The organism is Paraburkholderia dinghuensis (assembly GCF_003837865.1).
Lineage (GTDB): Bacteria > Pseudomonadota > Gammaproteobacteria > Burkholderiales > Burkholderiaceae > Paraburkholderia > Paraburkholderia dinghuensis.
In genome coordinates this window covers 545,877-603,547 of the sequence record NZ_RQIS01000001.1, presented here as the reverse complement: position 1 = coordinate 603,547, position 57,671 = coordinate 545,877, and the positions used below count along the sequence as shown (strand labels likewise).

49 protein-coding genes, 1 tRNA gene and 1 riboswitch (2 of these 51 cut by a window edge) are annotated in these 57,671 nt (G+C 61.4%); of the genes, 27 read left to right on the top strand and 23 right to left on the bottom strand.

The features are described 5' to 3' along the window. The 19 genes from D1Y85_RS02770 to wecB all read left to right on the top strand — a co-directional run. On the top strand, positions 1-501 hold the 3' portion of the coding sequence (locus tag D1Y85_RS02770; RefSeq protein WP_124149468.1) for a polysaccharide biosynthesis/export family protein. It extends 684 nt beyond the left edge of the window; 501 of the gene's 1,185 nt are visible here — the last part of the coding sequence; its start codon lies beyond the left edge, outside the window; it ends in the stop codon at positions 499-501. Between the two features lie 2 nt (positions 502-503). Next, positions 504-1,322: an ABC transporter permease gene (locus tag D1Y85_RS02765; RefSeq protein ID WP_124149467.1), complete on the top strand. Its 819-nt coding sequence runs from the start codon at positions 504-506 to the stop codon at positions 1,320-1,322. Next, on the top strand, positions 1,319-1,981 hold the full coding sequence (locus D1Y85_RS02760) for an ABC transporter ATP-binding protein (RefSeq protein ID WP_124149466.1): 663 nt from the start codon (positions 1,319-1,321) through the stop codon (positions 1,979-1,981). The genes D1Y85_RS02765 and D1Y85_RS02760 overlap by 4 nt, the downstream gene beginning before the upstream one ends. Continuing rightward, positions 1,885-3,150: a KpsE/RkpR family capsule polysaccharide export protein gene (locus tag D1Y85_RS02755; RefSeq protein WP_246024744.1), complete on the top strand. Its 1,266-nt coding sequence runs from the start codon at positions 1,885-1,887 to the stop codon at positions 3,148-3,150. Before D1Y85_RS02760 ends, D1Y85_RS02755 begins: the two co-directional genes overlap by 97 nt. A gap of 188 nt (positions 3,151-3,338) precedes the next feature. Beyond that, positions 3,339-4,613 carry a UDP-N-acetyl-D-mannosamine dehydrogenase gene (gene wecC, locus D1Y85_RS02750; protein WP_124149465.1) on the top strand — a complete coding sequence of 425 codons (1,275 nt, stop codon included), beginning with the start codon at positions 3,339-3,341 and terminating at the stop codon, positions 4,611-4,613. Beyond that, a complete protein-coding gene (locus D1Y85_RS02745) occupies positions 4,603-7,152 on the top strand; it encodes an FkbM family methyltransferase (RefSeq protein WP_185218877.1) in 2,550 nt (849 codons plus the stop codon). Before wecC ends, D1Y85_RS02745 begins: the two co-directional genes overlap by 11 nt. A 27-nt stretch (positions 7,153-7,179) precedes the next feature. Continuing rightward, entirely contained in the window at positions 7,180-9,237 is a 2,058-nt protein-coding gene (locus D1Y85_RS02740; RefSeq protein WP_124149463.1) for a glycosyltransferase family 2 protein, read from the top strand. Continuing rightward, positions 9,230-10,333 (top strand): UDP-galactopyranose mutase, encoded by a 1,104-nt coding sequence (gene glf, locus D1Y85_RS02735; RefSeq protein ID WP_124149462.1) that lies wholly within the window; start codon positions 9,230-9,232, stop codon positions 10,331-10,333. Before D1Y85_RS02740 ends, glf begins: the two co-directional genes overlap by 8 nt. 76 nt (positions 10,334-10,409) lie before the next feature. Further along, positions 10,410-11,039, top strand: a complete 630-nt coding sequence (locus tag D1Y85_RS02730) for an acyltransferase (protein ID WP_124149461.1) — start codon at positions 10,410-10,412, stop codon at positions 11,037-11,039. Between the two features lie 27 nt (positions 11,040-11,066). Beyond that, entirely contained in the window at positions 11,067-12,149 is a 1,083-nt protein-coding gene (locus D1Y85_RS02725) for an alginate lyase family protein (protein WP_124149460.1), read from the top strand. An 84-nt stretch (positions 12,150-12,233) separates the two neighbouring features. Beyond that, complete coding sequence (locus D1Y85_RS02720) at positions 12,234-13,403, top strand: nucleotide sugar dehydrogenase (RefSeq protein ID WP_124149459.1); 1,170 nt, start codon at positions 12,234-12,236, stop codon at positions 13,401-13,403. Then, positions 13,400-14,512 (top strand): glycosyl transferase, encoded by a 1,113-nt coding sequence (locus tag D1Y85_RS02715; protein WP_124149458.1) that lies wholly within the window; start codon positions 13,400-13,402, stop codon positions 14,510-14,512. The genes D1Y85_RS02720 and D1Y85_RS02715 overlap by 4 nt, the downstream gene beginning before the upstream one ends. Further along, positions 14,509-15,066, top strand: coding sequence for a hypothetical protein (locus D1Y85_RS02710; RefSeq protein WP_124149457.1), 558 nt, complete (start codon positions 14,509-14,511; stop codon positions 15,064-15,066). Before D1Y85_RS02715 ends, D1Y85_RS02710 begins: the two co-directional genes overlap by 4 nt. Then, positions 15,066-16,037 carry a polysaccharide deacetylase family protein gene (locus tag D1Y85_RS02705; protein ID WP_246024743.1) on the top strand — a complete coding sequence of 324 codons (972 nt, stop codon included), beginning with the start codon at positions 15,066-15,068 and terminating at the stop codon, positions 16,035-16,037. Before D1Y85_RS02710 ends, D1Y85_RS02705 begins: the two co-directional genes overlap by 1 nt. Continuing rightward, positions 16,034-17,374 (top strand): glycosyltransferase, encoded by a 1,341-nt coding sequence (locus D1Y85_RS02700; RefSeq protein WP_124149456.1) that lies wholly within the window; start codon positions 16,034-16,036, stop codon positions 17,372-17,374. Before D1Y85_RS02705 ends, D1Y85_RS02700 begins: the two co-directional genes overlap by 4 nt. Then, a complete protein-coding gene (locus tag D1Y85_RS02695) occupies positions 17,355-18,440 on the top strand; it encodes a CgeB family protein (RefSeq protein ID WP_124149455.1) in 1,086 nt (361 codons plus the stop codon). The genes D1Y85_RS02700 and D1Y85_RS02695 overlap by 20 nt, the downstream gene beginning before the upstream one ends. 12 nt (positions 18,441-18,452) lie before the next feature. Further along, positions 18,453-19,919, top strand: a complete 1,467-nt coding sequence (locus tag D1Y85_RS02690) for a glycosyltransferase (RefSeq protein WP_124149454.1) — start codon at positions 18,453-18,455, stop codon at positions 19,917-19,919. After that, positions 19,862-20,593, top strand: coding sequence for a GNAT family N-acetyltransferase (locus D1Y85_RS02685; RefSeq protein WP_124149453.1), 732 nt, complete (start codon positions 19,862-19,864; stop codon positions 20,591-20,593). Before D1Y85_RS02690 ends, D1Y85_RS02685 begins: the two co-directional genes overlap by 58 nt. Before the next feature lie 54 nt (positions 20,594-20,647). Continuing rightward, the gene (gene wecB, locus D1Y85_RS02680) at positions 20,648-21,796 is read left to right on the top strand and encodes a non-hydrolyzing UDP-N-acetylglucosamine 2-epimerase (RefSeq protein WP_246024740.1); all 1,149 of its coding nucleotides are present in this window, start codon (positions 20,648-20,650) and stop codon (positions 21,794-21,796) included. A gap of 441 nt (positions 21,797-22,237) precedes the next feature. Here the strand turns inward: wecB and D1Y85_RS02675 are convergent, their stop codons facing one another. The 12 genes from D1Y85_RS02675 to miaB form a co-directional block, all read right to left on the bottom strand. After that, entirely contained in the window at positions 22,238-23,839 is a 1,602-nt protein-coding gene (locus D1Y85_RS02675; RefSeq protein WP_124149451.1) for a hypothetical protein, read from the bottom strand. A 963-nt stretch (positions 23,840-24,802) separates the two neighbouring features. Then, positions 24,803-25,651: a M48 family metallopeptidase gene (locus tag D1Y85_RS02670; protein ID WP_124149450.1), complete on the bottom strand. Its 849-nt coding sequence runs from the start codon at positions 25,649-25,651 to the stop codon at positions 24,803-24,805. 79 nt (positions 25,652-25,730) lie between these two features. Then, positions 25,731-26,492: a lysophospholipid acyltransferase family protein gene (locus D1Y85_RS02665; RefSeq protein ID WP_124149449.1), complete on the bottom strand. Its 762-nt coding sequence runs from the start codon at positions 26,490-26,492 to the stop codon at positions 25,731-25,733. A 77-nt stretch (positions 26,493-26,569) separates the two neighbouring features. Continuing rightward, positions 26,570-27,133 (bottom strand): D-glycero-beta-D-manno-heptose 1,7-bisphosphate 7-phosphatase, encoded by a 564-nt coding sequence (gene gmhB, locus D1Y85_RS02660; protein WP_124149448.1) that lies wholly within the window; start codon positions 27,131-27,133, stop codon positions 26,570-26,572. A gap of 28 nt (positions 27,134-27,161) precedes the next feature. Then, positions 27,162-29,261, bottom strand: coding sequence for a glycine--tRNA ligase subunit beta (gene glyS, locus D1Y85_RS02655; RefSeq protein WP_124149447.1), 2,100 nt, complete (start codon positions 29,259-29,261; stop codon positions 27,162-27,164). Between the two features lie 17 nt (positions 29,262-29,278). Then, entirely contained in the window at positions 29,279-30,286 is a 1,008-nt protein-coding gene (gene glyQ, locus D1Y85_RS02650) for a glycine--tRNA ligase subunit alpha (protein WP_124149446.1), read from the bottom strand. A 349-nt stretch (positions 30,287-30,635) separates the two neighbouring features. Continuing rightward, the gene (gene lnt / locus D1Y85_RS02645; protein ID WP_124149445.1) at positions 30,636-32,369 is read right to left on the bottom strand and encodes an apolipoprotein N-acyltransferase; all 1,734 of its coding nucleotides are present in this window, start codon (positions 32,367-32,369) and stop codon (positions 30,636-30,638) included. 235 nt (positions 32,370-32,604) lie between these two features. Then, a complete protein-coding gene (locus D1Y85_RS02640; protein ID WP_124149444.1) occupies positions 32,605-33,498 on the bottom strand; it encodes a CorC family transporter in 894 nt (297 codons plus the stop codon). Between the two features lie 270 nt (positions 33,499-33,768). Then, a complete protein-coding gene (locus D1Y85_RS02635) occupies positions 33,769-34,479 on the bottom strand; it encodes a gamma-glutamylcyclotransferase (RefSeq protein WP_124149443.1) in 711 nt (236 codons plus the stop codon). Positions 34,480-34,505: 26 nt separating this feature from the next. Continuing rightward, entirely contained in the window at positions 34,506-34,967 is a 462-nt protein-coding gene (ybeY, locus tag D1Y85_RS02630) for an rRNA maturation RNase YbeY (protein WP_124149442.1), read from the bottom strand. A gap of 25 nt (positions 34,968-34,992) precedes the next feature. Then, positions 34,993-36,090 (bottom strand): PhoH family protein, encoded by a 1,098-nt coding sequence (locus D1Y85_RS02625; protein ID WP_124149441.1) that lies wholly within the window; start codon positions 36,088-36,090, stop codon positions 34,993-34,995. Between the two features lie 37 nt (positions 36,091-36,127). After that, positions 36,128-37,477 (bottom strand): tRNA (N6-isopentenyl adenosine(37)-C2)-methylthiotransferase MiaB, encoded by a 1,350-nt coding sequence (miaB, locus tag D1Y85_RS02620; RefSeq protein ID WP_124149440.1) that lies wholly within the window; start codon positions 37,475-37,477, stop codon positions 36,128-36,130. 481 nt (positions 37,478-37,958) lie between these two features. Continuing rightward, positions 37,959-38,149, top strand: a riboswitch (FMN riboswitch). Positions 38,150-38,312: 163 nt separating this feature from the next. On the opposite strand from miaB, the gene ribB reads away from it, so the two are divergent. Further along, entirely contained in the window at positions 38,313-39,050 is a 738-nt protein-coding gene (ribB, locus tag D1Y85_RS02610; RefSeq protein ID WP_124149438.1) for a 3,4-dihydroxy-2-butanone-4-phosphate synthase, read from the top strand. A 216-nt stretch (positions 39,051-39,266) separates the two neighbouring features. On the opposite strand, the gene D1Y85_RS02605 is transcribed toward ribB, so the two are convergent. Next, the gene (locus D1Y85_RS02605) at positions 39,267-39,953 is read right to left on the bottom strand and encodes an HAD family hydrolase (protein WP_124149437.1); all 687 of its coding nucleotides are present in this window, start codon (positions 39,951-39,953) and stop codon (positions 39,267-39,269) included. A gap of 226 nt (positions 39,954-40,179) precedes the next feature. Here D1Y85_RS02605 and D1Y85_RS02600 point away from each other — a divergent pair, with 226 nt between their 5' ends. Further along, positions 40,180-40,557 carry a hypothetical protein gene (locus D1Y85_RS02600; RefSeq protein WP_185218876.1) on the top strand — a complete coding sequence of 126 codons (378 nt, stop codon included), beginning with the start codon at positions 40,180-40,182 and terminating at the stop codon, positions 40,555-40,557. A gap of 266 nt (positions 40,558-40,823) precedes the next feature. Here D1Y85_RS02600 and D1Y85_RS02595 read toward each other — a convergent pair whose 3' ends face one another. Continuing rightward, positions 40,824-41,021, bottom strand: a complete 198-nt coding sequence (locus D1Y85_RS02595) for a hypothetical protein (protein ID WP_124149436.1) — start codon at positions 41,019-41,021, stop codon at positions 40,824-40,826. Positions 41,022-41,797: 776 nt separating this feature from the next. On the opposite strand from D1Y85_RS02595, the gene D1Y85_RS02590 reads away from it, so the two are divergent. Beyond that, positions 41,798-42,631: a ferritin-like domain-containing protein gene (locus tag D1Y85_RS02590; protein WP_124149435.1), complete on the top strand. Its 834-nt coding sequence runs from the start codon at positions 41,798-41,800 to the stop codon at positions 42,629-42,631. Positions 42,632-42,724: 93 nt separating this feature from the next. Continuing rightward, the gene (locus D1Y85_RS02585) at positions 42,725-43,240 is read left to right on the top strand and encodes a hypothetical protein (protein WP_185218875.1); all 516 of its coding nucleotides are present in this window, start codon (positions 42,725-42,727) and stop codon (positions 43,238-43,240) included. Between the two features lie 161 nt (positions 43,241-43,401). Here D1Y85_RS02585 and D1Y85_RS02580 read toward each other — a convergent pair whose 3' ends face one another. The 4 genes from D1Y85_RS02580 to D1Y85_RS02565 form a co-directional block, all read right to left on the bottom strand. Further along, a complete protein-coding gene (locus D1Y85_RS02580) occupies positions 43,402-45,012 on the bottom strand; it encodes a DEAD/DEAH box helicase (protein WP_124149434.1) in 1,611 nt (536 codons plus the stop codon). A gap of 237 nt (positions 45,013-45,249) precedes the next feature. Beyond that, positions 45,250-45,870 (bottom strand): PAQR family membrane homeostasis protein TrhA, encoded by a 621-nt coding sequence (gene trhA / locus D1Y85_RS02575; RefSeq protein WP_124149549.1) that lies wholly within the window; start codon positions 45,868-45,870, stop codon positions 45,250-45,252. 278 nt (positions 45,871-46,148) lie between these two features. Further along, positions 46,149-47,444, bottom strand: a complete 1,296-nt coding sequence (locus D1Y85_RS02570; protein WP_124149433.1) for a c-type cytochrome — start codon at positions 47,442-47,444, stop codon at positions 46,149-46,151. A 20-nt stretch (positions 47,445-47,464) separates the two neighbouring features. Next, positions 47,465-48,145 carry a c-type cytochrome gene (locus D1Y85_RS02565; RefSeq protein WP_425466872.1) on the bottom strand — a complete coding sequence of 227 codons (681 nt, stop codon included), beginning with the start codon at positions 48,143-48,145 and terminating at the stop codon, positions 47,465-47,467. 566 nt (positions 48,146-48,711) lie between these two features. On the opposite strand from D1Y85_RS02565, the gene D1Y85_RS02560 reads away from it, so the two are divergent. Continuing rightward, positions 48,712-49,638 carry a copper resistance D family protein gene (locus D1Y85_RS02560; protein WP_124149431.1) on the top strand — a complete coding sequence of 309 codons (927 nt, stop codon included), beginning with the start codon at positions 48,712-48,714 and terminating at the stop codon, positions 49,636-49,638. Between the two features lie 33 nt (positions 49,639-49,671). Here the strand turns inward: D1Y85_RS02560 and D1Y85_RS02555 are convergent, their stop codons facing one another. Next, a complete protein-coding gene (locus tag D1Y85_RS02555) occupies positions 49,672-49,971 on the bottom strand; it encodes a hypothetical protein (RefSeq protein WP_124149430.1) in 300 nt (99 codons plus the stop codon). A gap of 672 nt (positions 49,972-50,643) precedes the next feature. Here D1Y85_RS02555 and D1Y85_RS02550 point away from each other — a divergent pair. From D1Y85_RS02550 to D1Y85_RS02540, 3 genes are all read left to right on the top strand, one after another. Continuing rightward, the gene (locus D1Y85_RS02550; RefSeq protein WP_124149429.1) at positions 50,644-51,588 is read left to right on the top strand and encodes a metallophosphoesterase family protein; all 945 of its coding nucleotides are present in this window, start codon (positions 50,644-50,646) and stop codon (positions 51,586-51,588) included. Between the two features lie 92 nt (positions 51,589-51,680). Further along, positions 51,681-51,977 (top strand): cupredoxin domain-containing protein, encoded by a 297-nt coding sequence (locus D1Y85_RS02545; RefSeq protein ID WP_342773442.1) that lies wholly within the window; start codon positions 51,681-51,683, stop codon positions 51,975-51,977. Between the two features lie 417 nt (positions 51,978-52,394). After that, the gene (locus D1Y85_RS02540; protein ID WP_124149427.1) at positions 52,395-53,066 is read left to right on the top strand and encodes a SagB/ThcOx family dehydrogenase; all 672 of its coding nucleotides are present in this window, start codon (positions 52,395-52,397) and stop codon (positions 53,064-53,066) included. Between the two features lie 270 nt (positions 53,067-53,336). Here the strand turns inward: D1Y85_RS02540 and D1Y85_RS02535 are convergent. From D1Y85_RS02535 to D1Y85_RS02520, 4 genes are all read right to left on the bottom strand, one after another. Next, positions 53,337-53,413: transfer RNA gene (locus D1Y85_RS02535), tRNA-Met, on the bottom strand. 131 nt (positions 53,414-53,544) lie between these two features. Next, positions 53,545-55,203 (bottom strand): MFS transporter, encoded by a 1,659-nt coding sequence (locus D1Y85_RS02530; protein WP_124149426.1) that lies wholly within the window; start codon positions 55,201-55,203, stop codon positions 53,545-53,547. 283 nt (positions 55,204-55,486) lie between these two features. Further along, a complete protein-coding gene (locus tag D1Y85_RS02525) occupies positions 55,487-57,094 on the bottom strand; it encodes a sensor histidine kinase (RefSeq protein ID WP_124149425.1) in 1,608 nt (535 codons plus the stop codon). Between the two features lie 11 nt (positions 57,095-57,105). Further along, positions 57,106-57,671 carry the 3' portion of a response regulator transcription factor gene (locus D1Y85_RS02520; RefSeq protein WP_124149548.1) on the bottom strand. Its footprint extends 220 nt past the window's final position, so 566 of the gene's 786 nt are visible here — the last part of the coding sequence; its start codon lies off the right edge, out of view; it ends in the stop codon at positions 57,106-57,108.

Sequence of the window (57,671 nt, the reverse complement as noted above, 5' to 3'; positions counted from 1 at the left end):
CGTGGCGATGTCACGGCCGTCATGCCGCTCGATTCAGTAATTCGTGATCCGAAGCAAAACGTGCTGCTTAAACCAGGCGACGTGGTGACGGCGCTTTATCAGCCGAATACCTTTTCTATTCTTGGCGCGACAGGCAAGAATGATGAGATTCCGTTTGAGGCGCAGGGGATTTCACTGGCGCAGGCGCTGGCGCGTTCTGGCGGGCTTAGCGATAACCGTGCGGATGCTCGCGGGGTGTTCGTGTTCCGGTTTGAGGATGCGAAGCTCGTCGATAGCAAGGACGGCAAGGTCGTTGCGTCGGCGAATGGGACCGTGCCCGTGGTGTATGAGATCGATTTGCGCGATCCGGCGGCGTTTTTTGTGACGCAGAATTTTCCGATCGAGAATCATGACCTGATTTATGTCTCGAATTCGCCTGGGGCGGAATTCAGGAAATTCCTTTCGTATATCGCGCTGGTCGCGAATCCGGCTGTGACTTTTACGAACGATTTCAGTAACTGATCATGACGGAAAGAGTTCGCACGCCATTTTCGATTACATTTTCCGTATGGAATGCCATGTTTTTGCGTGAGGCCCTCGACCGTCTGTTCGAGGCACGCGCTGCGTGGCTGTGGCTGCTGGTCGAACCGATTATCTACATATCGATACACGCATTCGGACTTGAGACATTCCACGTTCATAAGGTCGGTGGAATGGCGATCAATATGTGGATCATCGCCGGGTTTATCGGTTTCTTGCTTTGGCGTCGGACGTGGACGCAAGTGCTGCACGGGATCGACTGCAACAAGGCGTTCTTCGCGTATCGGCAAGTCAAGCCATTCGATGTCGCCATCGTGAGAGCCGTCCTCGAGCTGTTCCTTATGGTGCCGATCGCGATAATAATTGTCGCCCTTGCGATCGCGTCCGGTCATGCGGCGACCCCCGATTTGCTGAACCCCGTCTGGCTACCCGGAGACCCGCTGCTTGTGATGCTGAGCATGGCGGGGTTATGGCTGATCGGCTTGGGGCTTGGGATGATAACTTCGGTCGGATTGCACTTCGTGCCCGAACTCGACCACATATTCAAATTGCTATATCTACCGCTGTACTACATCTCGGGAGCGTTGCTTCCGCTTTCGTTATACGTGCCCGCGCCGTACCAGTATTTTTTTGTTGCGAATCCGGTGGTGAATGGGATCGAACTCATGAGGCAGGGATTTTTGCCGACCTATCACCCGCTCGACGGCGTAAGCCTGGCCTATCTCTATGCATGGGCGCTAGGGCTGATGCTGGTCGGCCTTGCGCTGTACAAGCGCTTTTCCAGAAAGCTGGTGATGCGGTGATAGTCATCGATAACGTTTACAAGCGCTACATGACCGACCACGGCGCCGGGAATTGGGTATTGCAGGGTATTACCTTGACCATCCCGTCCCGCCGCAGCGTAGCCCTGGTTGGACACAATGGTGCGGGCAAGTCCACGTTGCTGCGGCTTATCGGCGGCATCGATTTCCCGACCAAAGGCCGGGTCGAGCGCCGCTGCAGGGTGTCGTGGCCGATGGGCGGTGGGGGTCTTGAAGGGACATTGACGGGACGCCAGAACGCGAAATTCGTTTGCCGGGTACATGGTCACCAGGACGAACTTCAGGGTCGTCTCGCGTTCATTCAGGAATTCGCAGAACTGGGCGGCGCTTTCGACGAACCAGTCCGAACCTATTCCTCCGGAATGCGATCACGACTTCAATTCGCGTTGTCGTTGGCATTCGATTTCGACGTCTACATCTCCGACGAGGTGACTGCCGCAGGCGACGCACGGTTTAGAAAGAAAGCCGCCGATGCGTTCAAGGGCATGGCGAGTAAGTCCAGCGTGATCATGGTTTCCCATGACGAAGGCACGCTAAAGCAATTTTGCGAGTCGGCGATCTGGATCGACGGCGGGCAGGCACGCTGGTTCGACGACCTCGACGAAGCGCTGACGGCATACAAGACCAAACTTTTCTCATGAACGAATCATTGGTAACCGACACCCGGCGCATGACCGGAAAATGGGTCGCGGCTTATGAAAAGGCCAAAAGAGCACTGCTTACGATCAGGGTGTTCAAGCTGTTTATCCGACTGGCGATCATTTACGCCGTACTGTCCATTCCATACTGGCTGCTGGTCGCTTCGGATCGCTACGTGTCCCAGGCCACGGTGATCATCCAGAGAACGGACCAGGTCAACGGCCCCAGCGTGGTCGTGCCGGCGGCGCTTGCCGCTGCGGGCGGTGCCAGTAGTGCCGATCAACTGCTGTTGCGCGAATATCTGCTCTCAGTGGACATGCTCGAAAAGCTCAATGCGGTACTCGATCTGCGCTCGCATTACAGTAACTGGCACCACGATCCAATCTCGCGGATGTGGTTCAGGAATGCGCCAGGGGAGCAGTTCTATCAGTACTGGCTTAACCGCGTCGACGTTGAGTACGACGACTACAGCGGCGTATTGCGTATTCAGGTACAGGCGTACGACGCGAAGACGGCGCAGGCAATCGTCGAACTGATGGTCAAGTTTGGCGAGGCGCACATGAATGAGATCGGTCATCGGCTTGCGCAGTCGCAAGTTGATTTTCTGTCGAAGCAGGTGACGCTGGCGCACGACAATCTTCTCGAAACCGCGCAAACGCTGATCAACTTCCAGAACCGGAAGGGGCTGGCGGCGCCGGCGTCGACAGCGGATAGCCTCAATGCGCTCATCGACAAACTCGAAGCGCAAAAAACCGATATCGATACCCAGCTCGCTTCGCTGCCGCCGGGATTGAACGCGGACCAGCCCACCGTCGTGATGCTCCGGAAGAACCGCGATGCGCTGAAGCAGCAGATCGAACAGAAACGCGCCGAACTGGCTTCGCCCGCAAACAGAACGCTTAACTACACCGTCGAGGAATTCCAGCGCCTCCAAATGCAGGTGAATTTTGCACAAGACCTGTACAAGACGGCGCTTGCGTCTTTGGAACAAGGACGTATGGATGCCGCTCGCAAGCTGAAGATGGTCTCTATCCTGCAATCGCCGACCATGCCGGTTTACCCGCTGGAGCCAAGGCGTTTCTACAACGCGTTTGTAACGGTGCTTGTCGCGCTTGCTTTCATTGGCATCGTGAAGTTGCTGGAAAGCATCATCCTCGACCACGTGGATTGAGATCGAATCGTGAATGCACTGACTGTCGATGGAATCCGAACGGAAGCAAGTGCTTTCGGCATGGTGAGGGTAATCCGAATCGATTCGGCAAAAATCGTCGCGGATGGCGGTGTGCCTGCGCGGCGATCCCGCCGTGTACATCGCGATGGCAAAGCTGTCGTGTATCTACGGGATGTTCTGGTGAGCACATGTTGAATACCGTATCAATCATCGGCCTCGGCTACATTGGCTTACCCACTGCGACGCTGCTTGCGATTCGCAAAGTGCGCGTAATCGGGGTCGATATTTCGCCATCTATCGTTGACACGATCAATCGCGGGGACATGCATTTTGTCGAACCTGAACTGGATATCCTGGTTCGGGCGGCAGTCGGCGCAGGTTATCTGCGGGCGGCGATGCAACCCGAGCCGGCCGACGCGTTCATCATCGCGGTACCGACACCATTGACCGAGGGACTGAAGCCCGATGTCAGATCAATTGAGACTGCGGTGAAATCGATTGCGCCAGTCCTGAAAGCAGGCAATCTCGTGATCCTGGAGTCGACGTCACCGGTCGGCACCACCGAGCGGCTGGCACACTGGCTGGCGGAACTTCGGCCCGATTTGACGTTTCCGCAACAGGCCGGCGACACATCAGACATCCGTATTGCCTATTGTCCAGAACGCGTTATGCCTGGACGCGTCGTGCACGAACTGGTCTCGAACGATCGGGTGATCGGTGGTATGACGCCCGCATGCTCGGAAGCGGCGGTGTTGCTCTATCGATGGTTCGTGCAAGGCGAGTGCGTGATTACGGACGTGCGCGTGGCCGAAATGTGCAAGCTGACGGAAAACAGTTTCCGCGACGTCAACATCGCATTCGCGAACGAACTTTCGATGATTTGCGATGAGCAAGGTATCGATGTCTGGGAATTGATCCGGCTTGCTAATCGGCATCCGCGTGTCGACATCCTGAAACCAGGCTGCGGAGTCGGCGGACATTGCATTGCCGTCGATCCGTGGTTCATCGTCAACAGCGCACCGGCGACGGCGAAGCTGATCGCTGCGGCACGCGCGGTCAATGATGCGAAGCCGGAGTGGGTGCTTCAGAAGGTTGATGACGCGATCAACGATCTGAAGATGGACGGCATGACGGCCAGCGACATCTGTATTGCCTGCTTCGGGCTCACCTTCAAGGCGGATATCGACGATTTACGCGAAAGTCCCGCGCTGCACATCACGCAGGCGATAGCGGAACGCCACGCCGGAAAAGTGTGCGTGGTCGAGCCGAATCTCGATCGCTTGCCGGATTGTATCGTCGAGAAAGGGGTCGTTCGGATGGATCTGGATGCTGCACTCGATCAGGCGGACATTCTGGTCTTGCTGGTTGACCACGCGCAGTTCAAAAGCGTTTCGCGGCCACATACCCGTCGTCGGCGAATTATCGATACCCGTGGTGTATGGGAGAGGAAGCATGGCCAGTAACGCGTTCCACAAGGGTTTATCTGAATCCAGCTTCGACAAACTCCAGCATGAGAATGCGCAGTTGCTGGTCGAGCTTCATTGCGTGCAGGAGGCGCTGGAGAATTGCTACCGGGAAAGCCAGGCAAATCTGAATAATCGATCGCCCGACGAACTTGTAGAGCTTCATGCAGAAAATCAGCGCCTGCGTACGTCGGTGGCTGTGCAGAGAAATGTCCACGAACTCGAATCCAATTGCGCGCTGAACGCGAGGCTTGGGAATATCCTGATCGAATGCGCGGACGCGCCGAGTTCGATTTTTTCGGTATTAGGTAAGTTGACTGGGTTCTGGCGGCAATCGAGGCGGCAGGTTCCTCCTGACGCGCTGGGTGGAAAAGATTTCAGCAAAATTATCGCCACTTACAGCACGGGTGGTTTCGATGCCATCGAGAAATCGATCGCCAGTCTCTCCGTCCTGCCATCGATGCTGGCGAATGCCTACACGGCGTTGGCCCGCCAATTGATGAATAGCGATCGCGCGGCTGCAGCGGAAGCGGCACGCCGCGCCTACAACCTGGATCCGAAGGGATACCGGCTGAAATGGCTGGCATTCCGGCTTCACGAATCAGGTGAAGTGGTCGAGGCGGAGGCCATGCTTGACATCCTGCCGGCTGAAACACCGTTCTCCAATTCCGAGGCGCGTCAGGTGAGCCAGGTACGCAACGAGGCGAAACGCGCGCGAAAGAAGGAAGCGAAGCGCCTGGTTGCGTCCACAGAACGTCGTGCAGAGGGCGACAAGCATCTGAATAACCCGGTTCAGGAGCGAGACCCACAAGCGACGCTTTCTGCTGATCGGGAGCGGGATGTTGCAGCTCTGAAGGAGGCCGTGGCGCGGTTGGAAGACGAAAGGCTGGTGTTGGCACTGGAGCGCGACTGCCTTGAGTTGAAGCTGCAGGAATCGGAAATGGTTTCCGTGCGTACTGTCGGCGAGAACCGGTTGCTGCTGGAAAATCTTCATCAGGCGCAGGAAGAATTGGAGCGACTGGCCGACGAATGCGAACGATTGCGGAACGTCAACGACGAATTCGTGGCGGAAAAGCAGGAGCTCGCGGCGAAGTACGAGGTGCAATCGCAGCTGCACGAAGAGCGGGTCCGTGAGTTCGGTGCGCTGATGGATGTGAGAGTCAGGCTGGAAAAAGAAGGAAAGGATCTGGCCGCGAAACACGAAGCGCAATGCCGGCTAATCGAAGAACGTAGCCGGATGCTTGACGCACTGGCAGCCGGTCATGAGGCGCAAGGTCGACTGATCGAAGAGCGAGATCGATTGATCGGTACGCTGGAGCGGACGAAGGTCCAGCTTGGGCGGGAGAGGTTGGCGTTGTCGGTAAAGCACGAATCGGAATTGCGGACTTCGGAGGAGCGCGGTCGGCAGGTCGACGCATTGAAGCAATCGAACTTCAAGCTGGAGCAGGACAGACAAGCGCTTGCGATCAAGCACGCGGTACAAGCCGAGGTGGCAGCGGAGCGAGTCAGGGAGTTAGAGTCGCAGCGGCAAGCGATAGGGCGGATAGAAGAAGAAAAGCGGGCTCTTGCGGTTGCGCACGAAATGCAATCGAAGCTCGCTGGGGAACGCAGTCTCCAGCTCGAAGCGTTGAAGCAGGGAAATGCAAAGCTGGAACGAGAAAAGCGCGACGCCCAAGCTCGCGCTGCAGAAGCCGTGAGCCGTGAACTCGAAAGCGTGAAGCAGGCGAAGCTGGAACTAGAGCAGGCAAAATCATCGCAGAACAAGCGGCTACAGAGTCCTTTGGTAAAGAGCGGTAATGGAGATGCGGAGATCGACGATCTAATCATGGATCTCGAACTCGTCTTTAATGGAAGGGCGATAGTTTACGTCGACGTCGGCGCCTACGTGGGCGACGTGTTCCTTAAAATCAGGCGTTCAGCGAAGACATTCCGTATTCACGAGGCACACTTATTCGAGCCGAATCCCACCAGTTACACCCGGTTGACAAAAGAGGTGTCCGGAGGAGACGGTCCGGTTGTCCATCTTTACAACCTCGCGGTGGGCGAGTCCGGCGATACTCGCCAGTTCATTTCCGCAAGGAGCATGACCAAGGTTCTATCGGGCGACTCGGGGACTACGGAAGTGCCCAGTGACGCCTTTATTGCGCGGTGCGTAAGTCTCGACAGCCAGTCTTCGATCTTTACCGATGGCAAGATTAATCTTCTCAAGATCGACGTAGAGGGAAGGGAGATAGACGTGCTGAAGAGTGCCCGCAATCTGCTGATGGCGCAGAGCGTGGATATCCTTTATATCGAAGTCGGATTCAATCGCACGGGAACCCAGCAGACCTATTTCGCGGAAGTTGATCAATTACTCCAGGGTTTCGGCTATCGGGTGATGCGGATATACGACCAAAAGGGCGAGTGGATGAGCGATTCGCCGGTGTTGCGCCGGGCAAACGTCGCATATATGAGCGAGAAATTTGCGCGTGCTCATCCGTTCAGCTTGATACAGGAATTACAGGAACTAAGGTCTCGCGTGAGCGCGATTTCGAACTAAGGCGACGTTTTTTGCGAAAGGTGTGTAATGGGTATCAAGCAGGGAAACGACATGATTCGTTCCGGCGATTTTGCTGGGGCAATTCGAGAGTACAGAAAAATACCAAAGAACGATCCGCTATATAGATTCGCCGAATTCAATATCGCGTGGGCAAAGAGGCAATTGCTGGTTGGCGCTCAGGGTGTTACAGGGACGTCGGCGTCGAGCCCGGAGAGCACACTTGCCGGTCCAAAAATATCGATCGTCATGCCGGTCTTCAATGTCAGCCCATATCTCGACGCGTGTATTTTATCCGTTCGATACCAGACTTACACGAACTTCGAATTGATCATCGTGGACGATGCGTCTACTGATAACGGCAGGGACATCATCAGAATGCATGCTGATCTGGATAGCCGCATTCGCGTGATTCACCTCAATCACAACACACTCGGTGGCGCGGGCATTCCCAGCAACATCGGGATTAGCGCCGCGACCGGAACCTATATTGGGTTCGTCGATAGCGATGACTGGGTTACGGAACTCGCGTTTGAAAAAATGGTGGCAGCGGCAGAACGCCATCAGGCGGATATCATCATTGGTGGCTTTCGGACATTCGTTGAGCACAGTCGTTGCTATTCCGAATCCTACGATTTGCAGGCATTCGAAAAATTGCCGGCCGATGAGGTATTTACGGCCAGAAGTTGTCCCGAAACGTTCCGTATTTCGCCGGTGCCATGGCGCAAGTTGTATCGGCGTAGCTTTCTTGAAGGTAACCGGATTGCCTATCCGGAGGGGGATTATTTTTATGAAGACAATCCTCTGCATTGGTTCGTGCTGGCCTCGCATGGCAAGCTTGTCAAGATAGACGAGATCATCAGCTATCACCGTATGGCACGCGAGGGCCAGACGATGGGGGCGGCCGACTACAAGCTCGCCGCGATGTGTAGCCACATCAACACGGTTGCGTGTTTCCTGGCCGAACACGTCGATTTACCAACAGACCAGTGTGTCGTCGACGAATTTTACGACTACTGCTATCGCAGCAGTTGGATTTCAAGTCGTCAGGAAAGGGACGAGGTGAAGGCGATCATTGGAAAACGAATCGCCCAGATCGTTGAGCGAAATCGGAAGAAATTTCCTGCGGTGAATCTCCGGGCCAATTTTGACGAACGGATCAAAGAATTTTCGGAAGGGTACCCGCAGCATGATCTGACGATCGTCATTCCGACTTATAACTGCGAGGATTTCGTTGAGGAGACAATCCATTGCGCGTTGAACGTGCCGGGTATAAAAACGAACGTTCTCGTTATTGACGACGGATCCGAAGACCGTACGCCAGAAATTTGTCGCGCACTCGAAGGACAGCATAATAATCTCCATTTCTTCCAGCAGAGGAACAGGGGAGCGGGGCGAGCGCGTAATGCCGTCATTCCGCTGTGCACCGGCACATATACGTTCTTTCTGGACGCCGACGACATTATCGACGGGACGCAACTCGCGAAGGCAGTAACCGATGCGAGGACACACGATAACGATCTGTATTTTATGAAGTACAGAATCGAGTTCCACGAAAAGCGCAAGGTCCGGGATATGTTCGATGCAGACAAGGCCGTGTGGGACGGTTTTCGCGGTGCAACGGATAACAACGAACTACGCCGGCTTGCTGCGTCACTGATCAACTATCCGTGGAATCGCATCATCAAGTCAGAACTGTTGCACGATGCCAATATATTCTTCGGGGCAACTGTTGTTCACAACGACATCGCCTTTCACTGGGAGAGCCTGTTGGCGGCTAGACGTATCGGTTACGGTGAGGACGTCGTATGCACGCACCGAAAGTTCGAGCGGCGACCACAGATCACCAACGTATCCGATTTCCGCCGACTGGTTGCGTTCGACGCGCTCGAATCCACACACCATCGAATCATCAGGCATCGCAATGGTGAGAACCTGATCGACGTCTGGCGCGAGTTCGCGAGCAATCTGGTGAAATGGGTTAAAGATCGAGTGCCGGAAGATCTTCAGCCTCAATACGAGAACAGGAAGGCGCGGTTAATGGATTTGCTGATTAGCCTACAGGAAGAGGAGATGAACAATGTGTGAGTACGATTATTTGATTGTCGGTGCCGGTATGTTCGGTGCGACGTTCGCACGTCTGGTTGCAGACGATGGAAAAAAATGCCTCGTTATCGACAAGCGTGATCATATCGCGGGGAACTGTTATACCGAAGGCCGGGATGGTATTCAGGTTCATGTCTATGGGCCGCATATATTTCATTGCAATGACGACGAGATCTGGAAATTCGTAAACCGTTTTGCACGGTTCAATAATTTCAGGAATCAGCCGATTTCTATTTCGGAAGGAAAGATCTACTCTCTTCCGTTCAATATGTACACGTTCAATCACATGTGGGGAGTCAAGACTCCGCAGGAGGCGCTGGAGAAAATTACGTCCCAGAAACTCGATCTGGAAGGCCGTGAGCCGCAGAATCTGGAGGAGCAGGCGCTTTCGCAGGTGGGTACGGATATCTACGAAAAATTGATCCGGGGCTATACCACCAAGCAGTGGAAACGCGACCCGAAGGATTTGCCGGCGTCAATTATCAAACGTCTTCCGGTGCGCCTGACATGGGATAACAACTACTTCAACGACAAGTACCAGGGCATCCCGGAGGATGGTTACACCGTCATGTTTCAGAATATGCTGAAAGGCATTGAGGTGCGGCTTGGCGTTGATTACCTGGCTAACCGAAAGGCGTGGGACGAAAAGGCCAGGGCGGTAATTTTCACCGGAAAAATCGACGACTATTTCGATTACCGATTCGGTGAACTAGAGTACCGGGCGTTGGATTTCGATACCTGGATAGAAGATACCGAAAATTATCAAGGTAATGCGGTCGTCAACTACGGCGATTCCGACGTGCCGTGGACCAGAATTATCGAGCATAAGCACTTTACGCCGGGAAACAAAAGCACGAGGACAGTTCTTACAAAGGAAACGCCTGCGAACTGGTCCAGTGAAAAGGTGCCGTACTACCCTGTAAGCGATAAGGCTAATGCTGATCGATATTCGAAATATCGCGAGCTTGCAGAAAACGAAGAGAAGGTGGTATTTGGTGGGAGATTGGCGGAGTACAAGTACTACGACATGCATCAGGTTATCGACTCGGCGTTCAAAAAATATAAGTCGATAGGTTGACGAATTATGGTGGCCAAAACTGCTGGGGTTGAGACTCCGCAGATTAGGCAGATCGGTGTCCGAAAATATATTTTCTATGAATATCTATAGACTGAAAACGGCCAGTGGATCAATAATCGATAATCCGACCATCGAAGGGCTGACGATCGACTTCCGTGCGCGAGGTGCGGAGGTGGTCGTGCACGAAGGCGCATTATTTACAAATAGCAGAATTATCGTGAGCGGGGGGGGCAGCATTACCATCGAGCCGACGCACGCGCGAGGACTGCGGAACACGACAATCGACATGTCGGGATTGGGAAAAAACAGGAAACTGTGGATTAAGGAGGGCGTGTCCATCGAGAGTGCACGGTTTGCGATGGTGAATGAAAGCGATCTATACGTGGAAATTGGCAGGGGATGCATGCTCAGTTCGAATATCACTTTCCGTGCGACTGACGGTCATGTGATTTACGATCTGAGTTCCCGCGAGATCCTGAATAAATCACGACCGATTATTGTTGGTGACAATTGCTGGATCGGTGCCGATGCGGTTGTCATGAAGGGTTCGGTCATCGCAAACAACAGTGTTGTGGGTTCGCGCGCGCTGGTCGTCGGTGATTTCCGCGAGGAAAACGTCATCCTGGCAGGCGTGCCAGCGAAAATCGTCAAGAGGAACTGCGGTTGGAGCAGAACCTATATTGACAACTACGAGCAAGACGCGTGATCTGGCGCTTGTAACGAGGGGGGCGGAATGACGATACGGAATATTTTTCTTTTGCTGTGTGTGATCGAGTTGTTTCTGACTCCCGCGTGGGCTGGGCCGGTAAGTCTGGATGCCGGGCAGGTTGCGACATTAAGGGAACTGATCAAGCAGAATGACGAGGCTGCTGGCCTGTACAGGCAGCAATACAAGATTGCAGCGTCGGCGCTTAACGATGATCCTGACCCTGTCCGGGTGCTTGTCGGCGAGGGAAAACTCAATTCGGATCCTGACAAGATAAAGTCAGATACAGCGCTGCACGATATGCAAAAGGCTAACGCACTGGCATGGGTTTGGCTTGTGGGTCAGGACGATAGATTCGCGCAAAAAGGAAGCGAATTCATTCTCGCGTGGGCCAGAGTGAATAAACCAGATGGCGATCCGATTAATGAAACCAAACTTGAGCCGCTCATCGTCGCATACGATGTGCTGCGCCCGCGGTTTACGCCGCAAGACCGGGCATTGGTGGATGCCTGGTTGGAGAACAGGGCAAATATGCTGTGGAATGACCCGAGACACCGGACGGAAAACTGGCAGAGTCATCGGCTGAAAATTGTGGGGATGGTCGCGACGGTGACCGACGACGAACAACTATGGATGGCTGTCGAGCAGGGCTTCAAAAGGCAAATGAGTCTTAGCTTCCTACCAGGCGGGGCAAGCACGGATTTCGGACTCCGGGATGCGATGCACTACCATCTATACAGTGTGTTGCCGTTGGTCACGCTTGCTTGTGTTGCGCATCAGCGTCGACACGACTGGTACAACTATCAGGCGCCGTCGGGAGTTTCATTGCGTAGCGCGGTTGAGTTCGTGGAACCTTATGCGCTGGGAAAGAAAACGCATGTCGAATTCGCACACTCGAAGGTCAGTTTCGACAAGGTACGCGCTGCGGCTGGAGAGAAAGAATATTCGGAGCACATCTGGAGTAGTTGCGAGTCCGGTCCTATGTTTTCAGAGGCGAGCTGCGTTGATCCTGGTGTCAGGGACATTGCCGTCAAGGTTTGGTGTGGTGTACGGCACAGGCAATTTGTTGACTGGAATAGTGTTCTGAATTCCGTTAGGCGAGGGAACTAACGGCCATCGACTTCAACGACGCGCTTTCCATTATCGGGGTTGACGGAGCGCGTGAATGGTTCCATTCGCTTAAAAGGAATTCAGATGAAAATCGCAATCGCCGGCACCGGCTACGTCGGCCTTTCTCTTGCTGTGTTGTTAGCCCAGCACAACGAGGTGGTAGCGTTGGACATCGTTCCCGAGAAGGTGACGATGCTGAACCGCAAGCAATCTCCAATCGAAGATCCGGAGATCGAAGACTTCCTTGCGCACAGGCCGCTGAACTTCCGCGCGACACTGGACAAAGAAGATGCCTACGCTGGAGCGGACTACGTAATCATCGCGACTCCCACCGACTACGACCCTGAAACGAACTACTTCAACACCCGTTCGATCGAGAGCGTGATCCGCGGCGTAAAGTCGATCAATTCGCGGGCCGTGATGGTGATCAAATCGACCATTCCTGTCGGCTATACGGAACGCGCGCGCGAGACGCTGGACACGAACAACCTGATCTTCTCGCCCGAATTTCTCCGCGAAGGCAAGGCCCTTTACGACAACCTGTATCCGTCGCGGATCGTCGTTGGCGAGCGCTCGGAGCGAGCGGAGGTCTTCGCGAATCTGCTCAAGCAAGGCGCGCAAAAAAATGACATTCCAACGCTTTTCACGGGCAGTACGGAAGCCGAGGCAATCAAGCTCTTCGCAAACACCTACCTCGCGATGCGCGTTGCCTATTTCAACGAACTCGATACTTACGCAGCCCAGCACGGCCTTGACACGAAGCAGATCATCGAGGGCGTATGTCTCGACTCGCGCATCGGCGCCCACTACAACAACCCGAGCTTCGGCTATGGCGGCTACTGTCTGCCGAAGGACACGAAGCAGCTCCTCGCCAATTACAGCGATGTGCCGCAGAACCTGATCCATGCGATCGTTGCGTCGAACAGCACACGTAAGGATTTCATCGCAGAGAGCGTGCTCAAGCGCAGTCCGAAGGTCGTGGGTATTTACCGGCTGGTGATGAAGGCCGGTTCCGACAATTTCCGTGCGTCGAGTATCCAGGGCGTGATGAAGCGTATCAAGGCGAAGGGCGTGGAGATCGTCGTGTATGAACCGGCCATGCATGAAACGACGTTCTTCAATTCGGCCGTCACGCGGGATCTGGCCGGTTTCAAGCGATCCGCAGACGTGATTCTCGCGAACCGGATGACCGCCGATCTGGAGGATGTGGCGGACAAGGTCTATACGCGCGATCTGTTCGGCGGCGACGCATGACGGTTCTGCCGCCGGCAGACAACTGCCAATCCACTGCGGAGTTCCCGCGTGTGCTGTTTTTTAACGTGAACGGCTCAGGAATGGGCCACCTGAATCGTTGCCTGTCGTATGCACGCAGGCTGCGCGGGCGCGCGCGTCCAGTTTTCTTTTCATTGGCGTCGGCGATCGAGATCATCGAGGAAATGGGTTTCGAGGCCGATTACTTTGTTTCTCCGTACTGGTCGTCGAATTCGACTTTCGCATGGAATAGCGAACTGGCTGTTCGCTTCGGGATGGTGCTGGAGCGTGTCCGGCCGGACGCGATCGTGTTCGACGGGACCTGGCCGTTTCAGGGCTTTCTGGCGGCGTGCGAAGCGTATGGTTCGCCAGCGCTCGTATGGTCCAATCGCGGCCTGCTCAAGGAGGGCGCCAAAACGGTGCCGGTGGACGAAGCGCGGTTCGATCTCGTGATCCAGCCCGGCGAATTGGGTGCCCACGAGAGCGAGGTCGAGCTTGCGCGTGGTGGAAAGCGCGCAGTCGTGCCGCCAGTGTGTCTCCTCGAAGACGATGAGGTGCTGGACCGCGCTGCGGCGAGAGGCGCGCTGAGTCTCCCGCAGAACGGACGCTTCGTGCTCTTTGCACTCGGGCCCGGGAATCTCAAGGATGTTGCCGGGATCGGTCATGGGTTGATTCGTCTCTTCGAGTCAGCGGGATTTCAGGTGGTCTGGGTGCGAGCGCCCATTTCGGTGCGTGACGTCGAATTGCCACCGGGCGTCCTGCCGCTCACGGTTTATCCGTTGGCGCGTTATCTGCGTGCGTTCGACGCCTTTGTGGGCGCAGCCGGCTACAACGCTTGTTGCGAACTGGTTCAGTCGGGCGTTCCCTCGCTGCTGGTCCCGAATGGCGAGCTGGCTGACGATCAGACCCGTCGCGCGAGGATGGTGGCCGACGTGATGCCGGCGGTCGTATCCGCGTGCGAGACCGACGAGCAGCGCGGTGCCGCAGTCGGAGAGCTATTGGAAATGCTGAACGTGAACCGCTCCAGACCGGCCGGAATCCCATTGAATGGTGCATCGCTTGCCGCGGAGAAAATTCTCGCATTGGCAATGGGCCGGGAGCGTCGGCATTGAGCGTAACTACTGAAACTCGCGCGTTGCGACGTCAGTTGAATGCGCTTGCGGTCAGGCCGGATTGGGCGCTGCTCACGCGACACGATCTGCTGCGCGACAAGCCTGCGTCAACGCTGGCGGGCCGGGTGTGGTGGCGCATTCGACGTCTGCTGGCATCGGGCGGATTGATGGCGCCGCATGTAACGCCTTATCCGTGGCTACCCACGCTCAAGCACAGGGTGGTTGCCGCCGACGTGAAGACACTGGTGATCTGGGCGCCCGCCGCAAACCGCGACGAATTGCGTGCGGCGTGCGAGGGCTTCTCGAAGAAGCTGTCGAAACAGGATAGTCCTGTGCCGGTGCTGGTAACAGAGGTCGCGGATTTCGCGTTTTATTCGCGGCTGGGTTGGCTCGTCGAGTATCTGCCGGAGTTGAGCGGCGACGGGCCATGTTATCGGCAAAGGAAGCAGGCTTATCTCGCGTGGCGTTATTGCGACGCATGTATCGTGCCGCTGAGTGCGGGACTCGCGAGCGAGTCGGACTGGCATGCGTTGCTCAAGTTGAGCGGGAAATAATGGAAAAAAATCGCTATGCGATGCTGACGGTGGATACCGAGGCATTGCCGAAGCGCGCACCGCACGATCACGTGAAGCGGCTAATGTGGGGCGTGCACGAACGCGGAACGGCAGGTGTCCGGGAGATGGCGTCGATTGGCGACGAATTCGGCGCGAAGCATGTGTTTTTCGTCGATCAATGCGGCGCGTGGTCGTACCTCGATGAGACGCGGGAGGTCGTACGCTGGCTGGATTCCGTGGGCCAGGACGTTCAGCTTCACACGCACCCGGAATATCTTCCGGATTCGTTCTGGGCGGAGCACGGGCTCGCGCGCCGGCCGCAATACATGAATCAATACACGGATGACGCGCGCGCGGCGTTCGTGATCAAGCATTTCGGCGGATTGATCGCGGAAGAAACGGGCAAGGCGGTGCTCGCGCACCGCGCGGGTTCGTTTCGCTGGAATGCGACGACGATCCGCGCGCTCAAAGCGGCGGGTGTGCCGCTGTCGTTCAACAATTCGATGTGCGCGGTTCACGCGGGGCAGTGTGTCTATAGCGAGCCCACGAATCTTCCGTACGCTTGGTCGAACGGTGTGATCGAAGTACCAATGACGGAAAAAAAGATCCTGCCGACGGTGGGCAAGGACGAGTGGTGGGCGCGTCTCACTTTTCCGGAATCGCCTTATTTCCGGTTTCGTCCTTGGTGGGGGAAATTGCTGTTCGACGCGTTTAGCGGCAGCCCGACATTCTCTATTTTTCTGATGCATTCGTGGTCGCTGTTGTACTGGGACGAAAGCGGCCACGCGACGTATCGCGACGATCAGCGTGTCGAGGGCTACCGTAAGCTGCTGTCCCGATTGACGAAGGATTACGACGTGATCACGACTGCGGAGTTTCTGGACCTGCACGCGCGCGGCAAGATCAGGACGACGCAGACGGTCGACCTCGCGGGAGCGGAAGTGAAGCCGTCGGGGAAAGCAAAGGCATGAGCGGCGTGATCGAATCGGTGCAGACGTTCGTGAGCGAACCGTTTCTCGGACTGAGTCGATGGTTGACGGTGAGAACGCTGGAACGCAGGTTGATGCGGCGCGCGAACGCAGCACAGTTCGACGCATGTCCGCGAAGCATGCTGTATGTGGCTGCGAGCGCACTGCCTTATCACACGAGCGGTTACACCACACGCACGCACGAAGTCATTCGTGCATTGACGTCGGCGGGCGCCCGCGTGCATGCGCTGACGAGGCCGGGCTATCCGGGTGACCGGTTCGACCGGTTGAGCGACGCGCACGGCGATGAAACACAGGTTGGCGACGTCCGTTATCTGCATGCGGGCGCGCCGGCGAATAACCGGCCGGTGTTGTTCTACGCGTTGCAGGCGGCACGCGTGATCGCCGAACAGGCGGTGCGGCACCGGGTGTCGGTGATTCATGCGGCGTCGAACCACGTCAACGCATTGCCGGCGTTGCTGGCCGCGCGGCAACTTGGCATTCCGTTCCAGTATGAAATGCGCGGCCTTTGGGAACTCACGCGCATTTCGCGGATACCGGAATACGACGGGCGGCAGGGGTTCCGGCAGGGATTGCAGCTGGAAGCGCTGGTCGCGCGGCACGCGGACCGGCTGTTCGTGATCTCGGCGCAACTGGGTCGTCTTGCGCAGCAAGAATGGGGCATCCGGGCCGAACGTATGTTCCTGTTGCCCAATTGTGTGGAACCCGAACGATTCGCGTCGATCGCACGACAGCAGCCCGACGCGGTGACGATAGGCTACGCGGGTTCGTTGATGGGCTATGAAGGCCTCGACACGCTGATCGATGCGGTCGCCCATCTGCAGGCGCGTGGCGTACCGGTCAAGGTCAATATCATCGGCGACGGCGAATCGCGTGCGGCGCTCGAAGCGCAGGTGCAGCGTCTCGGGTTAACGGAGCGCGTGCGCTTTGCTGGCCGGATGTCTCCCGACAAGGCACAGGAAACACTTGGCCATTGCGCAATCGTTTGCATTCCGCGCAAGCCGTTCAAGGTCTGCGAAATCGTGCCGCCGATCAAGCTGGTCGAGGCGATGGCGATGGGCAAGCCGGTTATCGTGCCCGACCTGCCGGTGTTTCGCGATGAAATGGGTGCGAATCCGGCCGGCTGGTTTTTCAATGCCGGTGATGCGTCCCATCTCGCCTCCGTGATCGAAGCGGCATTGGCCGATCGCAGCGCGTTGACTGCGCTCGGCGCACAAGCAAAACAGTACGCGACCACACAACGTAGCTGGCGCGATTTCGTGAAGAAAGCACTGCCTGACGGTGCGGGTGAAGAATTGAATGGTTGGCAGGCTGATTAGAAAACTGGGTTCGCTGGTCTACGACTATCCGAAGATAGCAGAGGACGTGGAGCGGGGCGGACGCTTTGGCCGTCTGAAGATCGCGCTCGTCACGGACTATTTCACCGCGGATTGTCTGTCCGCGGAATGCCGGGTGCGGGCCGTGACGCCCGCGAATTACCGCGACGTCATCGGTAACTGGAAGCCGGATCTCGTGCTCGTCGAGTCGGCGTTCCATGGCGTGGATGGCAGCTGGCGCTACGAACTGGCGAAGCAGCCGAAGTCGCTGCGCATGACGAAGCCCACTGCGATATTCCGGCTGGTCGACTTTGCGAGGCAGGCGGGTGTACCGGCCGTGTTCTGGAATAAGGACGACGGTCCGTTTTTCGATGCGTTCATCGATGTCGCGAAGGCGTTCGATTATGTGTTCACGACGGACGAGGAGTGTGTCGAACGCTATCGCCGGCAAGTGCCGGCTCATGTGCAGGTGAATACGCTCGTCATGCCGTACCAGCCAGCTTTTCACAGCTTTACGGGATTCAATTTCACGCGCAGGGAAGCGTGCTTTACCGGCAGCTACTACCGGCGCATTCTGGACGAGCGCCGCCGCTTTCTCGACATGGTGTTCGATAGCTGCGAAGAGACCTCGATGCCGGTCAACGTGTTCGACCGCAATCACGACCGTCTTTCGCGGCATATCGAGTTTCGCTTTCCGAAGAAGAGCCAGTTGCGGTTACACGCGAAAGTCCCACATCGCGAAACCGCGCTCGTCTACAAGTCGCACGTCGCGTCGATCAACGTCAATTCGGTCACGAGCTCCGAAACGATGTTTTCTCGCCGGCTCGTCGAGATTCTGGCGTGTGGCGGCATTGCGGTGACGAATCCCAGCCGCGCGGTCGACCGGCATTTCCGCGACTTCTGCCAGGTCGTGAATACGTATGAGGCGACGCGCGAGCTTTTCGCGCGGCTTCGTCACGGTCCTTCGGCGGAGGACATGGATCGCGCCGCGGCAGGCGCGGCCTATGTGCGGGAGCACCACACGTGGGCTCATCGGCTGGAGGACATCTGCGCCGTTGTGAAACTGTGAGGAATTGACGCCATGCTCGCGTTGCTTTCCTGGTTTTTTCAGGCGGTGTTCCTCGCAGTGGTGGTCTATTTCGCGCTCTACGTGCTGCTTGAACTGCGCGTCTTCTTGATTTCGCGAAAGGTCGAGCGGCGCGAATTGACCGAACTTTCACATCCGGGTGCGGAACCCGAAATGGATTTCTGGCCACCGGTGAGCGTGCTGCTACCGATCTGCAACGAGTCCGAGGTCGTCGAGCGGTTGATCGATGCCGCCTGCCAGATGTGTTATCCAGCCGGGACGCTAGAGATTCTGGTGCTCGACGATTCATCGGACGGTACGACCGAGCTCGCGCGCGTCAAGGTCGATGAATACGCGGCGCGGGGTGTCGATATCCGCCTCGTCCGTCGTTCGAGCCGAAAAGGCTACAAGGCGGGCAACCTCGTGCATGGCATTCGACAATCGCGAGGCGAATTCTTCGCCATTTTCGATGCGGATTTCGTGCCGCCGTCCGATTTTCTGCTGAAAACCATTCCGCGTTTCAGGGACCCGCACCTTGGTTTCCTGCAGACAGGTATCGGTTACGAGAATCGCGACGTGTCGTTTCTCACGCGCTTCCAGGCGATGGAGATGGGCCATCAGCAATACGTGACGGTCGGCTTGAGCGAAGACGGCGATATGGCGTCGCTGAGCGGCAGTTCCTGCGTATGGCGCCGGGCCTGCGTCGACGCGCTCGGCGGCTGGAATGCATCGACGGTCACGGAGGACGTGGACCTCGGCTACCGCGCGCAGTTCGGCGACTGGAAATACGCCTATATACGCGATGTGGTTTCGATGTCGATGCTGCCAGAGACGATTAGCGCGTTCCGCATTCAGCGCGAGCGCTGGGGGCGCGGATTGATTCATAGCGGATTCAAGCATGTGAAGCTGGTGTTCCATCACCATATGCCGCTAATGAAGCGGATGCATGCGTTATCCGTGATGTTTTCGTCGGTGCTGCTCGCCTCGATTTATGGGCTGGTCCTGCTCAGCTTGCCGTTGACTTATCTCGTCCGCTTCGACGGTTCCGGCGTCCGTTGGGGCGGGCTCGCGTTCTTTGTGCTTGTCGCGATCTGGGCGCTCGTCAACGCGTTCGGCGCGCGCAAGGGTGCACACCTCGAAGATCGGACAAGCATATTGAAACACCTGTGGGATACCTACCGCTATATCGCGATGTTCCTGCCGATGTCCTGGTATTACTTCGCCGGCGGAGTGCGCGCGCTATTCGGCGTTTACGGGGATTTCCACAGGACGCCAAAGGGAAAGGAGGGATATCGGTCGGTGCTTCCGCGTATCAACACGGTGTTGATGGCGGGTGAGGTCTTCACGTTTCTCTATTCGCTGGCGGCGGTTTGGGTGGCGGTTCGAACAAGAAATTACTTTCTGGTTCCGCTCGACGTAACTGCATGCTTTGGCTTTGGAATGGTGCTCTATTGGACTTGGAAAGAACGCCGCGCGGTCTGACGTTTCGTGCCGCGCGCGCGAGCGATGCGGCGGCCTGTGCGCCGCTCGTGTTTGCGGCGGGCGAGCGCGAATTCGAATTCTTCCTCGGCGCGCCGCCCGCGCAATGCATTGCGTTTCTACGGCATGCGTTCACGCTTTCCGGTGGACGCTTTTCGTGGCGGCGTCATCGGGTTGCCACCGATGAGCGCGGTGAGGTCGTGGCCGTGCTAGCGGCACATGACGGCCGCCACGTGTTCGCGGACGACCCGCACGTCGCGTGGACCTTGCTGCGTTACTTCGGGCTCGTCCGGGCAGTGCCGATGCTGCTGCGAGGTTTCGTGCTCGAAACCGAACTGCCAAAACCGAAGCTTGCGCAAACGCTCGTCACCCATTGTGCGACGCATGTCGATGCGCGGGGCACGGGCGTATTTACCGCGCTGTTCGAACATGCACTGTGTGACCTTGAACGGAGCGCATGCGAGATCGTGCTCGACGTACTCGTCACCAATACACGGGCAGCGGCGCTGTACCGGCGTCTGGGCTTCGTTGCGATGCCCCGGAGGCGACCGCCGCGGCGTCGGCTGCCGGCGGAACTAGAGTCGGTGCGCATGCGCTTTAGTGGGCATCCCGCCCGCAGTTTTCGCCCTCTTCGTCCTTGTGATCTTTCGACTATTCGTCGACATCATTCCAATTGAGGGGCATCTGTGCGTATTTTGTCGATATTCGGAACAAGGCCAGAAGCGATCAAGATGGTGCCGCTCGTAAAGCGGCTGCAAGCCGATGACGACGTTCAGTCGATCGTCTGCGTGACGGGGCAGCATCAGCAGATGCTGCAGCAGGTGCTCGACCTGTTCTGCATCGTGCCCGAATACAATCTCGCCGCGATGACCGCGAACCAGACGCTGAACGGACTCGCTTCGCGGCTCTTTGCTGGCATCGACGGCGTGCTCGAAGCGGAAAAACCCGATCGCGTGCTTGTGCATGGCGACACGCTGACGAGCATGGTGGGGGCGGTGTCCGCGTTTCACCGGCGTATTCCGGTCGCCCACGTCGAGGCCGGGCTGCGTACCGGCAATCTGTACGAGCCGTGGCCGGAGGAAATGAACCGGCGCGTCGTCGATGTGATCAGTGACCTGCTGTTCGCACCGACCGCGAGTTCGCGGGCGAATCTCGAAGCGGAGTCGCTTGGCGGGCGCGTGATCGTCACGGGCAATACGGTGATCGACGCGCTGCATCTGATGTGCGCACGGCTCGACAATGACGCGGCGCTGCGCGAGCGCATCGACGCGAAGTTTCCGTTCATCGAGCTCGAAGGCGGGCGACCGCTTCTGCTCGTCACCGGCCATCGGCGCGAGAGTTTCGGCGAAGGCTTCGCGAACATCTGTGCGGCGCTCGCGATGCTCGCGCAAACGGGCAAGATGCAGATTGTCTATCCGGTCCACCTGAATCCGAATGTGCGCGGACCGGTTCTTGAAACACTAGGACACCTGAGGAATATTCACCTGACCGATCCCCTTGAATACCCGGAATTCGTGCGTCTGATGCAGCGTGCGTCGATCGTACTGACCGATTCGGGGGGCGTGCAGGAGGAGGCACCGGCGCTCGGCAAGCCGGTGCTGGTGATGCGCGACGTAACCGAGCGCCCGGAGGCGCTGGCGGCGGGTACGGTGAAGCTGGTCGGCGCGCATCGCGACGCAATTGTGCACTCAGTGGAGCGACTCGTCGACGACGAAGCGGAGCGGCGCGCATTCGCGCGACGTGTGAATCCCTATGGCGATGGCCATGCATCCGCGCGGATCGTTGCCGCCTTGACCGGCAAGCCGTTCGAATCGTTTCCGAGCCGCGCGCTGCCGGGTTATCACCATCCGGGACGTGCTGTACCGGGCGCCACGGACTGATCGCGTACATCGACGGACGTGGGCTAATCCGTCCGAACTTCGAGCGCGCCTGGCACGCCGATCGGAACCAACGGGCGGCATGATCGCCGAACAGTTAGAGGTCCGAATGCCACGGGGCAACGTAAGTTGATATCGCGTGAGGAATGTTGTTTCTGTCGTGCTGCGGTCTGTCAACAATATCAATCCGGCCAGATGAACGAAGCGGTCAGAGCGACGAATGCCGGGAAGCGCTCGAATGGCTTGTGATACCGCGAGTAAAACGTCGAAACTATTTGCTGCGAGGCGTTTTCGACCGACCACTCTCCCCGGCAGCAATCCCGCGATCCGATTACATTAGTCATCCCGCAGCAACCGTCGCGCTATCCTGGCTTACCCAAAATAGGACGCAAGCAGATTTCAGCTGTGGTTGACGGTTCCCAGGGAATCTTTTGTCGGCAGACGCTAGGCGATGCGAATCAAAGCAGCCGTCGCGGGCGCAACGTTCGCCGTCAGGCTTTGGCCGGAAACCTCAATCGTTTGTTGCGGAGCTCCTGTCCATCCACCGTTCAGACTGATCGGCTGTCCGCCTAACGTAATGGGTATCCCACCGTTATAGATGCCGGGATTCGTCAAGGGTGTCGCTCCGGACGATTCGAGATTCGTTATCGTAGCCTGAGAGGCAGACCTGCCGGTTTCGATCGTCACACTTGCGGCATTGACCGGGTCCTTATTGTTGATAATCGCACAGATCTCGCCGGCGCTCGACGCGATTGCGTAACCGCTCAAAGCGGTGCTATTCGCGGTGAGATTACTGCTCAAGAGCTTGCCCGTCGCTCCCCCCTGGAATATCTGTGAAAAGAAAGCGAGTGCGTAGTAGAGCGGCTGAACGGCGGTGACGGTTCCCCGCGTGTCACCTATTGCGGTGTAGCTTGAAATCGAGCCATTGTTGTGGAAGTTCAGACCACTCGCGCCATATTTCGCGTGTGTGAAGATGAAGTCGATTGCCCACAACGCCGCCGCGAACACATTGCTCACGCCAGCCGGATTTGAACTTGAAAAATATGAATTGCATTCGCCGATACGAAACGGTATTCCGGTGGTATTCGAAGTGGCCTGCAGATTTCGCAGCGCGGCTATGAGATTAGTATCGGGGGTAGACAGCATCCCGTTTATCGATGGCGCCGCGCTGTTGTAGTTGTCGATGTAGTAGTGCTCGGTCATCAACGCAATGTTGCCGGCTTCGCTCGATGCAAAGCGTTCCGCCCATCCACCCTTCTCACTTGATGCCGCTGGACCACTCAGGACCGCCCCGGCAACAGCGCCCCGGATCGCCTGAGCGAATGCGCTCCAGCCCGCAAACGTGCCCTGCGCGAGCGTACCGCCGTTGAGAAACGTACTGTAGGTGAATCCTGCGAGGGTTGGCGTATTACTGTCTCCGTAGAGATCGGGTTCATTGCCGATCTCGAACGCCAACAACTGGCCACCGAGCATTTGCGACACATAAGCGGCTTCGTCGGCTGCGAGCGCCGGCGAAGCGATCGAGCCCCGCGAGCTGGCGAAATTGATGCCATAAAGCACCCGCCAGCCCGGACATTGCTTCATGAAGTTCGCAAAGTTCGCAACGTCGCGTTGTGATACCTGTCCGCTGGTTTGGCCGGCGCCAGCTGGTGTCCAGGAGATACGGTCGACGCTGTTTCCACCGATGCGCAGCACGCCCCCGCCCAATGCGTTAAGCAGTCCAATCAGGCTTGTATTATTCGGACCAAAGTAGACGCCAGGAGAAGTGTTAATGTGGTTCTTTTCAAAGCTCAGGCTGGCAAAGCTGGAGTCGAGCGACACTGTACCTGGTATCTGATTTTCCGCGATTTGCAGTGTTGCCGTCAGACCCGAAGATGTCGAGGCACCTTTATCGACATAATTACTTCCACCGTTCGAACTTCCGCCACATCCGGCCAACATTAATGCTGCCGAGAGGGTTGTGAATTGGACGAACGTCCGTCTATCCATAACCGGCAGTGGTGGGCATAGATGGCTCTTTTGCCTTTTACCCGTTGTTTTTTTCATAATAGATACTCTCCGTCCAGCAGATTTATTGTGGCCTTGTGCGTGGTTCTCGAAGCCGATAGCAGAGGCTGTCAGGTCACCTCTTCCTGACGGGCTGCGATACGGTTTTCTCGAACGTCATGGGGTTGGCGTGGTTCAATGGTGAATTTGGCCGACGAGCACCCTAAGAGCTGAGGCAGTCGACGATTTCGTCCATCCCCGCGCGACACGTCTCAAAGTGCCGGCCTTGCAGTCGCGCTACCTTCAACGAGCACGACATGTTTTTTGTCGGCGCATTATCTCAAAAATGTGCCGCTCAGACTGATCGATGTGTTTATGCCGCACACCTTGGCAGTGGTATTTAACAATTATCTGTAGTACTTTCTATTGCGGGTGCTCTTCGCAATCACGCGCCGTCAGATCGGCGCCGGAACTATGCCAAGTGATGCGCCCCTGTGTCTGACGGGCTTGCCTTCCCGCTCAGTCTTGAGCCAGTGAAAAAACGCCCGCACCGGCGCGTCCCGGCCACCGCCGTAGCGCTCTGGGCGACCTTGAACAGCGGATTCGCCTCAAGTCTGATTCGAGCCTGTAGCGTGTCCGTCTACTGCCTAACGGCGGAAAACGTAAAAACTTGAAGAATTCGGAAGGAGGGGGAGTGCCGGCTCCGGGAAACCACCGGCTCGTCCTTGATGCTATTCGTGCGCGAAGCCATCGCTCGCGCCTGAAAGCTGGAAAAAGCAATATGCGGGATGACGAACAATCTGGACGACGAAGTATCGTGTCAATGTTCCGGTCGTTCGCCGCGGCAGGCCGAGCGACGGCGTTCGTACTTGTGTTCTTCCAGACTGTTTCCGTGAATGCCCCGATTCTTGCTGCGCAGGGGCAGGCTGTCGCGGCTCAAACGTTGGTTACCGTCAGCGACCGTAGCGAGCGTTACGGGCATCGTCAAACGAAGTTTATTGTTCGCGTCGCCACAGACTTTGCTCACACCCCCGGCACCATCTCCGGCGGATGCTGCTTAAGCGCCTTCCTGGCCTCGCGAAACTCAGGAAAAATCGACTCGACGGTCTGCCAGAACCTGGGGCTGTGATTCATCTCCCGCAGATGAGCAAGTTCATGCGCGACGACATAGTCGACGATAGAAAGCGGAAAGTGCACCAGCCGCCAGTTGAGCCGGATCCGTCCTTCGCTTGAGCAACTACCCCAACGCGTCGTCGCCGAAGAAAGCGCATATGAGCGAAACGTCACGTCGAGCCGCTCGGCATAGACCGCGAGCCGCTCGCCGAAAATCCGCCTGGCTTCCCCTTGCAACCATCCGAGCACGCGGTCTTTGATCTGCTGCGGATCCGCGTGTGGCGGCAGCGGCAGCGCGAGCACGCGCGTCGTCTCGTCGAAGACAAGATGCCGCGCGCCGAGTGTCACCCGCACCGGCTTGCCGAGATAGGGCACTTCGGCGCCGTCACCCCACTCGATTCGCGGCAGCGCGCGCTGCTCCACGCGCGTTTGCCACTCAGCAAGCTTCGCGAAGATCCAGCGCTGCTTCTCGGCGATGGCATTCTCGATATCCGTAAGCGTGACCCAGCGCGGCGCCGTGATTGCGAGCCCGGTGCCGTCGATCGCAAATCCGATCGAGCGCCGCGACGAGCGTTTGAGCCGATAGTGCAGCGTCCGCGCGCCCAGCACGATCGAGCGCAGCTTCGTGCCGTCCGGTGCAAGCGGCGTAGCGGTAGGTGTAAGGGGTGTAGCGGGGGAAGCCGGCTGTGCGAAGAGCGGCAGATCGAGTTGACGGTTGTCGAGCGCCGCGGAGGGCCGCGGCGTGGGGGACTTCTGCATCGTCAGGTCTCGTGCGTTTGAGCGGGTGGTACGCGCTTTCAGGCCGATGAAGCGCACGTCGCTGGGCAGCCCGCGCGCTTCAGATCCGCGCCGTGTTCGCAGACGCGTTTTCCGTCGCGCGATACGCGTCGGGATCGATGCGCCGCATTTCGGTCTCGATCCACTTTTCGACACGCGTGTTCACCTCATCGGGCGAGAGTCCGGCCGTGTCGATAGGCTTGCCGATCGACACCGTGACTATACCAGGATATTTGATGAACGAGTTGCGGGGCCAGACGTGTCCCGCATTGTGCGCGACCGGTATGACCTGCGCGCCCGTCTCCACCGCGAGGCGTGCTCCGCCGGTCTTGTACTTCCCCTGTTTGCCGACCTGTGTGCGCGTGCCTTCCGGGAACATGATGATCCATGCGCCCTCGGCCATGCGAAGCTTGCCTTGGCGCGTCACCGAATTGAATGCGAGCTTGCCTTCCTTCCGGTTGATGTGAACCATCTTCAGCATGCCGAGCGTCCAGCCGAAGAACGGCACGTAAAGCAGTTCGCGCTTGAACACATAGCACATTGGCCGCGGCATCAGCGCGGGGAGCGCGATCGTCTCCCATGCCGACTGGTGCTTCGCGAGGACCACCGCCGCGCCGTCTGGCAGGTTCTCCATGCCTTCGATGCGATAGCGGATACCCGTGAGCCAGCGCGCCACGAAGAGGGTGGTGCGGCACCAGCCCACGGCCATCCAGTAGCGGCGGTTCGCGCTCAGGAACGGGAATGCGACGATGCACGCCGTGGCATACGGCACCGTGAACACGACGAAGTAGATGAACAGCAGCAGGGAGCGGATAAAGCGCATCGATCGGGCCAGGAGGTAGGGCGTGCGGCGCGTGGTTTGGGCGCGCCGCGTGGCCGTTGGGTTAGCGTCGGGTCGGGTCAGTCGGACTCTTTCGCGAGGAGGTCCAGAGCGAACGCGCGCAGATCGTTGTGGATCTGCGTGCCTTCGGGCAGGTCGCCCGCGGCCAGCGTCTTTTCGCCCTTGCCGGTACGCACGAGGTGCGTGGGAAAACCGAGCGCGGCGCCGGCCTGCAGGTCGCGCAGCGCGTCGCCCACGACCGGCGTAACCGAAGGATCGACTTCGAAGCGTTCCGCGATCATCTTCAGCATGCCGGGCTTCGGCTTGCGGCAGTCGCACTGGTCAAGCGCCGTGTGCGGGCAGAAGAACACAGCGTCGATGCGTCCACCCACGGCAGCGAGTTGCTTGTGCATCTTCGCATGCATGGCGTTGAGAGCAGCCGTGTCGAAGAGGCCGCGGCCGATGCCCGACTGGTTCGATGCCACCGCGATGCGATAGCCCGCCTGGTTCAGGCGCGCGATCGCTTCGAGGCTGCCGGGGATGGCGACCCATTCGCCCGGCGACTTGATGAACGCGTCGGAATCGAGGTTGATCACGCCGTCGCGGTCGAGGATCACCAGCTTTCTGCTGGAACTGGTCGGCATGGCGTCGCTCAGTTACGTGAGTGCCGCATCACGCGGCGAGTCGCGAGATGTCCGCGACGCTGTTCATCTGGCGATGCAACGCCTTGAGCAGCGCGAGGCGGTTGGCCCGCAGCGCCGGGTCTTCGGCGTTGACCATCACGTCGTTGAAGAACGTGTCGACGGTTTCGCGCAGTGCTGCTAGCGCCGTGAGCGCGCCCGTGTACTCGCGTGCGGCGAGCTGCGTTTGCACACGCGGCGCGACTTGTTCGAGCTGGGCGTGGAGCGCCTTTTCGGCCGCTTCGACGAAGAGCGCGATCTGAATGGCCGCGTCGTCGACACCTTCGGACTTCTTGAGGATGTTCGAGATGCGCTTGTTCGCCGCCGCGAGCGACGCGGCTTCCGCGAGCGACGCGAATTCGCGCACGGCGTCGAGGCGCGCGACGACATCGTCAAGTTGCGTGAGATTGAGCGCGAGCACCGCGTCGATTTCAGCGGGTGCGTGGCCGCGCTCGCGCAGCAGACCGCGCAGACGGTCCATGCAGAACTCGTAGATCGCGTCGGTCGAATCGGTCACCGTCGCGATGTTCGCGAATTGCGCGTAAGCGGCGCGCAGCAGTGCGACGAGGTCGAGCGGCAACTGCTTTTCGATGAGAATGCGCAGCACGCCCAGTGCGTGGCGGCGCAGCGCGAACGGGTCCTTCTCGCCGGTCGGCGCGAGGCCGATGCCCCAGATGCCGACGAGCGTCTCCAGCTTGTCCGCGAGCGCGACGATCGTGCCCGTGGGCGTGGTCGGCAGTGCGTCGCCGGAGAAGCGCGGTTGATAGTGCTCCGAGCACGCGAGCGCCACTTCTTCGGGTTCGCCGTCGTGACGCGCGTAGTAGGTGCCCATCGTGCCTTGCAGCTCGGGGAACTCGCCCACCATGTCGGTCAGCAGGTCGGCCTTCGCGAGGCGTGCGCCGCGTTTCGCGAGCGTGACGTCGGCGCCGCACATCTGTGCGATTTCACCGGCGAGCGCTTCGAGACGCTCAACGCGCTGCAGCTGCGAGCCGAGCTTGTTGTGATAGACGACGTTCGCGAGCAGCGGCACGCGCTGCGCGAGCGGCTTCTTCTTGTCCTGCTCGAAGAAGAACTTGGCGTCGGCAAGACGCGGGCGCACGACGCGCTCGTTGCCTTCGACGATCTCGACCGGCGTATCGGTCGCGATGTTCGAGACGATCAGAAAGCGCGAGCGCAGGCGGCCTTCGGCGTCGGTGAGCGCGAAGTACTTCTGGTTCGTCTGCATCGTGAGGATCAGGCATTCCTGCGGCACCTGCAGGAACTCGTCCTCGAATTTGCATGCGTACACAACCGGCCATTCGACGAGCGACGTCACTTCGTCGAGCAGCGCGTCGGGCATCACGACCTGGTCGCTACCCGCCTGCGCGATCAGTTGCGAGCGGATCGATTCGCGACGGTCCGTGTAGCTCGCGATCACGAAGCCCTTGTGCTGCAGCGTGTACGCGTAATCGTCGGCACGCGTGATGGCGATCGGGCCTTCGGAGAGGAAGCGGTGGCCGCGCGTGGTGTCGTCGGCGTCGATGCCGAACGCCGTCACGGGCACGACCGTGTCGCCGTGCAGCACCGTGAGGCGGTGCACCGGACGTACGAACTGGACGTTGCTGCCGTCCGGGCGCTGGTACGTCATGACCTTCGGAATCGGCAGCTTCGTGAGCGCTTCGTCGAGCACGGCCTGCAGGCCGTCGGTGAGCGTAGCGCCCGGCGCCGCGTAATGAAGGAAGAACGCTTCGTTCTTGCCATCGGAGGCGCGCTCGAGGTCGCTCACCGGGAAGTCAGGGAAGCCGAGCGCCGCGAGCTTCTTCGCGAGCGGCGCGGTGGGCTGGCCGTTGGCGTCGAGCGCAACCGATACCGGCAACACTTTTTCGCGAACCTGCTTTTCCGGCGCGACGCTGCGCACGTTCTTGATCGCCACGGCGAGGCGGCGCGGCGTGGCATAGCGTTCGAATGAGAGTTCGCCTTCGATCAGGTCGCGCGCCGCGAGGCGCTGCGCGATGCCTTCGGCGAACGCATCACCGAGGCGCGCGAGCGCTTTCGGCGGCAGTTCCTCGGTCAGCAGTTCGACGAGGAGAGTGGCGTGATGAGCTTGGGTCATTGTTGTCGGAAATCCGGTCATTCCTCGGCGAACTTGCGTTCGACCTTCAGCGGCGGCGCCCAGGCGGGCATCGCGGCGTCCTGTTCGTCGGTGGTGAGGCCAGGCACGCCGTGCACCGGATTGCCGAGCATCGGGAAGCCGAGCTTTTCGCGCGATTCGAAGTACGCCTGCGCGACGCTGCGCGACAGCGCACGAATGCGGCCGATATACGCCGCGCGCTCCGTGACGGAGATCGCGCCGCGCGCGTCGAGCAGGTTGAACGTATGAGCGGCCTTGAGCACGAGTTCGTAGGCGGGCAGGGCGAGTTGATGCTCCATCATCCGCTTCGCTTCGCCTTCGTAGGCATTGAAGAACGTGAACAGCAGGTCGACGTTCGCGTGCTCGAAGTTATAGGTCGATTGCTCGACTTCGTTCTGGTGATAAACGTCGCCGTAGGTGAGGCGGCGCAGTTCGGGGCCGTTCGGGCCTTGCTCTTCCCACTCGGTCCAGACGAGGTCGTAGACGTTCTCGACCTTCTGCAGATACATCGCGAGCCGTTCGAGACCGTAGGTGATTTCGCCGAGCACCGGCTTGCAGTCGAGGCCGCCGACCTGCTGGAAGTACGTGAACTGCGTGACTTCCATGCCGTTTAGCCACACTTCCCAGCCGAGACCCCAGGCGCCGAGCGTCGGGTTTTCCCAGTCATCTTCGACGAAGCGCACGTCGTTCTGCTTCAGGTCGAAGCCGAGTGCTTCGAGCGAACCGAGGTACAGGTCGAGGATGTTTTCCGGCGCGGGCTTGAGCACGACCTGGTACTGGTAGTAGTGCTGCAGGCGGTTCGGGTTCTCGCCGTAGCGGCCGTCCTTCGGGCGGCGCGACGGCTGCACGTAGGCGGCTCGCCACGGCTCGGGGCCGATTGCGCGCAGGAAGGTGTGGACGTGCGACGTGCCGGCGCCGACTTCCATGTCGATCGGCTGGAGCAGTGCGCAGCCCTGCTTGTCCCAGTAAGACTGGAGCGTCAGGATGATTTGCTGAAACGTGAGCATGAAGTGCCTGCAGTGTCTTTGGGGCAGTCTTTGGGTGCAGATGCGGGCGGCTCCGGCAGCGCACCGACGTTGCGCGCTGGTGCGTGCCGCTTTTGCGTTCCGCATTTGCGTAACGCTGTTGCTTGCGGTTACGCGCCGCGCCGTCCGGTGGCCCTGGCCGGGAGGCGGCCTGGTGCTAAAACGATGAATTTTACCGGATTGCCGGGGCGTTGAGACCTGGACCGGTATTCCGGGGCCGCCAGGGGCGCAAACACCGTTCGTGCGAACGCTTGTCCTGGCCGGCGTGCCCGGCGGTGGCAGGGCGGCCAGGGGCACGCCGCGACACCGCCGCGCCGCTAGGGCGCGTGCCTTAGCGCTTGTCCGCGGCCTTGCCGCGCCCGAGCCGACCTGGCCCGAAGGCGAAGCCGAACGCGAGCATCAACAGCGAAATCGCAATCACCGTGTTGTTGCCGGTTCTCACGTAGGGGGTATAGCCCGTCGTACCCTCGATGCGCACGTCGAGCGAGCCCACCGTGTAGACGGGCAGGCGCGCGATCACGCGGCCGCGGGCGTCGATGGCGGCTGTCGCGCCGGTGTTGGTCGCGCGCAGCATCGGCCGGCCGGTTTCGAGCGAGCGCATGCGGGCCATCTGCAGATGCTGGTCGAGCGCGATGGTGTTGCCGAACCAGCCCAGGTTCGTCGAGTTGATGAGCACGCCCGGCGCGGTCGGATTCTCGCGTACTGTGCGCGCGATCTCCTCGCCGAATATGTCCTCATAGCAGATGTTGGCGGCCACCGGCTGGTTGTGGACGAGGAACGGCGGCTGCACGGGTGCGCCGCGCGCAAAGTCGCCGAGCGGGATATTCATGAGGTTCACGAACCAGTGGAAGCCCCACGGTATGAATTCGCCGAAGGGCACGAGGTGGTGCTTGTCGTAGCGATAGAGACCCGGCTGGCCTGGCGTGATGCCAAAGAGGCTGTTCGTGAAATCGACGACGCGACCGTCCTGCGTCACCGTGCCGCCGACCGCGCCGAACAGGATTGCGGTGCCCGTGGAATCGGCGAAGTGGCGGATGGCGCGCGCGAACGGCTGGGGCATTTCCTGCAGCAGGACCGGGATGGCGGTTTCGGGCGTGACGATGAGATCGGCCGGCTTTTCGGTGATCAGCTTCTGGAACTCGTCGAGCGCGGCGTTCATGCCGGCTTCCGAGAACTTCATGTCCTGCTTCACGTTGCCTTGCAGGAGCCGCACGTTGAGCGGCGTGTTGGCGGGTTGCGTCCATGACACGTTGGTCAGCAGCAGCCCCGTGGCGATCAAAGCGAGCGCCGCGGCTGCCGGCACGACAACTGCGACACGCGGCGCGCGCGGGTGCGCTTGCGCGGTCGCGTCGGGTTGATGACCGGAAGACTGGTGCTTCAGCGCCCACGCGCGCACGAGCGCCTCTACGACGAGCGCCGCGATCAGCGCAAGCACCCAGCCGACCCCATACACACCGGCGATCGGCGCGAATCCTGCGAGCGGACCGTCCACCTGCGTATAACCGATCGAGAGCCACGGAAAGCCCGTAAACACATAGCCGCGCGCCCATTCACCGAGTGCCCACGCGCTCGCGAATGCGAAGGCGCCGTGCCAGGTGGGCGAGAACGGTCGATCGCCCGCGCGGCCGTTGCTTGCGTGTCCCGCGCAGAAGGACCAGATGCAGGCCGCGAGCGCGGGATACAGTCCGAGATAGAGGGCGAACAGCGCGACCGCTGCACCCGCGAGCGGTGCGGGCATGCCACCGTAAAAGTGCATGCTCACGTAGAGCCACCAGACTCCGGTGACGAAATTGCCGAAGCCGAATGCCCAGCCGGTGAAAAGCGCGCTCTTCCAGCCGGCCGTCCGCGTGAGCCACAGGTAGAACGCGGCGAAGATCGCGATGGCGAGCCAGCCACCGTTCGGCGTCGGCGCGAACGAGAGTGTGTTCAGCGCGCCGAGCGCGGCGGCGCCGAGATAGTGCCAGGCGGGCAGTGTGCGGCGCGCGGCGCCGTTTCTGCCGCTCGCACCGCTGGCGGCGTTGCGGGACGCGGTTTCACGCGCTGAGGAATCAATCGGTTCGGCCATGGAATCGGGATGCGCTTTACGCGCGGTTGCTCGACGTATGCTGATGCGACGCCAACGGCGCGTCTGACGCGCTCGTGCAGGGCGAGCGCAACGATAGCACTTTCATGTGTCGGATTTCGATGCCCGCGATGCCTGATTTCGGGCACCCGGGCATTCGATTCGCGCCGCGGCGGTCGCCACCGTGCCGCGTGGCACGTGCAACTGGCGGACGACCTGCGTGGCTGCCGCGAGCCGCTCAGGTCCCCTGCGGCTGCAGTTCACTCTCGCGCTGACCGGCCATCGGGTCGCGACGCACGAGCAGCATGTGGACCTGGCGGGCGTCGGCGCGCTGCACCTCGAAGATCAGATCGCCGATGCGAACCTTCTCGCTGCGATGCGGCACACGTCCGAAGTGATGCGTGACCAGACCGCCGATGGTGTCGACTTCCTCGTCGGAGAAATGCGTGCCGAACACCTCGTTGAACTGCGTGATCTCGGTGAGCGCGCGCACGCGGAAGCGTCCGTCCGGCGACGCGATGATGTTGCCGCTTTCCTCGTCGAAGTCGTACTCGTCCTCGATATCGCCGACGATCTGCTCCAGCACGTCCTCGATCGTAATGAGGCCCGCGACGCCGCCGTACTCGTCGACGACGATCGCAATGTGATTGCGGTTCATGCGGAAGTCGTGCAGCAGCACGTTCAGCCGCTTCGATTCGGGGATGAACACCGCCGGCCGCAGCATGCCGCGCACGTCGAACTCTTCTTCGGCGTAGTAGCGCAGCAGGTCCTTGGCGAGCAGCACGCCGATCACGTTGTCGCGATTGCCGTCGTAGACGGGATAGCGCGAGTGCGCCCTTTCCAGCACAAACGGAATGAATTCGTCAGGACTATCGGCGATGTTGATCGCGTCCATCTGTGCTCGCGGCACCATGATGTCGCGCGCGCACAGCTCGGACACCTGGAACACGCCTTCGATCATCGACAGCGAATCGGCGTCGATCAGATTGCGTTCGTGCGCGTCCTGGAGGATTTCCAGAAGCTCGCCGCGCGAGTCGGGCTCGGGCGAGATGAAGTCGGTCAGCCGCTCGAGGAGGGAGCGCTTTTCCTGCGGTTTGTCGGTTTGTCGTCGACTGGGATAAGAGTCGTTCATGGTGGTGCGCCTTGAGCCCGTCCCGGGTGAGGCGCGTTGTTGCTAAAAGTTAAGGATACATCATGTGCGTGGCGCGTCTGTGTCGGGGGTGCGGCGGCCAGTTCATGCTAACGCAGATAGTGCTTGCCCGCTCGGACCGCCGGGCGCGAATGGCGTGGTGCGGCTCGCACCGGGCCTTGTTTTCGGCGTCCCGGTCGGCCCGCTTGACGGGCCACTGCTCCCATTCGCCGAACGGAAGCACGGTAGCGATTCAGGTGATGGGGACTGCTGTCACACGCACCGCGCGAGCAACTGCTCCAGCGCGCGGTCGCGGATACCGCTTTCACGCAATGCATCCACCGTGCGGCGCACATAGTCCAGCGTCGTTCCGTACCGACCCGATGCGCAGCCAAGCACAGTGCGCACGGTTTCATCGGGGAGCTTGCCGGTGTAGGCGGCCACGTCGCGGCGCATGACGAAGGCGAGGGCGGCCACGCGCCGCCCGTCCGCGAGCGTGCACGGCACCCACGCAGGACGATACGACCCCATCGGCATTTCGCGTCGCCACAGCGCCTCGAGATGCGGCATCACGCCAGCGGCCGCCAGCCGGAACGCGACGCCCGCGCACGAGCCGCCACGGTCCAGCGCGAGCACGAGACCCGGCTGCTCGGGCGTGCCGCGGTTCACTCGCGACCAGAGGTAGAGCCCGCGGTGATAGCCATACACGCGCGAACGCACGTTCTCGACCGTCGGCAGCCCCGGGTTCCAGATCAGCGAGCCATAACCGAAGAGCCACAGGTCGCCCGTGCGGTCCCAGTCTTCCAGCGTGGAGTCGAGCGACGTGCGCAGTTCGGTTTCGGTGAGAAGGCGCGATTCACCGAGGGCCGGCGGGTATCCGTCGCAGGGCGCAGCCGACGTGCCGCTTCGTTCACCGCTTCGTCCGCGGTTTTGCCCGCCATCGGGCTGCAGAACGGGGATTTCGTCGGATGCGTTCGCGCTCATGTCGTGTCGGGCGTGAGTGGGTCGCCTTACTTGTACGGATCCGGATAACCGAGCGACATGAGGATCTCCGTTTCGATCCCCTCCATCTCCTCGGCTTCGGCCTCGTCCTCGTGATCGTACCCTTGCGCATGCAGCGTGCCGTGCACGAGCAGATGCGCGTAGTGCGCGGCGAGCGGTTTGCCCTGTTCCGCAGCCTCTTTCTCGACAACCGGGCAGCACAGGATCAGGTCGCCCGTGACCGGATCGTCCTCGCTCTCCGCGTAGGCGAACGTGAGCACGTTGGTCGCGTAGTCCTTGCCGCGATACGTGCGGTTGAGCGTGCGGCCTTCGTCGGCGTCGACGAAGCGCACGGTCAACTCGGCGTCGGCGAAAAGCGCGGCCTTGACCCACGCCGCGACGGTCGCGCGCGGCAGCATCGCCTTGTGTTGCGGAAATGCCTTCGCGGCGGGGAACTGCACGGTCAGTTTGAGTTTGGGTGAGGGGGCCATGGAGCGCTCGACGTGTGGCTGGCGTTCAGCGTGCGTCGCCGTTGCCTTCGTCTTTCTTCGAGTGGGCGTCGTAGGCCTCGACAATACGCGCAACGAGCGGATGGCGCACAACGTCCACGCTCGTGAAGCGCGTGAGCGCGATGCCTCGCACGTTCGCGAGGACCTGCTGCGCTTCGATGAGGCCGCTCTTGTGGCCGCGCGGCAGATCCACCTGAGTGGTGTCGCCCGTCACGACCGCCTTCGAGCCGAAGCCGATACGCGTCAGGAACATCTTCATCTGCTCGGGCGTGGTGTTCTGCGCTTCGTCGAGGATGATGAACGCGTGATTGAGCGTGCGCCCGCGCATGTACGCGAGCGGCGCGATTTCGATCATCTGGCGCTCGAACATCTTCGCGGTCTTGTCGAAGCCGAGCAGGTCGTAGAGCGCGTCGTAGAGCGGACGCAGATACGGATCGACCTTCTGCGCGAGATCGCCCGGCAGGAAGCCGAGACGCTCGCCCGCTTCGACGGCCGGACGCGTGAGCACGATGCGCTTGACCTGATCGCGTTCGAGCGCGTCGACGGCGCACGCGACCGCAAGATAGGTCTTGCCGGTGCCCGCCGGCCCGACGCCGAACGTGACGTCGTGCGAGATGATCTGCTTCAGGTACTCGCGCTGCGCCGGTGTGCGGCCGCGCAGGTCGGCGCGTCGCGTGTAGAGCTTCGGGCCGAGCTCTTCGGCGTCGATGCTCTCGTCCACGGGTTCGTCGAATGGATGATCGGGGTCGCCGCGAAAACGCGGGTCGATCGGTTCTTCGCCGTTTCCGCCGTTCCCCGGCTTGCGCGATTCGCGTGCCTGATTGCCCCCGAAACTGGCGGGATGGCGGGCCTCGACGAGCGCGAGCTGGATGTCGTCGACGGAGAGCGGATCGCGCGCCTGGTTGTAGAAGTTCTCGAGCGCGGCGAGCGCGAGTTTCGCACCGCGTCCGCGGATCGCGATGCGGTGGCCGCGACGCGACAGCGTCACGTCGAGCGCTTGTTCGATCTGCCGCAGGTTCTCGTCGAGCGGGCCACACAGATTCGCGAGCCGCGCATTGTCGTCGCGCGGCGCGTTGAATTCCAGATGCTGCTGTTGATTCTTCAAGGTATCGGTGAACTCCGGTTCAGGGTTCGCGCGCCGGTTATTGCGCGAGCATCAGCTCGCCGCGCAGCGAATGCGGATACGCGTGATTGATCTTCACGTCGATCATCTGGCCGATGAGGCGCGCGTGCGAAGCTAGCGGCGCCGGGAAGTTGACGACGCGATTGTTCTCGGTGCGGCCGGACAGCTCGCCCGGGTCCTTGCGCGACGGGCCTTCGACGAGAATCCGTTCGACGCGTCCGACCATCGACTGGCTGATGCGCTGCACGTTCTCTTCGATCGTCGCCTGCAGGTGCTGCAGGCGCTTCAGCTTCACTTCGCGCGGCGTGTCGTCGTGGAGGTTCGCGGCGGGCGTTCCAGGACGCGGGCTGTAGATGAACGAGAAGCTTGTGTCGTATCCAATCTCGTTGACCAGCTTCATCGTCTTCTCGAAGTCGTCTTCGGTTTCGCCCGGGAAGCCGATGATGAAGTCGGTGGACAGCGACAGGTCCGGACGGATCGCGCGCAGCTTGCGGATCAACGACTTGTATTCGAGCACGGTGTAGCCGCGCTTCATCGCCATCAGCACACGGTCGGAGCCGTGCTGCACCGGCAGGTGCAGGTGGCTCACGAGCTTCGGCACCTTCGCGTAGGCGTCGATCAGGCGCTGCGTGAACTCCTTCGGATGCGAAGTCGTGTAACGGATGCGTTCGATGCCCGGAATGTCGGCGACGTATTCGATCAGCGTGGCGAAGTCGGCGATGTCGTGCGAGCCCGCCGTCAACGCGCCGCGGTATGCGTTCACGTTCTGGCCGAGCAGTGTGACTTCGCGAACACCCTGGTCGGCGAGTCCGGCGACTTCGGTCAGCACGTCGTCGAGCGGGCGCGACACTTCCTCGCCGCGCGTGTACGGCACGACGCAGTAGCTGCAGTACTTGCTGCAGCCTTCCATGATCGAGACGAACGCGCTCGGACCTTCGACGCGCGCGGGCGGCAGATGGTCGAACTTCTCGATTTCGGGGAATGTGATGTCGACCTGCGGACGACCGCTTGCGCGGCGCGCGTCGATCATCTGCGGGAGGCGGTGCAGTGTCTGCGGGCCGAACACGAGGTCCACATACGGCGCGCGCGCGACGATCGACGCGCCTTCCTGGCTCGCGACGCAGCCGCCCACGCCGATCAGCAGATCCGGATTCGCTTCCTTGAGCTCGCGCACGCGGCCGAGGTCGGAGAAGACCTTTTCCTGGGCCTTTTCGCGCACCGAGCAGGTGTTGAAGAGGATCACGTCCGCGTCTTCGGGCGTGTCGGTCTTCACGAGGCCTTCAGTGGCGCCGAGTACGTCGACCATTTTGTCGGAGTCGTACTCGTTCATCTGGCAGCCAAAGGTCTTTACATAAACTTTCTTGCTCATCGGGATTCGCCGTTCGCAGTGGTTGACCTGGGGGCGTCGTCCGGTCGCTGTAACGCTGGACTACGGTGATAAAAACTTCGCTGAACCGGGTGGTGGGGCGGCCACGACCGTTCGGGTCGCGTGCTCGTTATCTGCTTTTCGCACGGCCGCTTTTTCCACGGCCGCTTTTTCCACGGCTTTCTGCGACGGATTCTGGGGTTCCGTCACGTTTTTTTGACTGCAATTTCGATTGCCCTTGATCGCCTTTTCGACGATCCCCACCGACTTCAGCGCAACGTTGCATTATACCTTTTGCGCCGCCCGCCCTCCCTCCCTGAACAGGCCGCATTTCGACGCGGCGGCCGCCATGAACGCCGGCGTTGCGGGTGCAACCATACCCGGAGGGCACAAAACCCGCGGAGCTTGTCGGGTGATTCTTCCAAAAGCTGCACGATGCCAGCGCCTGTTGTATCCTCTTGCGCGCCGGTCGATCCGGCAATCAGTACGTCTTCAGGGCGGGGTGGAATTCCCCACCGGCGGTATGCCGGCCAGCGCCGCAAGGCAAGGCCAGCGAGCCCGCGAGCGCCCGCGCGAGTGTTTCAGTCCGGTGGTGTCAGCCATCGGCGCGCGGGGTCAGCAGATCTGGTGCGAAGCCAGAGCCGACGGTCAGAGTCCGGATGAAAGAAGATGTGCAGATGGTCTAGCCTGCCCAGCCGTTGCGGCTTCGCGGCCACGTGCGGACGTGCCCTTTTTTGGGCGCGTTGCGCGTGCGTCCCCGATACGCGCGACAGGGCGGCCTGTCTGTTTGCAATGCCCTGAAACGTTTTTCGCCCAACTCTTGCGAGGAGCGTTTCACATGTCCTTTACCCGTACCGCCGCTGTTTCGTCAGTCGTTTCCTCAGTCGGGCAGTCGCTCGACGCCATCCACGATCTTCCACTGCTCGACACCGAACCGGTGCCGCCGCGCATTGCGGCCGCGCTGCAGGCCATGCGCGAAGGCCGTCCGGTCGTCCTCCAGGACGACCACGACCGCGAGGACGAGGCCGATCTGATCGTCGCCGCCGAATGCCTCACGACCGCGACGATGGCGCTGTTCATCCGCGAATGCAGCGGCATCGTGTGCCTGTGCCTCTCCGATGAGAAAGTGCGCGCGCTCGAACTGCCGCCGATGGTGTCGCACAACGAAAGCCGCAACCGCACGGCATTCACGGTGTCGATCGAGGCGCGTGACGGTGTGAGCACGGGCGTTTCGGCCGCCGACCGTGTGACGACGATTCGCGCGGCGATCGCGCCGAACGCGAAACCTGCCGACATCGTGCGCCCCGGCCATGTCTTCCCGCTGCGCGCACAGCAGGGCGGCGTGCTGGCGCGCCGTGGCCACACCGAGGGTACTGTGGATCTGGCAGTGCTCGCGGGTCTCGCACCGGCGGGCGTGCTGTGTGAACTGATGAATCCGGATGGGACGATGGCGCGCGGCGACCAGGTCGATCGATTTGCGAAGCTGCACGACCTGCCGATGCTTACGATCGCGGAACTGGTCGAGTTCCGTGAAGCGCTGGCAGCGGCGCGCGAGCGGTGCGCGGAACCGGCCTGATCGGGTTTCGTCTGGCGGCACGGCGTCGCTGGGTCAACAGGCGATGAAGCGCGCAGCGTGCGTCGGCGTTGCCGGTCGCGATCGGGTCGCGCGGTATGCATGCTGTGCCGCGTGCCGCGGGCGGGCGCCGCACGGCGTGCCGCTGCGCTACGCGCTTTGGCGCAACCGCCGTCGCCGTTATGTCTGCGCGATGCGCTGCTGTGTCGCGCTGCGCGCTTACGACTGCACGTCGCCGAATTCCCCGCGCACGCCCGCCGCGACGAGCGCGGGCAACTGCTCCATCCGTTCGATGATCCGGCTGATGCCCATGTTGCGCAGCACTTTTGCGTAGCCGGCAGGGATGTGACTCGCGCCGACGAACGCAATCGTCTTCATGCCTGCTGCGCGTGCGGCATTCAGGCCAGAGACGCTGTCCTCCACGACGATGCAGCGTGACGGTTCCACGCCGAGCTGTTCCGCCGCGAAGAGATAGACATCGGGATAAGGCTTGGGCCGCGCGACCTGGTCGGCGCTGAATATGCGCGCGCCGAAGATCGTGTCGAGCCCGGCGCGGCGCACCGACGCACTCACACGCGCGAAACGGCTGTTCGACACGACGGCTGCGGGCAGCGAAATCTGGCGCAACGCGTCGCGCACACCATTGATCGGGCTTACCGACGCGGCGAGCGCAGCATCGACGTTGTGCTCGATGGTGTCGAGAAAATCGTCGGGCATCGTGAGACTGAAGCGCTTCGCGACGTCGTCGAGAAAGCGCGACGTCTGCTGACCGAACGCGGATTTCACGACGGCGCGGAAATCGATATCGGGAAAGGTCCGCGTGAGCGTCTCGAACAGCACGCGGTCGGCGATGACTTCGCTGTCGACGAGTACGCCGTCACAGTCGCAGATGAGGTGGTCGATCATGGGTAAAGCGAAATGGCAGGGCGGCAAAGCGCCAGATGAGGAGCGCCTTTACAGGGCGCAGCAAGGATGAAACCGCCATGATACGTGTTTTGCGCGCGCTTCCCGAGCGCCCGGACACACGCGGCACACCCGGCCGAATGGCCAGGATGTCGCGCGCCGCGGGCAGTGCGAGAATAGCTGCACCAACAGACAGTCATCAGTCGTTCAAGTGAAGACGGGGGCAAACATGCGTGGACTGGCGATAATCGGCGCGGCAGCGCTGCTGGCGGGATGCGTGAGCACGCCAGGGGGGCTCGAGGGCGGTGGACGGGCGCCGTCCTTCGTCGCCTTGCAGCAGATGTGCGGACGTCAGCCCGTCGATTTCGGTGCGTACGCAGAGCCCGTTTATTTCGCGACATTCGATGCATTCGTCGCGAATCGTCGCGGGAGGTTGCCGCAGGACCAGTTCTGCGAGTTCCAGGCCGCGCTTGCGCAGCACTACAAGACGCTCGGCACGAGCAGTGATCCGCAGGTGCGCAACCAGTGGGTCGCCTGGCTCAACGAACAGCGGGCGCAGGCTATCGCATGGCGCGCAGCGGCCGACCCCACGTTGCGGGCGGGTTGAGCGAGGTAAACGGCGGTCATCCGGCGAACGCGCGGACAAAAAACCAGCGCCGGCGAAAAACCGGCGCGGACAAAAACCCGGACGAAAAAGTGGTCACGCGGGCATGAAGCGCGCGGGTCCGCGTGACCATGCACTGCAGGCGCGTACGTCTACTGCCGTGCGCCTGCATCGGGGATGGGCTCGACGAAACCATTCGGCGGACGTATCCCGGCGTCCGCGCGTGTCGAAAGAGTTGACGAAAGCAGGGGGGCGGGAGCCTCACCTGCCTATGAACACCGTTTAATGGCTCGCAACGCCGAGTTCCCGATTTCGGTGAGTCGCCATTGCTGGAGGCCGGAAGCCAGCCGCTCCAGCTGGACGAGCTGTCGTTCGAGGAGGGCGTCCAGTTCTTCCCGTTCCATGTCGATCTGGTTGGGGGCGTCCTTCACTAGCAGCAAGGTGGCGAATTCGTGCGGACTCAGCATCGTTCTCTCCGTGTTGCCGCATCAGAGGTCGCCGTAAGCGGCCCGCGGGGCGGCCCGGCGACAGGAATGCGGTGGGTGTGAGCGAAAGCCTGCAACCGTGCAGATCGCGCGCTGGACATGCTGGCCGGTTCCGGCAGGTCTTATCGACGGCCCAAAGAGGCCAAAAAGGCCCAAACGCTGTCCGGCCCGTGATCGGCGACGGGGAACTGGAGTGTAGTCAACAGCACCGCGTTCTTCAAACAACATCCGGAAAATTTTCCGTTTGACATCGGCGCGCTCCGGCAGCGGGTACTGCGTGCAGCCAGATCCTTGATTTCACTTCAGGTGCCTGCTGCGGCGCGACAATGCGCGGCGCATGGTTCGTCTGCGCAATACGCGCGCGGTGGCGGTTCGACGAGGCATCGTGACCAGCGGCTGCCGAGCATCGGCACACGTCGCCTGATCAAGCGCGGGGACCGTCCGCATCATTTTTTTCGTTTACCTACGCAACCCGAAGCGCAACCCGCGGCGCCACTTTCGCCGTTTATGCATGCGGCCCGGTGAACAGTGGACCGCATCACGGTCGGCGCATGATCTTGCTGCGGGGCCTGTTCAGGGCGTCTATTCCCGGAACTGCAGGGACCGGGAGCGGTCTGTGCTCTTTGACTGCAACCTGGCGAAACAACAGCTAAGATGGATCAACGATGTCTGGTAACTCTCACGACGCAAGCGCACCGGGCTTGAACCGAAAGCCGCGCTCAGCGCGAGCACAGATACCGCATTCGGAGCACAAATAAATGCGTGATTTCATTGAGCCCGGCCATATGCTGCCGTGGCGAATCGAAGATATCGATCTCACACGAATCGATCGACAACGTGCCGCTGCGAACGAAGATCTGCTGTTGCTGCTGTGCGCGTCTTCGTTCATCGAAAGCGGATCCGACCTGTACACCAGCAACCTGAGTGTGTTCTTCAACGGCGACCCTGACGTTTCCGAATGGCTGAACACCGAGTGGGAGCCTGAGGAACTGCAGCATGGCCGTGCGTTGAAGACTTACATTCTTTACGTGTGGCCTGAATTCGACTGGGACACTGCGTTTCGCAACTTCTTCGAGGAGTATTCGAAGACTTGCTCCTATGAGGCATTCGAAAAAACGCGTGCGCTCGAGATGGTCGCGCGTTGCGTAGTCGAGACCGGTACAGCCACGCTCTACCGGGCGATCAGTGAATGGTCGGACGAGCCGGTGCTCAAGGAGATCACCGAACATATCCGCACCGACGAAGTGCGTCACTACAAGCACTTTTTCCACTACTTCAAGAAGTACAACCAGATCGAGGGCCATGGCCGGCTGGCGGTACTCGGCGCACTGCTTCGCCGCGTGATGGAGATCAAGAACGAGGATTCGGAGATCGCGCTGCGCCACGTGTTCGCCTTCCGCTATCCGGACCGCGTGAATGATCCCGTGTGGAGCCGCGAACTGACTTCACGCGTGAGCCGGTTGGTGCGGCACAATCTGTCCGCGGATATGTGCGTGAAGATGCTGCTCAAGCCGCTGGACATTCCGGCGAAGATCCAGCCCGGTGTGCACTATCCGCTCGCGAAGCTCACGCAGCACGTGTTCTTCCGCTGAAGCACCGCGCGTATAGCCGACAGGCCCGTCACGTCGCGGGCCTTTTCTTTTGCGCGGCTTTATTCGCGCGTCGACGACGAGAGGATGAGGACGATGAGCGATATGGGCCCGGAAGTTCATCGTGCGGAGCCGTTGCAGTTCGACGTTTGGCCAGCCGGGTTGTTGTCCTGGTTCGATGGCCACTCACTCGCGGACAAGACGGGATTCACGGCGTCGCTCCTGACGCACCACGACGATGGCCGTTTGGGTACATCGCTGCTTGGCATCGGTGAGCTGTACGCACCCGGGCCACATTCGTTGCGGTTCGTGCTGTGGGCACATGCGAGGGCGTCGAAAGCGCTCGCAATGGGTGCGCGCGCGGCGCTGACCTTTGTGTTCGACGGCGCGTTTTATCAGGTCCAGCTCGGTGTGAGGCCGATCGGGTCAGCCGCGGCTCAGGCGAGCGGGCTTGCCTGCTTCGAAGCAACGATCGTGTCGGGCGAAGCGCAGCGCGTGCCGTACGCGAGGCTCGATGCGGGCATCGTGTTCACGCTTGACGAACACGAGCGCGAGGCGACTTTGCGTCGATGGAGCGCGCAGGTCGAGTGGTTGAAGGCAGCGGGCGAGTGAAGCCTCGCTGCCGGTAGAGAGGGCGGTGTCGTATGACCTCGCCCGTGCAAAGACATAGCGCTAGCGGGAAAGAGGACCAGAGGCGGCAATAGAAAAAGCCGCACTCGCTCCAGTCTGGAAAAGCGAGCGGGGCGGCTCACGCCGTCCCCCTGCAAACCCGATCAGCGGCCGCGCGGTCCGCCGTTGCGGCGCGCATCGCCGCCCGGACGGCCGCCGAGCAGTGCGCCGGGGTTCGACTGCGGCTTGCGCGGCGCGCGGCCGGCTGCACCATCGTGGGCCGCGCCACGCGAGCGGTCGTGATCGACGGTGCTCTCTCGCCGCGTGTGCTCCGCGCGCGATGCGCCAGCGCCCGGGCTTTGCGCCTTCACCGGACGAGCACCACCCGCAGGCTTGGCCGTTCGTTGCGCGCCGTTGCCGCCATCCTTGCCGCCGCGTCCACCGCCGTTGCGCGCTTCAGTACGTGATTCGCCGCGCGACTCACGCGATTCGCGCGTCTGAGCTGGTTTGCCGCCTTGCCCGCGGGGACCGGCGCCGCGCGCCTGGCCTTGCCCCTGGCCCTGCCCTTGACGCGGCGCGCGTGCCCCGCCGCCGCCACCCTGGCCGCGTCGCAGGATCGGCTCGGGCTTCGCGTTCGGGTCCGGCTCGAAGCCCGCGATGACCTCCTGCGGCACCGCACGCTTGATGAGCTTTTCGATGTCCTTCAGCAGCTGGTGCTCGTCGACGCAGACGAGCGACACCGCTTCGCCCGTTGCGCCCGCACGGCCCGTGCGGCCGATCCGGTGGACGTAGTCCTCGGGCACGTTCGGCAGATCGAAGTTGACGACGTGCGGCAACTGGTCGATATCGATGCCGCGCGCGGCGATGTCGGTCGCACAGAGCACCTGCAGCGTGCCGTCCTTGAACTCGGCGAGGGCGCGCGTGCGTGCCGACTGGCTCTTGTTGCCGTGAATCGCGAGTGCGCTGATGCCGTCCTTCTCCAGCTGCTCGGCGAGCCGGTTGGCGCCGTGCTTCGTGCGCGTGAACACGAGCACCTGGAACCAGTTGTGCTGGCGGATCAGGTGCGTGAGCAACTCGCGCTTGCGGTCGCGATCGACGGGGTGGATCTTCTGCGCGACCGTTTCGGCCGTCGTGTTGCGGCGGGCGACTTCGATGAGCGCGGGCGAATCGAGCAGGCTGTCGGCGAGCGCCTTGATTTCGTCGGCGAAAGTCGCCGAGAACAGCAGGTTCTGGCGCTTCGGCGGCAGCTTCGCGAGCACGCGCTTGATGTCGTGGATGAAGCCCATGTCGAGCATGCGGTCCGCTTCGTCGAGCACGAGGATCTCGAGCTGCGAGAGGTCGATGGTCTTCTGCTGCATGTGATCGAGCAGACGGCCCGGCGTCGCGACAACGATATCCACGCCACGCTTCAGTGCGTCGATCTGCGGATTGATGCCGACGCCGCCGAACATCACAGTCGACTTGAGCTTCAGGTATTTGCCGTAAGCGCGCACGCTTTCTTCCACCTGCGCCGCGAGTTCGCGCGTCGGCGTGAGAATGAGGGCGCGTACGACGCGTTTGCCACCCGCGGCGGATGGCATGTCGGTGAGGCGCTGGAGGATCGGCAGCGTGAAGCCGGCGGTCTTGCCGGTGCCCGTCTGGGCGCCGGCGAGCAGGTCGCCGCCGTTCAGCACGGCGGGGATCGCCTGCAACTGGATGGGAGTGGGGGTGGTGTAGCCTAGTTCGTTGACAGCGCGGACCAGCGGTTCGGACAAGCCGAGAGAATCAAAGGACATAAAAACTCGATGTATTGCGGTGGCGCGAGCGGCAAAGCGCGGCGCACATGCGCGCGCGGAGCGTGGCAGCGGACGCGGGGTGGACTCCGGGTACCGGCGTTCTCGCGTTAAAGGACGGCGCGCCAGTGCGCGCGCCGCTTGGTCGGCGGTCTAAGAAGACTCGCCGGCTGGCGTTAAGTTGCATCGCGGGGCTGCGGACACTGCGGCCGCCGCGCGATGGCTTCGCTCAAAGACACGTCACGCGACGTAGCGCGCGATGCTGACGAATTGACAGACGCTTCCCGCGAGTACGAACAGGTGCCAGATACCGTGTCCGTGCCGGATGCGTTCGTCGTTGACGAAAAAATAAATGCCGGCGCTGTAGATGACGCCGCCGACGACTAGCCACGCGGTGCCGGCAGCCGACAACGCTTCGAACAATGGGCGGACCGCGACCACGCCGAGCCAGCCCATCACGACATACAGGACCATCGAAAGCGCACGCGTACGCCGGCCGAGGGTCAGTTCCTGCACGATGCCGAGGACAGCCAGTCCCCAGCTTATACCGAACAGCGACCAGCCCCACGGCCCACGCAGACTGACGAGCGCGAACGGAGTATAGCTGCCCGCGATCAGCAGATAGATCGCAGCGTGATCACACTTCTGAAGAATCGCTTTCAGACGTGGCCCGCGAACACCGTGATACAGCGTCGAAATGGTGTACAGGGCGCACAGCATTGCGCCGTACACGCTGAAGGCCACGATCTTGTAAGCGTCGTGATCGAGCGCGCCGAGCACGACGAGCGAAACAAGACCCACTAACGACAACATCGCGCCCACGAGGTGAGTAACGCTGTTCAGGCGCTCGCCAACGTGCATACCGACTCCTTCTTCTTCTGCCTGTGCGGCGCCTTGCGCTTGCTTCCTCGCTTGCATCGTTTGCGCGGGCGGCGAACTGAATAATTGGGTGCCAGCCTTCCTCTGCCCGCGCGCCCGAATGGCGCGTCGCAAGGCCGACAAAGGCTAAACCCAAAAGGCTACCGCAAATTTCCGGATGGAAATAGCGAAGGGCGCAACCTGCGACGTTTTGCAGGATGCGCCCTGTCAGGCAGACGCCACTATAGCAGCAAGCGCTATGGGGTCGGAGCGGGCCCCGTTCAGTCGAGCGGCGCGGACCGCAGATTGGCCACCTGTTGCGGCGACACCGCCGTGCCCTTGTTGCCCCAGGACTTGCGGATGAACGTCACGACCGCCGCGACCTCCTGGTTCGACAGCGACTGCGCGAACGGCGGCATGCCGTAAGGTCGCGGATTGCCTGCCGTGCTCGGCGGATAGCCGCCGTTGAGCACCATACGGATCGGGTTCACGGCCGATTGCATCTGGATCGACTGGTTGTTCGCGAGCGGCGGGAAGTTCGGCGGCATGCCGAGGCCGTTTTCCGCGTGGCACTTCGCGCACTGGTCGTGGAAGATCTTCTGGCCTTGCTGCAGCAGTTCGCTGCCGTAGGCTTCCGAAGTCTCCATCTGCATCGTCTCGGGCGCTTCCTTCTTCTGCGGGATCGTCTTCAGGTAGGTCGCGATCGCGTGGATGTCGTCGTCCGAGAGGTATTGCAGGCTGTTGTGGACCACGTCGGCCATCGGGCCGAACACCGCGCCGCGCGGCGATACGCCGGTCTTGAGCAGGCTCGCGATGTCGCTGATTTCCCAGTCGCCGAGGCCGCCTTCGGCCGCCGTGAGCGATGGCGCGTACCAGTTCTGCAGCGGGATCAGGCCGCCCGCGAACTGAGCCGAAGTGACCGGGCCGCCCACCGCGTTGATCGACGTGTGGCACATGCTGCAGTGGCCGAGGCCCTCGACGAGATACGCGCCGCGGTTCCATTCGACCGACTTGGTCGGATCGGGCTTGAACTCGCCCTCACGGAAGAACAGCGTGCGCCAGCCGATCAGCAGGTTGCGGTTGTTGAACGGGAACTTCAACTCGTGCGGGCGGCTCGGCACGTTCACGGGCGGCGTCGAGCGCAGGAACGCGAAGATCGCGTCCGAGTCGGCGCGCGTGATCCTCGTGTAGCTCGCGAACGGGAACGCCGGATAGAGCAGGCTGCCGTCCTTCGAATGGCCCGTGTGTATCGCGCGATAGAAGTCGTCGACACTCCACTTGCCGATGCCGTATTGATCGTCGGGTGTGATGTTCGGCGTGTAGAGCGTGCCGAACGGCGTCGCCATCGGCAGGCCGCCGGCGAAGGTCTTGCCGCCGCGCACGGTGTGGCAGGCGATGCAGTCGCCGGCACGGGCGAGGTATTCGCCGCGCTTGATGAGGTCCGCCTGGTCGGCCGGTGTGGCCGCAACGGCCGTGCCGTTGTGCAGATAGTCGGTGGCGGCCCACAGCACCGGCACGAGCGCCGCAGCCGCGGCGATGATGACTGCACAAAGGCCCAACAGGGAATTGCGGTTCATAGGACTGTCTCCCCGGCGCCTTATTGCGGTTCGCTGCCGCACGCGAGCGGCGTCTTCAACGAGCGCGCCGGTGCCGGCACGGGATTCGGCGGGGCAGGCTGCGTGGAGAGCCACACCGCGACCGCATTCACGTCTTCGTCTGTCAGGCGCGTGGCAATTTCATGCATGCAGTCCGGTGCGATCGCGCGTCGCGAGCCCGACCGCCAAGCGCCGATCTGCGCGCTGATGTAGTCCCGATGCAGCCCGACGAGACCCGGAATGGCCGGCTCCATGCCGGTCAGCTTCGCGCCGTGGCAGGCCACGCAGGCGGGGATCTCTCTTGCTGCGTCGCCGTGCTGGACAAGGTCCTGGCCGTGAGCGAGCGTGCTGCTGCCGACGGTCGGCTTCGCGGGCGGCGGATAAGGCGGCCGCTGATGCGAGAAGTACGTCGCGATCTCGTGCAGGTACTCGTCGGAGAGATAGGTGACCAGATAATTCATCGGAGGGTACTTGCGGCGACCCTCGCGGAAGTTCATTAGCTGGTTGAACAGATACTCGGCTGGTTTGCCGGCGAGACGCGGGAAGTAGTCGTTGTCACTGCCCTGGCCGTGTGTGCCGTGGCACGCGATGCAGCCCTGGACGCGAGATTCGATCGTGTCGGGTGCCGTGGGTTGAGCCGCCTGCGCGACGTTGAAGGCGCAGGTCGCCCCGACTACCAGCATTGCCCCCAGTGGCGCGACGAGCGGAATAAGCGGTCGGAAGATACGTCTTGGGAACACGCGTAACTCCATCTTTATCGTGGACCTGACCAGGCTTCGAGCGACCCGGCTGTAGGCTGCGCGCGATGAAAGCAGCAGACCGTGCGCGACGCGGCGACGGGGAATTCTATCATCGCGGGTGGATAGAGACTAATTGACGCATGCGACATGATGTCGGCGCGGCGGGGTATCTGCACGCCAGTGGCAAATCGACGTCGTATCGCCGGTATCATTCTGCACCCGTAAGCCGAGCCGTGGCGCGTGTCTGTCGGGCGCCGCGCGAGCTTCGATCCGCCGCCGTCTGGCTTTGCCGCCCGGCTACTGTGCGTGCCTGTGTGTTTTGCCCGCATCGAACCGCGCCGCGCAGGCTCGGTGTACGAGGCACTCCGCGGTCCGCCCCGGCGGTTGTGTTTTCATGTTGTTTCCTTGCCACTGGTCTCGATGATTCCAATTGCACATTCCTTACCGATACGACACACCCGCGCGGCATGCCACCTGTCGTCCTGCACCCGTCCGGAGGCGACATCACGATGAAACCTGACTGGCTCTGGTTCGGGCAGGTTGCGATGGCCACCGTCGTCAACGTCGCCTATGCGTTTGCTCTCGGTTCGGCGCTCTACGGCGCATGGCTCGAAAAGGACGGGCGCAGCCCCGTCGCGCCCGCCTACGCGGCATCGCTGCGCGCGCAACGCTCGCTACGCACGGCGGCCATCGTGTTTGTCATCGCGCTTGCGATGTGGCTGCTCTACGAGAGCGCGTCGATCAGCGGCGAGCGGTTGCCAGCCGCGTTCGATGTCGTGCCGACGGTGCTCACGCAGACGCACGTCGGGCTCGCGTGGAGCGTGGCCTTCGGCGGCGCGCTCGTGCTGCTCGTGTCGGCGTTCGCGGCGCCAGGCGCCGTGCGCGACGGTGTGCTCTGGCTCGCACTCATCGTGACCGCGCTCGGTCGCGCGGCGCTCGGCCATGCCGCCGATGCGGGCTTTGCCTCGGCAGCGCTCGGCATCCATACGTTGCACATATTGAGTACGAGCGCATGGAGCGGCATCGTCGTCGCGGGCGGACTGGTGGTGCTACCTGCGCTCGGCGCCTCGACGGCGCGCGGCATCCTGATCCGGACATCGACGCAGGTGTCGAACGTGGCGATGTTCGCGGTGGGTCTGGTACTCGCCACCAGCGTGTTCAACGCCGTGCGCGGCTCGGGTGGTTCCGTCTCCGCGCTCACGGGCAGCTCGTGGGGCCACGTCCTGCTGATCAAGACCGCACTGGTGGTGCTTGCGCTTGCAATGGGCGCCTATAACCGGATCGTGGTCATGCCGTTGCTGCGCCGCGCGGCTTCGACGGCGGCGGCGCGGCGCTTCGTGAATGTGATCCATCTGGAAGCGATCGTGATGATCGGCGTGCTGGCGCTTGCGGCCGTGCTCGCACACACCGCGCCGGGCTCCGTGATGCAGGGTTGAAACAAGGGATCGTGGCGCTCCAGCGCCGCCGCCTTACTCGTAGCCGAGCCGGTGACTGAGTATCGGTGCGAAGAACAGGGCGATGGCGCAACCGGTTGCGTTGCCTTCAAGCTCGGCTAACGCGTTCGTCGACGCGGGATGCCACAACCACTCAAACAGTTGCGGTGCGCACCACAGCACCGCGACGCCGATGAAGGCCTGCTCGACGACAAGGATGCGCCAGCCGCGCGCGCGGGCGACTGCCGCAGTGATCACACGCAGAATTCCGAAGACGACCAGCGCGCCGACGGCGGCCTGTTCGCGGATCAGATAGTCGGGGAGCATTAGGTCCATGTGAATCCCTGCCGCGCGTGATGGGTCATGCGGGGGTTCAGCAAGGAGCAGGCCAGTGAGGTGTCGTACGCTGCCTTGACGCGTGTCCGGTGACGCCAGGCTTATTTGGCGCGGATTCGCTTGAGCCTTTTATGTGGGCATGACGACATTGGCCGCGAGCGCTCCGCGGCGTCACGCGGCGAATGTCGTTCGAGTCGGCGTTAAACGTTACGACGCTGAAACACGCGATGCGCGCGGCATTCCATGATGAGCGCGACGGACCGGATTCGCGAGACGGCTCACCGCGCGCGGCCGTGCCGGTGTCCGCGCGAATTCATAGCGGATCGCGCCATCCTCGTCCGATCTTTGCCGTCTCGCGCAGTTTCTCCTCATTCACGTCGATGCCAGCATCGATCACCCATTCCGTGATCCACGCCTGCGATGCCGCTAGCGAGCGCCGGCTATTCCCCAGTCAGCCCGAGATGCACGTGAAGGCTCAGCGACATGCCGGGCCCGCGTGTGCTCGCGCGTAGCCGCGACATGGTTGAGCGGCCTGGCTCATCAACTGCCGGCAGAGCGATTCAACACCGGGAATAAACCGGACTCCGTCGCGGTACTCCACGTGAAACCCACCCCGGAGGCCTCCCCGGATCGAACCCGCGGTCTGCTTCCTGAATCCAGCCGGAGGACATCATGTCGTCGGATCTTCCTTTCCAGCCGTCGCGCCGCAATACCTTGAAATGTCTCGCCTTCGGTGGCGTAGGCACCGTGTTTGTCCTGGCCGGAGGCGTATTCACGCCCGTGGAACTGTCCCTTGCCGCGAGCAGTAAGGACAAGTCAGCGGCTTCCGGCGTTCCACTGTTCCTGCAGATCAGCGACTCACATATTGGCTTCAACAAGGAAGCCAATCCCGATGTCGCGGGTACGCTTAAACAGACGATTGATTACGTCAATGCCATGCCGGTCAAGCCAGCCCTTGCCATTCACACCGGCGACATCACCCACCTGTCCAAACCGGAGGAGTTCGATCGCGCAGCCCAGTTGTTGTCCGGGCTGAGCATCACCGAGTTGCACACCGTGCCCGGCGAACACGACGTGATAGACGGGCCGCAAGGTGAGTACTTCAAACGCTTCGGCCAGCAGTCGGACAACAGGGGCTACTACAGCTTCGACCACGCTGGCGTGCACTTTGTCGCGCTCGTCAATGTGATGCATTTCAAGCCAAACGGGTTAGGAAACCTGGGCGAGGACCAGCTCGCCTGGCTGGAAAAGGATCTCAAGGGACGAACGTCCAGCACGCCGATCGTCGTCTTTACGCACATGCCAATGTGGACGATCTACGAACCATGGGGTTGGGGCACCGGCGATGCGGGCCAGGCAATGGAGTATCTGAAGCGGTTCGGCTCGGTCACCGTCCTGAACGGCCATATTCATCAGATCGTTTCCAAGGTGGAAGGGAATATCACATTCCACACGGCACGCTCGACCGCCTATCCGCAACCGACAGCCGGCAATGGCCCAGGACCCGGACCGCTCACGGTGGCAAGCGACCAGCTACCGAAGATGCTTGGCGTAACCAGTATCACGATTTCGCGCCATCCCCTTGCGGCGACGCTCTCCGATACAACGCTTGCCTGACGCTACGTCGCGCTCGCTCAACAAGGATCCAGACCATGCAATCCACGCACTTTCAATTTCGTCGCGCGTTCGTCATTTGCTGCGCGAGCGGGATGCTTGTGGCGGCACTCGCCACGGCGTCGCCTGCCGTACAAGCGCAGGAGGCCAATCAGGTCGTCATCAAGAATTTCATGTTTTCGCCCATGGCCCTCACCGTCAAGGCTGGCACTACGGTGACCTGGAAAAATCTGGATGGTGAGCCGCATCTAGTCGTCAACGATGCAGGCCTGTTCCGCTCCGCCGCGCTCGATCAGAACGATACGTACCAGTTCAAGTTCGACAAGCCGGGAGTGTACAAAGTGTTCTGCTCCATACATCCGTATATGAAGGCGACCATCACTGTGCAGTAGATCGGATGGCATTTGCTCGAAGGGCATTGTGCGGGTCGTTTCGAAGCACCGGAATGGCCTGGGTCACGAGGATTGAGCGAGGCTGCAGTGGCTCCCAATCGTACGGCTGGCTGTATCTGGATTGAACCCGCTCACCTTCGCGCGTGAGTGTCTGGCGCCTACGACCAAGCCTGCCCGCTGGCGGGCGTTATCTGGCTGTTGACCGGATTGCGCTGGCCCGAGAGCAGGCTTTTGTTTTCAGACGCCGAAGTTCTCGCTTTTCGCGACGTACGAGTCAAATCCGAAAACGGTCAGGCGCTGACTCTTCGACGAGGGGCCGTCTGCAAAGAAGACAAGGTCGGAAATGTGAAATACTGAGCCTCGCGCAGGCCGCGGGCTCCGCATGCGCGCCTGCGTCTTCGTTCAAGGAGGCGCCCGATGAAACGCCGTGAACTGTTGGTTGGGCTGGCCGCAGGCGCGATTGCTGCAGGCTCTGCTTGCGAGGCGCAGGAGGGCCAGGCGCGGTACACCAACGAGATCGCGCTGCCTAAGCCCAAGGTTGCGGGTTCGGTCTCCCTGGAGGAAGCCATCGAGCGGCGCAGGTCCGTGCGCACCTTCGGACCAGGCCCGCTGCCTGTCGGCACCATCGGCCAGTTGCTGTGGGCCGGACAGGGCGTCACCAGCCCGGACGGCAAACGCGCGGCTCCGTCGGCCGGCGCCTTGTACCCGCTTGAACTCTACGTGGTGACCGCCACGGAAGTGATGCATTACCTGCCTCACGGCCACCGGGCCGAAACGCGGGAGTCGCCCGATCTGCGCCCGCAACTGAAAGATCTCGCAGTTGGGCAAGCGTCTGTCGGGGCGGCTCCGGCCCTGATCGTGGTGGCAGCCGAGCCCGGACGGCTTTCCCAGCGGTACGGCGCAAGGGACAAGGCCTATACCGACCACGAGGTCGGGCACGCCGCCGAGAACATGCTGCTTCAGGCCGTCGTTCTCGGGCTTGTCGCTGTGACTGTTGGCGCGGTCGACGGGCCTCGGGCGGCGCGGACGCTCGCCTTGCCTCCCGGACAGACCGTTGTCTATCTGATTCCTGTGGGTTTTCCGGCCTGAGTTACTGCGAGCGGCCGCGCAGCGATGCATCGAAGCAGATGCGGGTGCCGGATCAGACGCTGGAGTGCGAAGGGGAGATGTACGCTCGCACGGGCGAGGAGGGCGGGCGCGAGGCGGGAATCATTGACGCTGTCGCAAGCTCGCATCGTTCAACTGCGTCTTCCGACAATCGCATCGCGCGGGGCGGGTAAAGGGAAGGCTCGCAGATAACCCCGCAGAGCCCTAATTGAAAAAGCCCGGTAGATCAAAGATCTACCGGGCTTTCGCATTTGGTGGCGAATCAGGGATTCGAACCCCGGACCTGCGGATTATGATTCCGTCGCTCTAACCGGCTGAGCTAATTCGCCGAAGAAGAGAGATTATGCAGAGATCGGCGGAGGCTGTCAACTCCACCCAACCGATTTTTTCGCCGGGCCGTTCGACCCGGCGACCTGTACAACGGTCCTGTACAGCGACCTGCGCAAAACCAGAACCCACCTCAATCCCTGGAATAAATATCCGAGTCCTTGGTTTCCTTGACGAACAGCATCCCGATCACGAAGGTCATAAGGGCGATGACGATCGGATACCAGAGCCCCGAGTAGATATCGCCCCTCGCCGCCACGATCGCGAACGCGGTGGCCGGCAGGAACCCGCCGAACCAGCCGTTGCCGATGTGATACGGCAGCGACATCGACGTATAGCGAATGCGTGTCGGGAACATCTCGACGAGCATGGCGGCAATCGGCCCATAAACCATCGTCACAAAGATCACGAGGATCGTCAGGATCACCACGGTCATCGGCCAGTTCAGTTGCGCCGGGTCGGCCTTGGCCGGATAACCTGCCGCCTTCAAGGTTGCCGCGAGCGTTTTCTCGAACGTCGCTCCCTTCTCCTTGGCACCTTCAGCCCTGCCGTCGAACGAGTCGATCACGGTGTCGCCCACCTTGATCTGTGCAATCGTTCCCGCCGGCGCTGCCACGTTCGAGTAGTTCAGACCAGCCTTCGACAGCGCGCTCTTCACGATGTCACACGAGCTCGTGAACTTCGCCGTGCCGACCGGGTTGAACTGGAACGAGCACTCGTTCGGATCCGCGATCACGACGATCGGTGCACGTTGCGTCGCGGCTTCCAGCGCCGGGTTCGCGTAGTGCGTGAGCGCCTTGAAGAGCGGGAAGTAGGTGAGCGCCGCGATCAGGCAGCCGGCCATGATGATCGGCTTGCGGCCGATCTTGTCCGAGAGCGAGCCGAAGAACAGGAAGAACGGCGTACCGATCAGGAGGGCCAGCGCGATCAGGATGTTGGCGCTCGCGCCGTCCACCTTGAGCGTCTGCGTGAGGAAGAAGAGCGCGTAGAACTGACCCGTGTACCACACCACGGCCTGGCCGGCCGTCAGGCCAAACAGCGCGAGGAGCACGATCTTCAGATTGGCCCACTGGCCGAACGCTTCCTTGAGCGGCGCCTTCGACACCTTGCCTTCGGCCTTGATGCGCTTGAACGCCGGCGATTCGTCGAGCTGCAGGCGGATCCAGACGGACACGGCGAGCAGCAGGATCGACGCGACGAACGGGATGCGCCAGGCCCACGCGCCGAACTGTTCTTCGCCGATCGCCGTGCGCACGCCGAGGATCACGAGCAGCGAGAGGAAGAGGCCGAGCGTCGCGGTGGTCTGGATCCACGACGTATAGAAGCCACGCCGTCCGGCAGGCGCGTGTTCAGCGACGTAGGTCGCTGCGCCGCCGTACTCGCCGCCGAGGGCCAGGCCCTGCAACAGCCGCATGGCGATGAAGATCACGGGTGAGGCGATGCCGATCGACGCGTAGCCAGGCAGGAAGCCGACCACGAATGTCGAGAGACCCATGATCACGATCGTCACGAGGAATGTGTGCTTGCGGCCGACGAGGTCGCCAAGCCGGCCGAACACGATCGCACCGAACGGACGCACGGCGAAGCCCGCCGCGAAGCCGAGCAGCGTGAAGATGAAGCCTGCAGTCGGGTTGACGCCTGAGAAGAAGCTCTTGCTGATGTAGGCCGCGAGTGAACCGGCCAGGTAGAAGTCGTACCACTCGAACACGGTACCGAGCGACGACGCAAAAATCACGCGTTTTTCGTCACTGGTCATCGGCGCGTGTGCGACTTGTCCGCCTACAGTTGCCATAAATGTCTCCGATATTGATATGCGTGTGGGTCCGCCAGAGCGGCAGTCCTTGGAGCATTATTGGAATGGAAACTTACGGGTTTCTGACGTTTCCTCGAACTTCGGGTATATGCTGGTTAATGGGGTCCAATCACACAACGTCGCGCAACCTGGCGTAGTTTCAGCCAATCAGTGTGCTTTGTTTCTTATCGTCTTTTTCTGATGATATTAATGGCAGTGCGGCTAAGGGTAAGTCCCATTCCGCCTTACGCGCCGAAGTCAGCTTCGGGCCGCGTGTTTGCCGTTATGTGTGCACTGTGGCGCGCTGCCGCAGCGTGACGCGCACGAGCGTCCCCGCAAGCCGCGGCGCCTGTTGATAGACGTTGTCCTCGATGGCGAGCGTGCCGCCATGCATCGTCGCGATCTCGCGGACGATCGCAAGGCCGAGTCCGCTGCCGTCTCCTTCGCGTCCGAGAATGCGATAAAAGCGTTCGATCACGCGGTCGCGCTCGGCGGCCGGAATGCCCATTCCCGTATCCTCGACCTCCAGATGCACGACGCCCGCCGCCGGCTCCGGCCGCACGCGCACCGTGATCCGCCCGCCGGCCGGGGTATAGCGGATCGCGTTGTCGATCAGGTTCGAGAGCATCTCGCGCAGCATCACCGGATTGCCGTCGACTTCGAGACGTGCAGCGTGCCCGTCGTCGCCGTCACGGTCGCCGTCGCCGTCAGGCGGTGGCGGTCCTTCATAGCCGAGATCCATCTGCTTCGCGAGTGCTGGCTGGACCCAGTCGCGCACCGCATGGCGCGCGACTTCGCCGACATCGACCGGCGTGAAAATCTGCCCCGACATGCGGTTTTCGGCGCGCGCGAGCGCGAGCAGTTGCGTGACGAGTCGCGCCGCATGCTCGGAACTCGTCGCGATCTGTTCGAGTGAGCGATGCACTTCGGGCGACACGTCCTGGCGCAGCGCGAGTTCGGCCTGGGTTCGCAATCCGGCGAGCGGCGTCTTCATCTGGTGCGCCGCGTCGGCGATGAAGCGCTTCTGCAGTTCCATGTTCTGTTCGAGACGCGTCAGCAGGTCGTTGAACGACGTGACGAGCGGCTCGATTTCGGTCGGCGCGCGCCGGGCTTCGAGCGGCGAAAGGTCGTCCGGGCGCCGCATGCGGAGGTTCCACTGCAGCGCATGCAGTGGCGCGAGTCCGCGCGAGAGCCCGAACCAGACGAGCACGATCGCGAGCGGCAGGATCACGAACTGCGGCAGGATCACGCCCTTGATGATGTCGTTGGCGAGCTGGCGGCGCTTGTCGAGCGTCTCGGCCACCTGGACGAGCACGGGTTGCCCGCCGGCCGTCTGCGGCAGGTCGGCGGGCGCGACCGTCGTATAGGCGACGCGGATGTCGATGCCGCGCAGCGTGTCGTCGCGGAACTCGACGATGCCGGCGGGCGGACGGTCGTCTTCATGCGGCAGCGGCATGTCGCGGTCACCGCCGAGCAGTTCGCCGCGGCTGCCGAGCACCTGGTAGAACACGTTGTCGACGTTGTCGGCGCGCAGGAAGTCGCGCGCGGAGCCGGGCAGTGACAATTCCGCCACGCCGTTCACCGGATGGATCTGGCGCGCGAGCACATAGGCATCGGTTTCGAGCGCGCGATCGAACGGCCCGTTAGCAATCGACTTCGCGACGAGGTACGTCACCGCGATGCTCATCGGCCAGAGCAGCAGGAGTGGCGCGAGCATCCAGTCGAGAATCTCGCCGAACAGCGAGCGCGGGCGCGCCTCGATGGCGGCCTCGGTTTCGTCGGGCGGGGCGAACGGATTCGCGTAGCGGGCGTCGCGCGCTACGTCGTCGAGCGTGTCGGGCGCGGAGGCGGGCGGCTTTGCTGCGCGCGCGGCGGGGGCGGGCTCGCGCATTTTAGACCTGGCTATTTGCTGTAATCGTCACTGGCCGGCATGGCGGGCGGTGCGTCGGCGGCGCTCTCCGCGCTCTCCGTTGTGGCAGCCGCTGCAGTTACCGGCGAGGTCGCCGTGTTCGCGCCCGGTCCTGACTCCTTTTCGAGGCAATAGCCGAGCCCGCGCACGGTCACGATCCGCACGCCGCCCGCTTCGAGCTTCTTGCGCAGCCGGTGGACGTAGACCTCGATCGCGTTGTTGCTGACCTCTTCGCCCCATTCGCACAGGTGATCGACGAGCTGTTCCTTCGAGACCAGGCGTCCGAGACGCTGGAGCAGCACTTCGAGCAGGCCCAGTTCGCGCGCCGAGAGATCGATCACGTGGTCGTTGATCTTCGCCACGCGCCCCACCTGGTCGAACGAGAGCGCGCCATGGCGCACCATGGTCGGCCCGCCGCCCGCGCCGCGCCGCGTGAGCGCGCGCACGCGCGCTTCGAGTTCGTTGAGCGCGAAGGGCTTGGCCATGTAGTCGTCCGCGCCGAGGTCGAGGCCTTTCACGCGCTCGTCGACGCTATCGGCGGCGGTGAGGATCAGCACCG

What these genes read in the sequence shown, in the direction of transcription:
- D1Y85_RS02765 (WP_124149467.1), top strand. Translation starts at nt 504, where the DNA reads ATGACGGAAAGAGTTCGCACGCCATTTTCGATTACATTTTCCGTATGG.
- wecC (WP_124149465.1), top strand. Translation starts at nt 3,339, where the DNA reads ATGTTGAATACCGTATCAATCATCGGCCTCGGCTACATTGGCTTACCC.
- D1Y85_RS02745 (WP_185218877.1), top strand. Translation starts at nt 4,603, where the DNA reads ATGGCCAGTAACGCGTTCCACAAGGGTTTATCTGAATCCAGCTTCGAC.
- D1Y85_RS02740 (WP_124149463.1), top strand. Translation starts at nt 7,180, where the DNA reads ATGGGTATCAAGCAGGGAAACGACATGATTCGTTCCGGCGATTTTGCT.
- glf (WP_124149462.1), top strand. Translation starts at nt 9,230, where the DNA reads ATGTGTGAGTACGATTATTTGATTGTCGGTGCCGGTATGTTCGGTGCG.
- D1Y85_RS02730 (WP_124149461.1), top strand. Translation starts at nt 10,410, where the DNA reads ATGAATATCTATAGACTGAAAACGGCCAGTGGATCAATAATCGATAAT.
- D1Y85_RS02725 (WP_124149460.1), top strand. Translation starts at nt 11,067, where the DNA reads ATGACGATACGGAATATTTTTCTTTTGCTGTGTGTGATCGAGTTGTTT.
- D1Y85_RS02720 (WP_124149459.1), top strand. Translation starts at nt 12,234, where the DNA reads ATGAAAATCGCAATCGCCGGCACCGGCTACGTCGGCCTTTCTCTTGCT.
- D1Y85_RS02715 (WP_124149458.1), top strand. Translation starts at nt 13,400, where the DNA reads ATGACGGTTCTGCCGCCGGCAGACAACTGCCAATCCACTGCGGAGTTC.
- D1Y85_RS02705 (WP_246024743.1), top strand. Translation starts at nt 15,066, where the DNA reads ATGGAAAAAAATCGCTATGCGATGCTGACGGTGGATACCGAGGCATTG.
- D1Y85_RS02700 (WP_124149456.1), top strand. Translation starts at nt 16,034, where the DNA reads ATGAGCGGCGTGATCGAATCGGTGCAGACGTTCGTGAGCGAACCGTTT.
- D1Y85_RS02695 (WP_124149455.1), top strand. Translation starts at nt 17,355, where the DNA reads ATGGTTGGCAGGCTGATTAGAAAACTGGGTTCGCTGGTCTACGACTAT.
- D1Y85_RS02690 (WP_124149454.1), top strand. Translation starts at nt 18,453, where the DNA reads ATGCTCGCGTTGCTTTCCTGGTTTTTTCAGGCGGTGTTCCTCGCAGTG.
- D1Y85_RS02685 (WP_124149453.1), top strand. Translation starts at nt 19,862, where the DNA reads ATGCTTTGGCTTTGGAATGGTGCTCTATTGGACTTGGAAAGAACGCCG.
- wecB (WP_246024740.1), top strand. Translation starts at nt 20,648, where the DNA reads ATGGTGCCGCTCGTAAAGCGGCTGCAAGCCGATGACGACGTTCAGTCG.
- D1Y85_RS02675 (WP_124149451.1), bottom strand. Translation starts at nt 23,839, where the DNA reads ATGAAAAAAACAACGGGTAAAAGGCAAAAGAGCCATCTATGCCCACCA.
- D1Y85_RS02670 (WP_124149450.1), bottom strand. Translation starts at nt 25,651, where the DNA reads ATGCAGAAGTCCCCCACGCCGCGGCCCTCCGCGGCGCTCGACAACCGT.
- D1Y85_RS02665 (WP_124149449.1), bottom strand. Translation starts at nt 26,492, where the DNA reads ATGCGCTTTATCCGCTCCCTGCTGCTGTTCATCTACTTCGTCGTGTTC.
- gmhB (WP_124149448.1), bottom strand. Translation starts at nt 27,133, where the DNA reads ATGCCGACCAGTTCCAGCAGAAAGCTGGTGATCCTCGACCGCGACGGC.
- glyS (WP_124149447.1), bottom strand. Translation starts at nt 29,261, where the DNA reads ATGACCCAAGCTCATCACGCCACTCTCCTCGTCGAACTGCTGACCGAG.
- glyQ (WP_124149446.1), bottom strand. Translation starts at nt 30,286, where the DNA reads ATGCTCACGTTTCAGCAAATCATCCTGACGCTCCAGTCTTACTGGGAC.
- lnt (WP_124149445.1), bottom strand. Translation starts at nt 32,369, where the DNA reads ATGGCCGAACCGATTGATTCCTCAGCGCGTGAAACCGCGTCCCGCAAC.
- D1Y85_RS02640 (WP_124149444.1), bottom strand. Translation starts at nt 33,498, where the DNA reads ATGAACGACTCTTATCCCAGTCGACGACAAACCGACAAACCGCAGGAA.
- D1Y85_RS02635 (WP_124149443.1), bottom strand. Translation starts at nt 34,479, where the DNA reads ATGAGCGCGAACGCATCCGACGAAATCCCCGTTCTGCAGCCCGATGGC.
- ybeY (WP_124149442.1), bottom strand. Translation starts at nt 34,967, where the DNA reads ATGGCCCCCTCACCCAAACTCAAACTGACCGTGCAGTTCCCCGCCGCG.
- miaB (WP_124149440.1), bottom strand. Translation starts at nt 37,477, where the DNA reads ATGAGCAAGAAAGTTTATGTAAAGACCTTTGGCTGCCAGATGAACGAG.
- ribB (WP_124149438.1), top strand. Translation starts at nt 38,313, where the DNA reads ATGTCCTTTACCCGTACCGCCGCTGTTTCGTCAGTCGTTTCCTCAGTC.
- D1Y85_RS02605 (WP_124149437.1), bottom strand. Translation starts at nt 39,953, where the DNA reads ATGATCGACCACCTCATCTGCGACTGTGACGGCGTACTCGTCGACAGC.
- D1Y85_RS02600 (WP_185218876.1), top strand. Translation starts at nt 40,180, where the DNA reads ATGCGTGGACTGGCGATAATCGGCGCGGCAGCGCTGCTGGCGGGATGC.
- D1Y85_RS02595 (WP_124149436.1), bottom strand. Translation starts at nt 41,021, where the DNA reads ATGCTGAGTCCGCACGAATTCGCCACCTTGCTGCTAGTGAAGGACGCC.
- D1Y85_RS02590 (WP_124149435.1), top strand. Translation starts at nt 41,798, where the DNA reads ATGCGTGATTTCATTGAGCCCGGCCATATGCTGCCGTGGCGAATCGAA.
- D1Y85_RS02585 (WP_185218875.1), top strand. Translation starts at nt 42,725, where the DNA reads ATGAGCGATATGGGCCCGGAAGTTCATCGTGCGGAGCCGTTGCAGTTC.
- D1Y85_RS02580 (WP_124149434.1), bottom strand. Translation starts at nt 45,012, where the DNA reads ATGTCCTTTGATTCTCTCGGCTTGTCCGAACCGCTGGTCCGCGCTGTC.
- trhA (WP_124149549.1), bottom strand. Translation starts at nt 45,870, where the DNA reads ATGCACGTTGGCGAGCGCCTGAACAGCGTTACTCACCTCGTGGGCGCG.
- D1Y85_RS02570 (WP_124149433.1), bottom strand. Translation starts at nt 47,444, where the DNA reads ATGAACCGCAATTCCCTGTTGGGCCTTTGTGCAGTCATCATCGCCGCG.
- D1Y85_RS02565 (WP_425466872.1), bottom strand. Translation starts at nt 48,145, where the DNA reads ATGCTGGTAGTCGGGGCGACCTGCGCCTTCAACGTCGCGCAGGCGGCT.
- D1Y85_RS02560 (WP_124149431.1), top strand. Translation starts at nt 48,712, where the DNA reads ATGAAACCTGACTGGCTCTGGTTCGGGCAGGTTGCGATGGCCACCGTC.
- D1Y85_RS02555 (WP_124149430.1), bottom strand. Translation starts at nt 49,971, where the DNA reads ATGGACCTAATGCTCCCCGACTATCTGATCCGCGAACAGGCCGCCGTC.
- D1Y85_RS02550 (WP_124149429.1), top strand. Translation starts at nt 50,644, where the DNA reads ATGTCGTCGGATCTTCCTTTCCAGCCGTCGCGCCGCAATACCTTGAAA.
- D1Y85_RS02545 (WP_342773442.1), top strand. Translation starts at nt 51,681, where the DNA reads ATGCTTGTGGCGGCACTCGCCACGGCGTCGCCTGCCGTACAAGCGCAG.
- D1Y85_RS02540 (WP_124149427.1), top strand. Translation starts at nt 52,395, where the DNA reads ATGAAACGCCGTGAACTGTTGGTTGGGCTGGCCGCAGGCGCGATTGCT.
- D1Y85_RS02530 (WP_124149426.1), bottom strand. Translation starts at nt 55,203, where the DNA reads ATGGCAACTGTAGGCGGACAAGTCGCACACGCGCCGATGACCAGTGAC.
- D1Y85_RS02525 (WP_124149425.1), bottom strand. Translation starts at nt 57,094, where the DNA reads ATGCGCGAGCCCGCCCCCGCCGCGCGCGCAGCAAAGCCGCCCGCCTCC.